Here is a 57,055-nt window from a genome sequence, read left to right as displayed (position 1 = left end):
GCCGATGCGATCACCGCGATCGTTTTCAGGTGACAGCGTCTGGTACTCGTAGCCGCGCACACTCTGGTCACCACCGGCAAAGAAGCGCAGCGACGGCGGCACCGACTTGTAGCCGTTGGTGGCACTGCCGCCGAACTGCGCACGGCCGAGGAAACGGTGGTTGTCCCACAAAGTAGTCAGGCCCTTGATGGTGGCGGTGCCGTACAGCAAGTTGGTGTCGGAGCCGAGCCCTTCCTTGGCGACCTTGGCGTCGAACATCAGGCGATAGCCATTGTGCGGGTCGATGCGGTTATCGCTGCGCAGGTAGGAATAGTTGATGCCCGGCATCACCAGGTTGCTCAAGCCCGAGTCATTGCCCAGGCGATATTCTTCTCGCTGGTACTTGAGCGAAATGACCCGCGTCCAGCCGCTGGGCAACTTGCTGTGCCATTCAGGGCCGAGGGTGAGCAATTTACTCAGGGTGTCGGTGTTGGCGATTTCTTCATTCTGGTAACCGCCGGCAAAGCGCAGCTTGTCGGTCAGCGGCGGGTCGAGCGGGATGTCATACCACAGGCCGACGTTCTGGCGTGGCGCCGACAGTTCGGCTTCCCAGCCATAGCTGTGGCCCTGTGGGTTGACCCAATGGCGGGTCCAGTTGGCTTTGCCGCGCGGGCCGACGTCGGTCGAGTAACCGAGGCCCAGGCCCATGGTGCGTGGCTTGCGGGTGTCGAGTTGCACCGCAACCGGGATCACATCGTTGGTCGAGGCGGTTGGGCTGGCGTCCACGCGCACGCCTTCGAAGAAGCCGCTCGATTGCAGGTTCTGATTGAGTTCGGCGATCAATTCGGAGTCATACGGCGTGCCGCTTTTGAACGGCACCATGCGTTGCAGCAGGTCTTCATCGAACGGCGTGTCGCCGGTAAAACCGACCTTGCCCAAGGTGTAGCGCGGGCCGCTGTCGTAGATGAGTTCGATATCGGCCACACCGGCTTGCGGGTCCACCAGCAACTTCTGGCTGCTGAAACGCCCATTGAAAAAACCATAGCGCGAAGCCTGGTTCTGGATAAGACGTTTGGCGTCTTCGTAATTGCCGTGGTTGAGCACTGCGCCGGATTTGAGGTCGTCGCTGGCGGGCACGCGAAACGCCTTGAGGCTCGCGGCCTGGCCGTCGACTCGAATGGTCACGTTGCGCAAATGCACCGGCTCGCCGGGGTCAACCGTGAGGGTCAGGCGCGGGTTCTTGCCGCCCTTCACCTCACTGGAGATCTGCGGCTGATAAAAGCCCAGCGCCTGGGCCGCCTTGCGGGCCTGCTCCTCGGCGCCACGGCTGAACCGTAGCAAGGCTTCTTCATCACGATCGCCAACCCCGCCGATATAGCCTTCGATGTTGGCTTTCAACGCGTCGTTTGATGGCTGGATGCGCACGTCCAATTCGCTTTGCGCAAATACGCCGCAGCTTGTGAACAGCAGAACCAAGCCGCTGGTAAATCTTCCTGGAAACTTCATAGGCGCGGATGCTACACGAGCTGGGGAGATTCTTTGAACCCGCAATAGTCTGAATAATTCTGTCTTAAGCCGTTGCAACATGTAACGCCTGGGGATTGGGATGAAAAAACACATGTTCCAGGACAGGTCCTACCGCCACTTCGCCGATTTCCTCATAGCCTTGGCGCTTGTAGAAATCCAGATAACGCGAGTTGCCGGTATCGAGCACCACACCGGATGAATGCGGGTCTTCGGCACACCAGTTGTGCACGGCCTGCAACAGTTGTTCGCCATAATGTTTGCCCTGGAATTGCGGGTGAATACCCAGCAGCGGCAACACATGCACCGACTCGTTCGGCAGGCACGCCAGCACCGCGTAATGGTAATCCAGGTAACGCCGAGTGCCGCGTACGCCGGTGCTCAGCCACATGCGCAACTGCCAGGCCCAACTCTCGGTAATGCCCAGGCGCCGTTGCGGTGGCGCAATCAGGGCGATGCCGATCAGCCGGTCGTTGACGAACAGGCCGATGGCAGGCAGCTTCTGGAAAAAATGCTGCTTGACCAGCTCACGCACCGTGGCACGCACGCGCTGTTCGTACCCCGAGCGCTCGGCTTCGAAGATGTAGGCAAAGGTCGGTTCATGCCGATAGGCCTGGTACAACAAGGAACGGGCCTCGCGGGAATAGCCGCTGTTGAGCAGGCGAATTTCGGCAATGGCAGTGGCAGTGTCCGGCATACAGTCAATCTCCCTGGGCGCCACTCAAACGATGGCGTTCTTATGGGTACGAACCTGTGCAGCACCAGTCGTTCCCAGACATTAGCAGCGCATACGTCCTACTGCCACGCTGGCCCCCGCCGGACTTGTCGGCTAGCATCGGCCTTTTGCCAGACTGGACTGCCGACCATGAAAATCGTCTCCTTCAATATCAACGGGCTGCGCGCCCGCCCCCATCAGCTGGCGGCGCTGATTGAAAAGCATCAACCCGACGTGATCGGCCTGCAGGAAACCAAGGTGCACGATGACCAGTTTCCGCTGGCCGAAGTGCAGGCTCTTGGCTATCACGTGTACTACCACGGGCAAAAAGGCCATTACGGCGTGGCCCTGCTGTCGCGCAAGCCGGCGTTGAGCCTGCACAAAGGGTTTGCCAGCGACGAAGAAGACGCCCAGCGTCGCTTTATCTGGGGCACATTTGCCGACGAGCATGGCCAGTCGATCACCGTGATGAACGGCTACTTCCCGCAAGGCGAAAGCCGCGACCACCCGACCAAGTTCCCGGCCAAACAACGCTTCTATGAAGATTTGCAGCAACTGCTGGAAAGCCAGTTCAGCAATGACCAGCCGCTGGTGGTGATGGGCGACATCAATATTTCGCCGGAAGATATCGACATCGGCATCGGCGCCGACAATGCCAAGCGCTGGCTCAAAACCGGCAAGTGCAGCTTCCTGCCGGAAGAGCGCGAGTGGATGGCGCGCCTGAAAAACTGGGGCCTGGTCGACAGCTTCCGCCACTTGAACCCGGACGTGGCCGACCGCTTCAGCTGGTTCGACTACCGCAGCCGTGGGTTTGAAGATGAGCCCAAGCGTGGGCTGCGCATTGACGTGATCCTGGCGTCCAACGGCCTGGTGCCACGGGTCAAGGATGCCGGTGTGGATTACGATTTGCGTGGGCTGGAAAAACCGTCGGATCATGCGCCGATCTGGCTTGAGTTGAGCTGACTTCAAGGTTTGTGTATTTCAATGTGGGAGCTGGCTTGCCTGCGATAGCGGTGTGTCAGCCAGCCATTTGACGACTGGCCCACTGCAATCGCAGGCAAGCCAGCTCCCACATGTTGATTTGCAGTGTGCCGGTCATATTTATGCAATCTGCCTGACTTAATCTGGCGGCACTCCCTTTGGCTTAAGAAGGTGCCGGCATGATGCTGCGCGTTCTGTTCCTGTTGATACTGCCGCTCTACGCTGTCGCCGCTGCCCTCCCCGTTCCCGACCAAGGCCCCGCCCTGCGCATTCAGGGTTCCAATACCATTGGTGCGGCGCTGGGGCCTGCGTTGGTCAAGGGCATGCTGGAGCACCAGGGCTTGCAGGCGGTGCACAGCGAGCCCGGCGATGGCGCCAATGAACAACGGGTGATCGGCAAGACGCGCCAGGGCAAAACCGTCACGGTCGAAGTCGCGGCCCATGGCTCCAGCACCGGTTTCAGCGCACTGAAAAAAACCAATGCAGACCTTGCGGCCTCATCACGCCCGATCAAGGACAGCGAGCTGGTGGACCTTGAACCCCTGGGCGACCTGAAAAGCCCGGACGCCGAACAGGTAATCGCCATCGACGGCCTGGCCATTATCCTCAACCCGCAAAACCCGCTGAACACCTTGAACACCGACCAGCTGGCGCAGATTTTCAACGGCGAAGTCAGCCACTGGGAGGATGTCGGCGGCGTCGGCGGCGCCATTCATCTGTACGCCCGGGATGATCAGTCCGGCACCTATGACACCTTTAAAGAACTGGTACTGAACCGGCGCGGTAAACCGCTGGCCGCGACGGCAACGCGTTTCGAGTCCAGCGAGGCGTTGTCCGATGCGGTGAGCCATGACCCGCAAGGCATTGGTTTTATCGGCCTGCCGTATGTGCGCCAGGCCAAGGCGCTGGCGATTGTCGACGGTGAATCACAGCCGATGTTGCCGCTGACCAGCCTGATCGCCACCGAGGATTACCCGCTGTCACGCCGCTTGTATTTTTACCTGCCGCCGTCGAACCGCAACCCGTGGGCCAAAGCCCTGGTGGACTTTACCCAAAGTGGCAAAGGCCAGGCGATTGTGGCCGCCAATGGCTTTATCGCCCAGCAGGTGCAGGCGATTGCCGTGGAGCCACGAGCGTCGATGCCCGAGGGCTATCAAACCATCGTCCGTGACGCCCAGCGCTTGAGTGTGAATTTTCGCTTCGAGGAAGGCAGCGCCAGCCTGGACAACAAGGCGCGCCAGGATTTGCAGCGAGTGGTGGCATATATAAAAAGCCACGGCAAGCTCGACAAGCAGGTGACGCTGGTGGGGTTTGGTGACGCCAAGAATGACCCGCAGCGGGCGGCGCTGTTGTCGAAGTTGCGGGCGATGGCGGTGCGCCGGGAGTTGGTCAAGAGCGGCGTGGTGCTGCGGGACATTCGCGGCTTTGGCGCGCAGATGCCGGTGGCGGCGAATACGGCGGATGAGGGGCGGATCAAGAATCGGCGGGTGGAGGTTTGGGTGTACTGACCCCTCGGGTCTTGTGTTGTAAATACTGGCCTCTTCGCGAGCAAGCCCGCTCCCACATTTTGACCGCGTTCCCCTTTGGAATACGGTCAAAATGTGGGAGCGGGCTTGCTCGCGAATGCAAGCGCCTCGGTGTTACTGCCCGCCGCGCATCAGCTCTTTAGGCACATATTTGCCAATCTCAAACTTGCCAATCGCCGCGCGGTGCACTTCATCCGGGCCATCGGCCAGGCGCAGGGTGCGTTGCATGGCGTACATATAGGCCAGCGGGAAGTCATTGGAAACCCCCGCGCCACCATGGATCTGGATCGCACGGTCAATCACCTTCAAGGCCACGTTCGGCGCCACGACCTTGATCTGCGCGATTTCGCTTTTCGCGACTTTGTTACCCACGGTGTCCATCATGTACGCCGCTTTCAGGGTCAGCAGGCGCGCCATGTCGATTTCCATGCGTGAGTCGGCGATCTTGTCGATATTGCCGCCCAGGCGCGCCAATGGCTTGCCGAACGCGGTGCGACTGACGGAGCGTTTGCACATCAGTTCCAGCGCGCGCTCGGCCATGCCGACGGAGCGCATGCAGTGGTGGATGCGGCCTGGGCCAAGGCGGCCCTGGGCGATTTCGAAGCCACGGCCTTCACCCAAGAGGACGTTTTCATACGGCACACGCACGTTGTCGAACAGCACTTCGGCGTGGCCGTGGGGCGCGTCGTCGTAGCCGAACACCGGCAGTGGGCGTACGATTTTTACCCCTGGCGTGTCTACCGGCACCAGGATCATCGAGTGCTGCTGGTGGCGCGGTGCATCCGGGTTGCTCAGGCCCATGAAGATCAGGATCTTGCAGCGCGGGTCGCAGGCGCCGGAGGTCCACCACTTCTTGCCATTGATCACCCATTCATCACCTTGACGCTCGGCCCGGGCGGCCATGTTGGTGGCGTCGGATGAGGCCACGTCCGGTTCGGTCATGGCGAACGCCGAGCGGATCTCACCGCGCAGCAGTGGTTCGAGCCAGCGTTGCTTCTGTTCTTCGTTGGCGTAGCGCACCAGCACTTCCATGTTGCCGGTGTCGGGTGCCGAGCAATTGAACGGCTCCGGGCCTAATAGTGAACGGCCCATGATTTCGGCCAGCGGCGCGTATTCAAGGTTGGTCAGGCCAGCGCCCAGTTCGGATTCGGGCAGGAACAGGTTCCACAGGCCTTCGGCTTTGGCCCGGGCCTTGAGCTCTTCCATGATCGCGGTGGGCTGCCAGCGGTCGCCTTCGCTGACCTGGCGTTCGAACACCGGCTCGGCCGGGTAAACGTAAGTGTCCATGAACGCGGTGACGCGTTCACGCAGTTCCTGAACCTTGGGCGAATAGGCGAAATCCATGGGCAGCTCCCTTCTCTGAGAGGTTGTTTAGGTCATGCAATCGATGCTAGAACAGCGTTGATAATTTACCTAGCCTATTCTCGGCGTGTATTAACATTCATCACCGATATATGATCGGCGCATGAGCACCTAACAATAAGAGCGCAACGACATGAATCTGAGCAAGGTCGACCTCAACCTGTTTATCGTCTTCGACGCGATCTACACCGAAGCCAACCTGACCCGCGCCGGGCAGATCGTCGGCATCACCCAGCCGGCGGTGTCCAACGCCCTGGCCCGCCTGCGGGAGACCTTCAACGACCCGCTGTTCGTGCGCACCGCCCAGGGCATGGTGCCCACGCCGATGGCGCAGAACATCATCGGCCCGGTGCGCAACGCGTTGTCGTTGCTGCGGGTGTCGGTGCAGGAAAGCCGGATTTTCAACCCTCAGCAGGCGGCCAAGACCTATCGCATCAGCATGACCGACCTCACCGAAGCGGTGATTCTGCCGCTGCTGTTCCAGCGCCTGCGCCGCCTGGCGCCCACCGTGGTGATCGAGAGTTTCTTGTCCAAGCGCCGCGAAACCACCAAGGAACTGGCCGCCGGGCGCCTGGACTTTGCCGTGGATGCACCGCTCAACACCGACCCGCAAGTGCGCCACGTCAAACTGATGGAAGACCGCTACGTGTGCGCGATGCGCAAGGGCCATCCGATGGCGGGCAAGGACAAGTTCACACTGGACGACTACCTGTCGCTGACCCACATCCATATCTCCAGCCGTCGCAATGGCCTGGGCCACGTCGACCTGGCACTGGGCAAGATGGGCATCCAGCGCAAGATCGCCCTGCGTTCCCAGCATTACCTGATGGCTTCGCAAGTGTTGCAGCAGACCGACATGGTGATGACCGTGCCCGAGCGCTTTGCCCGCCGCCATGAACTGCATTGGTTCAACCTGCCGGTCAACGATGTGCCGCCAGTGGAAACCCACCTGTACTGGCACGAAAGCACCGACCAGGACCCGGCCAACCGCTGGATGCGTGAGCAGATGATCGAGCTGTGCCAGCAAGTGACGGCGCACGAAAAGAAGCTGGATGGCAAGCAAGCCTGAGCGCTTGTGTGGCGAGGGAGCTTGCTCCCTCACCACAGGATAAGTGTGCATGCGGGCTATTTGCTTGACGTAAACGTCAACCTGCCTTTAGCTTAGCGCCAAGACCTTCTTGAGCGCCGCCATGAGCACGACCTACAGCATCTCCGACCTCGCCCGCGAGCTCGACATCACCACCCGCGCCATTCGTTTCTACGAAGAGCAAGGCCTGCTGGCCCCGGAGCGCCGGGGCCAGGAGCGCATCTACTCGGCGCGCGACAAGGTCAGCCTCAAGTTGATCCTGCGCGGCAAGCGCATCGGCTTCTCCCTGGCCGAATGCCGTGAGCTGATCGAACTCTACGACCCCAGCAGCGGCAACCACATCCAGCTCAACAGCATGCTGGCGAAAATCGCCGAGCGCCGTGAGCAGCTTGAACAACAGATGCTCGATATCGAACAGATGAAGCTGGAACTGGACACCGCCGAAGAGCGCTGCACCCAGGCGCTGGCGCAGACCATGAACCCGGTTGGCCCATAAACACAAGGTAGCTGCCCATGTCTCTCCCCTCTTTTGTGCGCCTGGTGGAAGTCGGCCCGCGCGACGGTTTGCAGAACGAAGCCCAACCGATCAGCGTGACCGACAAGGTTCAACTGGTGGACGCCCTCAGCGCAGCCGGCTTGAGCTATATCGAAGTCGGCAGTTTTGTCTCGCCCAAATGGGTACCGCAGATGGCCGGTTCCGCCGAGGTGTTTGCGCAGATCCAGCGCATGCCCGGGGTAACCTACGGCGCGCTGGCGCCAAACCTGCGTGGTTTTGAAGATGCGCTGGCGGCCGGCGTGAAGGAGGTCGCGGTGTTTGCGGCGGCGTCCGAGGCGTTTTCCCAGCGCAATATCAACTGCTCCATCAGCGACAGCCTGGAGCGCTTTGCACCGATCATGGCCGCTGCCAGGCAGCACGGCATCAGCGTGCGCGGCTATGTGTCGTGTGTGTTGGGTTGCCCTTACGAAGGTCAGATTGCGCCTGAGCAAGTGGCGGCAGTAGCACGCGAGTTGTACGCCATGGGCTGTTATGAAGTGTCCCTGGGCGACACCATCGGCACCGGTACGGCAGGCGCCACACGACGGTTGTTCGACGTGGTCGGGGCGCAGGTGCCACGGGAAAAGCTGGCCGGGCATTTCCATGACACCTATGGCCAGGCGATCGCGAATATCTACGCCAGCCTGCTTGAAGGCATCCAGGTATTCGACAGCTCTATTGCGGGCCTCGGCGGTTGCCCTTACGCCAAGGGCGCCAGCGGTAACGTCGCCACCGAAGACGTGGTGTACCTGCTCAATGGCCTGGGTATTAACACCGGCATCGATCTGGAGGCTTTGATTCGTGCGGGCCAGCAGATCAGTCACGTGCTGGGTCGAGCGACGGGTTCGCGAGTCGCCAAGGCACGTAACGCCGGTTGAGTAGCTTAGCCGTGACAATGTGTTACCGCACGGCTACACATCGAGTAACACGGGAACATATTTTGTCGTATTTGCCGCAGGCAAAATCCTAAACAAAAATCAAACCATTGATTTTAAAGGACTTTTAGAAGTTGGCACGGCTCCTGCTATCTCTATGGCATAACAAGAATAAAAAGCGCCAAACCTAATAAAAATAAGACGAAACGACTCTGACATAACAAAAACAACACGGCAGAGACGCAGCTAACAGATTTTTTTGAAGAAGATGTGCTTCGCAGGGACGGCTTGCCGCAACCCGCAACCGGTTAGAGAAAAATAAAACTACCTCAGGTAGCTGCCACTGGTTGGATCAATACGAAGAAGCAGATCAGCGTTCAAAAAAATACGTTTGCTCTTGACCCCGAATGGGGGTCGCAAAAAACAGCGGTAAAGGGTAACGGTTGCCAAAAACAACAATAGACCGCCCCTCAATAATAAAAAAAGAGCACGCAACGACAAATTAAAGGGGACCTTCGGGTCCCCTTTGTGCTTTCCGGGATTCGACAACTGACTGATTCACCTCGGTCAACCTGTGGGAGCGGGCTTGCTCGCGAATGCGCCGTATCAGTCACCGCACACGTTAGCTGACATACCGCATTCGCGAGCAAGCCCGCTCCCACACTGGTTCTGTGTCGTCAGGTAGAACGCGTTCGCAACTCCTCGATCGAAATTTCGCGCATGCGAAACTTCTGGATCTTGCCCGTCACCGTCATCGGAAACTCATCCACGAACTTGAAGTGCTTGGGCGTCTTGAAGTGCGCAATACGGCCCTTGCACCAGGTTTGCAATTCCAGCTCGTTAGCGACATGGCCGGGGTGGAATTTGACCCAGGCAACAATCTCTTCGCCGTAACGCTCATCCGGAATGCCAATGATCTGCACATCGGCCACCGCCGGGTGGGTGAAGAAAAACTCCTCCAGTTCACGCGGGTACACGTTCTCGCCGCCGCGAATGATCATGTCCTTGTTGCGCCCGGCGATGCACACGTAGCCGTGCTCATCCATGGTCGCAAGGTCACCGGTGTGCATCCAGCCGGCGTCGTCGATGGCGTCGCGGGTGCCTTCGGGGTTGTTCCAATAGCCCAGCATCACGCTGTAGCCACGGGTGCAGAGTTCGCCGATCTGGCCACGGGGCACGGTGTTGCCGGCCTCATCGATGATTTTGTTTTCAAGCTGTGGCTGGGTGCGGCCGACGGTGGTGACGCGCCGCTCCAGGTCGTCATCGGCGCCGGTCTGCAACGACACCGGGCTGGTTTCAGTCATGCCGTAGGCGATCTGCACTTCGCCCATGTGCAACTCGCTGATGACCCGGCGCATCACTTCGATGGGGCACGTGGCGCCGGCCATGATGCCGGTGCGCAAGGTGGCCAGGTCGAACTCGCCTCGGCGGGGGTGATCCAGCAGCGCGATAAACATGGTCGGCACGCCATACAGGCCCGTGGCGCGTTCTTGCGCGACAGCTGTGAGCGTCAGCAGCGGGTCGAAACCGTCATTGGGGTAAATCATGGTGGTGCCGTGGGTGATGCAGCCGAGGTTGCCCATGACCATGCCGAAGCAGTGATACAGCGGCACCGGGATTACCAGGCGGTCCTGTGCGGTAAGGCCCAGGCTTTCGCCGACCATGTAACCGTTATTGAGGATGTTGTGGTGACTGAGGGTCGCGCCCTTGGGGAAGCCGGTGGTGCCGGAGGTGTACTGGATGTTGACGGCTTGATCGAAGTGCAGGCTGGCCTGGCGACTATAAAGCTGCTCGGGCGGGATGCCGGCGCCGAGCGCCGCCAGCTGCGACCAGGGCATAAATCCCGTGGGCGGGCTGGGGTCCAGGCTGATGAGGCCGCGCACGTCGGGCTGCAGTTCCTGCAACATGGCGTGGTAATCGGAGCTTTTGAACGAACCGGCACACACCACCCATGCGCACCCGGGCTGTTTGAGTACGTAGTCCAATTCGCTGCTGCGGTAAGCCGGGTTGATATTGACCAGGATCACTCCGAGCTTGGCGCTGGCAATTTGGGTGATGCACCACTCGGCACAATTGGGCGCCCAGATACCCAGGCGATCGCCGGTTTGCATGCCCAAAGCCATGAATGCGCGGGCGTGCAAATCCACCGTCTCGGCCAACGCCCGCCAGGTGTAGCGGCGCTGTTGATGGCTCACCACCAAGGCTTCGCCATCGGGGTAGTGCGCCACGGTGTGATCGAAAGCCTGGCCGATGGTCATGGCCAGCAAGGTCTTGTCCTGGGAGCCACGGCTGTAGCTCGGGTGCGGTTGATCCATAACGACCCCTGTTGTCTTTTTTGTAGGTTGACGTAAACGTAAACTACGATTGACAGCGCCGTAACGCAAGCTTACGTTAACGTAAAGGTGAGCGCCCTCCCCCGCGCCCCGCCCACACAACAACAAAGCTCACATTAAGGTGCCTGTCCATGAGTTACCCGTCCCTGAACTTCGCCCTCGGTGAAACCATCGACATGCTGCGCGACCAGGTGCAGTCGTTCGTGGCCAAGGAGATCGCGCCGCGCGCGGCCCAGATCGACATCGACAACCTGTTCCCCGCCGACCTGTGGCGCAAGTTCGGAGACATGGGCCTCTTGGGCATCACCGTGCCGGAAGAGTACGGCGGCGCCGGCCTGGGTTACCTGGCGCACGTGGTGAGCATGGAAGAAATCAGCCGTGGTTCGGCGTCAGTGGCACTGTCCTACGGCGCGCACTCCAACCTGTGCGTGAACCAGATCAACCGCAACGGCAATCACGAGCAAAAGCTTAAATACCTGCCGAAACTGATCAGCGGCGAGCACATCGGCGCCCTGGCCATGAGCGAGCCGAATGCCGGCTCCGACGTGGTCTCGATGAAACTGCGCGCCGACAAACGCGGCGACCACTACGTGCTCAACGGCAGCAAGACCTGGATCACCAACGGCCCCGACGCCAACACCTACGTGATCTACGCCAAGACCGACCTGGAAAAAGGTCCCCACGGCATCACCGCGTTTATCGTCGAGCGCGACTCGGAAGGCTTCAGCCGCAGCAACAAGTTCGACAAGCTGGGCATGCGCGGCTCCAACACCTGCGAACTGTTTTTCGATGACGTCGAGGTGCCCGAAGAAAACATCCTCGGTGTGCTCAATGGCGGCGTCAAAGTGCTGATGAGCGGCCTGGACTACGAGCGCGTGGTGCTCTCGGGCGGCCCGACCGGGATCATGCAGGCGTGCATGGACCTGATCGTGCCCTACATCCACGACCGCAAGCAGTTCGGCCAGAGCATCGGCGAATTCCAGCTGATCCAGGGCAAGGTCGCCGACATGTACACCCAGCTCAACGCCAGTCGCGCCTACCTCTATGCGGTGGCCCAGGCCTGCGAGCGTAACGAAACCACGCGCAAGGACGCCGCCGGGGTGATCCTCTACAGTGCCGAGCGCGCCACGCAAATGGCCCTGGACGCGATCCAGATTCTCGGCGGCAATGGCTACATCAATGAATTCCCCGCCGGGCGCCTGCTGCGTGACGCCAAGCTGTACGAAATCGGTGCCGGCACCAGCGAGATTCGCCGGATGCTGATCGGTCGCGAACTCTTCAACGAAACCCGCTGAAGGAGCGCCCCATGGCCATCTTGCACACCCAGCTCAACCCGCGTTCAGCGGAGTTCGCCGACAACAGCGCGGCGATGCGCCAACAGGTCGACGCCCTGCACACCTTGCTCGCCCATGTGCAGCAAGGCGGCGGCGCCAAGGCTCAGGAGCGACACACCTCGCGCGGCAAACTGCTGCCCCGTGAGCGTATCAACCGCTTGCTCGACCCTGGCTCACCGTTCCTGGAACTCAGCCAGTTGGCGGCGCATCAGGTGTACGGCGAAGACGTCCCGGCGGCTGGCGTGATCGCCGGGATCGGCCGTGTGGAGGGCGTGGAATGCATGATCGTCGCCAACGACGCCACGGTCAAAGGCGGCTCGTACTACCCGCTCACGGTAAAAAAACACCTGCGTGCCCAGACCATCGCCGAGCAGAACCGCCTGCCCTGTATCTACCTGGTGGACTCCGGTGGCGCCAACCTGCCGCGTCAGGACGAAGTATTCCCTGATCGCGAGCATTTCGGGCGGATCTTCTTCAACCAGGCCAACATGAGCGCCCAGGGCATCCCGCAAATCGCCGTGGTGATGGGCTCCTGCACCGCCGGTGGCGCCTACGTACCCGCCATGGCCGACGAAGCGATCATGGTGCGCCAGCAAGCCACCATCTTCCTCGCCGGGCCGCCGCTGGTAAAAGCTGCGACCGGTGAAGTGGTCAGTGCCGAAGACCTGGGCGGTGCCGATGTGCATTGCAAGATCTCCGGCGTGGCCGACCACTATGCCGAAAGCGACGAACATGCGCTGGCCCTGGCCCGACGCAGCGTGGCCAACCTCAATTGGCGCAAGCTGGGTGAGTTAGTGCAACGCCCGCCAGTGGCGCCGTTGTACAGCAGCGAAGAGTTGTACGGCGTAATCCCGGCCGATGCCAAGCAGCCATTTGATGTGCGCGAAGTCATCGCACGGCTGGCGGATGGCTCGGTGTTCGATGAGTTCAAAGCGCTGTTCGGCACCACGCTGGTGTGTGGATTCGCACACTTGCACGGCTACCCGATCGCGATCCTGGCCAACAACGGCATTCTGTTCGCCGAAGCCGCGCAAAAAGGCGCGCACTTTATCGAACTGGCCTGCCAGCGCGGGATTCCGTTGCTGTTTTTGCAGAACATCACCGGTTTCATGGTCGGCCAGAAGTATGAGGCCGGTGGCATCGCCAAGCACGGCGCCAAGCTGGTCACGGCGGTGGCCTGCGCCAAGGTGCCCAAGTTCACGGTGATCATCGGCGGCAGCTTTGGCGCCGGTAACTACGGCATGTGCGGCCGTGCCTATGACCCGCGCTTTCTGTGGATGTGGCCGAATGCACGCATCGGCGTGATGGGTGCCGAACAGGCCGCCGGCGTGCTGGTGCAGGTCAAGCGCGAACAGGCCGAGCGCGCGGGCAATGCGTTCAGCGCCGAAGAAGAGGCCGCGATCAAGCAGCCGATTCTCGACCAGTACGAAACCCAGGGCCACCCCTACTACTCCAGCGCACGCTTGTGGGACGACGGTGTGATTGACCCGCAGCAGACCCGTGACGTGCTGGCGCTGGCGCTGTCCGCCGCGCTGAATGCCCCCATCGAGACGAGCCGCTTCGGCGTGTTCCGCATGTAAATGGAGCTGAACCCCATGAGCGATTTCAACACCCTCGAACTGGTCACCGACAGCCGTGGTTTCGCCACGCTGTGGCTCAGTCGTGAAGCCAAGAACAACGCGTTCAATGCGCAGATGATCCGCGAACTGATCATCGCCCTCGACCAGGTGCAGGCCGATGCGTCCCTGCGTTTTTTAGTGCTGCGCGCACGCGGCAAGCACTTCAGCGCCGGCGCGGACCTGGCCTGGATGCAGCAATCGGCCGAGCTGGATTACCACACCAACCTGGACGACGCCCGGGAACTGGCCGAGTTGATGTACAACCTGGCCAAGCTGAAAATCCCGACCCTGGCGGTGGTGCAAGGCGCGGCGTACGGCGGCGCGCTGGGCTTGATCAGTTGCTGCGACATGGCGATTGGCGCCGATGACGCGCAGTTCTGCCTGTCGGAAGTGCGCATCGGCCTGGCCCCGGCGGTGATCAGCCCATTCGTGGTGCAGGCCATCGGCGAGCGGGCGGCGCGGCGCTATGCGCTGACGGCCGAGCGTTTTGGCGGCCAGCGTGCGCGCGACATCGGCCTGCTGGCGGAAAGCTACCCGGCCACCGAATTGGATACGCAAGTGGAACTGTGGATCGCCAACCTGTTGCAAAACAGCCCGGCAGCCATGCGCGCCAGCAAGGATTTGCTGCGCGAAGTCGGCAACGGCGCCCTCACCCCGGCGCTGCGTCGGTATTGCGAAAATGCCATCGCACGGATTCGCGTGAGCGCCGAGGGCCAGGAAGGCTTGCGCGCGTTCCTGCAAAAACGCCCGCCCAGCTGGCAAGTGCAGGAGCCACGTTCATGAGCACACTGACCACTGTGTTGGTGGCCAACCGCGGCGAAATCGCCTGCCGGGTGATGCGCACCGCCAAAGCCATGGGTTTGACCACCGTGGCGGTCCACAGCGCCACCGACCGTGATGCACGCCATAGCCGCGAGGCCGATATTCGGGTCGACCTGGGTGGCAGCAAGGCCACTGACAGTTACCTGCAAATCGACAAACTGATCGCCGCCGCCCACGCCAGTGGCGCCCAGGCGATCCATCCGGGTTACGGCTTTCTGTCGGAGAACGCCGGCTTTGCCCGTGCGATTGAAGCCGCTGGCCTTGTTTTCCTCGGCCCGCCCGCCTCGGCCATCGATGCCATGGGCAGCAAATCAGCGGCCAAGGCGTTGATGGAAACCGCCGGGGTGCCGCTGGTGCCGGGCTATCACGGTGAAGCCCAGGACCTGGAAACCTTCCGCGATGCCTGCGAGCGTATCGGTTACCCGGTGCTGCTCAAGGCTACGGCAGGCGGCGGCGGCAAGGGTATGAAGGTGGTCGAGGAGGTTAGCCAGTTGGCCGATGCCCTGGCCTCGGCCCAGCGTGAGGCGCTGTCGTCCTTCGGCAACGGGCAGATGCTGGTGGAGAAATACCTGCTCAAGCCGCGCCACGTGGAGATCCAGGTGTTTGCCGACCAGCACGGCCATTGCCTGTACCTCAATGAGCGCGACTGCTCCATTCAACGTCGCCATCAAAAGGTGGTGGAAGAAGCCCCCGCACCGGGCTTGAGTGCCGAGCAGCGTAAAGCCATGGGTGAGGCGGCCGTGCGTGCGGCCCAGGCAATCGGCTATGTGGGCGCCGGCACTGTGGAGTTTTTGCTGGACGCACGTGGCGAGTTCTTCTTCATGGAGATGAACACGCGTCTGCAGGTGGAGCATCCGGTGACCGAGGCGATTACCGGCCTTGATCTGGTGGCCTGGCAGATTCGTGTGGCTCAGGGTGAGCCGCTGCCGATCACCCAGGACCAGGTGCCGTTGATCGGTCATGCGATTGAAGTGCGCTTGTATGCCGAAGACCCGGCCAATGATTTCCTGCCGGCCACCGGGCACCTGGCGCTGTACCGTGAGTGCGCGCCAGGCCCGGGGCGCCGCGTCGACAGCGGTGTAGAACAAGGCGACAACGTGTCACCCTTCTATGACCCGATGCTCGGCAAGCTGATCGCCTGGGGCGAAGACCGCGAACAGGCGCGCCTGCGGTTGTTGAGCATGCTCGACGAGTTTGCAGTCGGTGGGATCAAGACCAACCTTGGCTTTTTGCGGCGCATCATTGGCCATCCGGCGTTTGCGGCGGCTGAACTCGACACCGGGTTTATTCCGCGCTATCAGGATGAGCTGCTGCCCGCACCGGGTGCTTTGAGCGATGAGTTCTGGCAGGCGGCGGGTGCGGCGTTTATACAGAGCCAACCCGCCGGTGATGGCCCGTGGGCGGATACCCGCGGTTTTCGTGCCGGGTTGCCTGCGCAAGTATCGTTGCATTTGAGCTGCGCCGGGCAGGACCGGCTGGTGACAGTGCAGGACGGCGTCGCGCAGTTGCGTGGCGAACACTTGCTGATCGAACACCATGGCGTGCGCCGCGCTCATCTGGCGGTACGCAACGAAGGCATCCTGTATCTGCGCTGGGACGGCCAGATGCAGGCCGTCAGCTTGTATGACCCGATTGCTGCAGTCGAGGCCAACCAGGCTCATCAGGGTGGCCTCACGGCGCCGATGAACGGCAGCATCGTGCGGGTGCTGGTGGAAGTCGGTCAACACGTGGAGGCCGGCACGCAGTTGGTGGTGCTGGAGGCCATGAAGATGGAGCACAGTATCCGCGCGCCCCACGCCGGGGTGGTCAAGGCACTGTTTTGTCAGGAAGGTGAAATGGTCGCCGAAGGCAGCGCCCTGGTGGAGCTTGAAACCACGGACTAAAACTTCGCCGTGGCTTGCACCACGACCCCGAGGATTCGGCAAGCGTCGGTGAACAGCTGCTTGGGATACGTCGGATTGAGCGGTACCAGGTAACGCTGGCCGCTCTCTTCCAGCAACTGGCGAAAAGTTGCCTGGGGGCTGTCGGCCCACTGGGCGACCACCAACTTGCCAGGTTCGGGCTCGATGGCCGGGTCCACCAGGATCATCATGCCCGCACCGATGCTAAGGCCATTGGGCGCGGTCATGGCATCGCCCGTCACGGGCAGCCAGAAGGCGTCACCCTGGGCGTGGTAATCGGTCAGTTCAAAACGTGGCGCGCCATAGGTGGCGCGCTCTTCGCGGGTTTCGCAGAGGCTTTTCCAGTCGTTGACCGGGTAGCGGAAGTAGGGGTTGTAGTGTTGTTGCAGGGCCGGTACTTCGCCGGCTTTTTCGCGAATCTCCAGGGCGACTTCCAGGTAGCCCAGCCCCAGCTCGGCCAGCACCCGGTTCATGTCCGCCAGGCTTGGCACGCGGCGCTTGTTGAGCCAATGGCCGACGCCGCCCTGGGACATGCCCAAGCGTTCGGCCAGTTCATCCTGCGTGACCTTGCGGTCTTTCATGTTGGCTTTGACCAACGCGATCCAGTTATCCATGGGGCCCGACCATACGTTGCGCAGTGGTCACGACAATAAACAGTTTGTAGTAATCCATCAAATGACATAAATACAATTCGTATTACTATCGGGTGCAGGTTTTCAACGTCCAGCCAGAGTAATTGCCCTCATGATGACGCTCCCGAATCACCTGCCTTGCACGCCCGAAACCGACGAACTGCTGACGCTGCGCAGCAGCGGCGCCGCACAACGGGCACTCGACTATTACTTGAAAGACGATGTGTCGGCGCCCACGCCTGACGTCGCTTTTTTCGACATCAGGCCCGGCATCAGCCAGGAAGACGCCCTGGTGCACGCATCGGACCTGCTGCGCAGTGCAGCGGCCGCCGCCTATGAATCGGCAAGCAGCCGGCAAGGCAACCAGCGGGACCTGGCATTTTCGGTGGTGTATTTGATTGATATGGCCAAGGCGATGGTGGAGCAGACATTGCAGGTGCCCGCTGCCCAGGCGAACGCCTGACAGGCAACAAAGAAAAATATTTCTATCCCACGGATAAAAACATTTGACTTGCAAATGATAATGATTATTATTGGACCCAGCTGATCGCGAGATCAGTCGATAGACCAAGGGACCTTAGGTCGGACTCTTGGAATATCTCCTCATCAGGCTAATCACGGTTTTTGACCCGGCTCTTTGGCCGGGTCTTTTTTTTGCCAGTTTTTTTCTGGCGTGGCTTCAGGCTAATGAAGACTGTGTGTTGCTTGATGGCCCGCATGGTAGCAAAAGAGCATCGCCAAATGAAAGCCGATCGAACGCTCTAGCCCCGATCTTTGCGAAATAGCGCTTGAGAATCAATCTCATAGATCCTAAGCTGCTGCTGCGTCAGGGACGACGCCCCCTCCCCCGTGCAACAATTTTGCAGCAAGATTTTGCCTCACTCCTGTGTAAGATATCCGCCACAACAATCATACGCAGGCAGCCAGACCATGACAGTGGCCTTGACCTCTATCAAGATCAGTACCGACTTCGACAGCGGCAACATCCAGGTCCTGGATGCCAGCGACGCTTACCAGTTGTTGCTGGCGATCAAACCCGATACCCGCAGCGCACATTTCCAATGGTTTCATTTCAAGGCCGAAGGCATGCATGTGGGCCACACCCACACCTTCCGGCTAAGCAACGCCGGCCATTCGTCGTACAAAAACGCCTGGAGCGGCTACAACGCCGTGGCATCCTACGACCACGTCAACTGGTTCCGTGTGCCCACGCGCTTTGATGGCGATACATTGCATATCAGCCTGGAGACCCGCGAGAAGCAAGCCTGGTTCGCCTACTTTGAACCCTACAGCCGTAAGCGTCACGACTGGCTGATCGAACAGGCCTTGAGCCGCGCCGGCACCCAGCTGCTTGCCACCGGCAAAAGCGCCGAGGGCCGTGATATCCAGTTGCTGCGCCGTGGCAAAGGGGGCGAAGGCCAGCGCAAGGTCTGGATCATCGCCCAGCAGCATCCCGGCGAACACATGGCTGAATGGTTTATGGAAGGCGTCATCGAGCGCCTGCAACAGGACGGTGATGCTGAGCTGAAAAAACTCCTGGCCGTCGCCGACCTGTACCTGATCCCCAACATGAACCCCGATGGCGCCTTTCACGGGCATCTGCGCACCAACGCCATGGGCCAGGACCTCAACCGGGCCTGGCAGAACGCCAGCGAGGCGCTCAGCCCGGAAGTGCTGTTCGCCCAGCAACAGATGGAGAAATACGGCGTCGACCTGTTTCTCGACATCCATGGCGACGAAGAAATCCCCTACGTCTTCACTGCCGGCTGCGAAGGCAACCCCGGTTACACCCCGCGTATCGAAGCGCTGGAAAAACACTTCCGCAGGCACTTGAGCGCCCTGACCCGCGACTTCCAGACCACCCACGGCTACACCCGCGACCTGCCGGGCGAAGCCAACATGACCCTGGCCTGCAATGCCGTTGGCCAGCAGTACGACTGCCTGTCGCTGACCCTGGAGATGCCCTTCAAGGACAACGACGACGCACCCAACCCGAAAACCGGTTGGTCCGGTGAGCGCTCCAAACAACTGGGCAAGGACGTGTTGAGCAGCGTGGCCGATATCGTCACCACCCTGCGTTGACCCGCCCTGCCCCCGGCATCAGCCTTTGGTGCCGGTCATGCTTTGCAGCACACCGTCGCGCCGAATCAACCCGTGGAACAGCGCCGCCGCCAGGTGCAACAGCACCGTCAGAAACAACAGGTAGGCCAGGTAGCCATGGGCCTTGCGCAGCACTGCAAACAACGGTGCATTGGCCGCGACCAATGCCGGCAATTGCACCGAGCTGCTGAGCATCACCGGGTCACCGGCCGCTGAAATCATGGCCCAGCCCAGCAGCGGCAGCACCAGCATCAACGCATATAACACAACATGGGACGCCTTGGCGGCCAGCACTTGCCACAGTGGCAGGTCAGCAGGCAACGGCGGTTGCCGGGTGCAAAAGCGCACCACCAGTCGCACGATCACCAACGCCAGAATCGCGATACCCAGTGGCTTGTGCAGGTGAATCAGCCACTCGTGACGCTCCGACACCGACGCCGCCATGCCCGCGCCGATAAACAACATGGCGATGATCATCAGCGCCATCAGCCAATGCAGCAGGCGAGCCAGAGGCGCGAAAAACCGTGGTTGGGCATTCATGGTTTCGACTCCTGAGGGGCACTGTGCAGCGGGCTGACTTCGCCGGCGCGGCGTACGTAGGAACTGGCATAAGCCGCCGAACGTGCAGCCAGCAGCGGGTCATTGGAGGCCTGGATACCGCTGGGCAAAATCAGCGGGTCATAGTTGATATCGCGGCAATCACCGTCAGCCTGCGGTTGGCTGCTTTGCAGCACCAACGTGCCGGCGTTGAGCACTTTGTGCGCGCCGGTCCAGGCTTTGCTGGCATCGTCCAGCGGATCACCGGGGTTGGCCAGGGTGATGTTCAGCTGCCAACGCAACGGCCCGGAAGCCAGACGCTGCACCAGGTCTTTTTCGAGAAAATCAGCGCCGGATGGCGCGGTGTCACCCGCCGCATCCTGGCTCTGTGGCACCACGCCCCAACGTACCGCCTGGCGCTGGCCATCGGCGTTTACCAGGTAAAAGGCATTGATGCCGTTGTAGGTTTCAGTCGCGTAACTGGCCGATGGCTTGGCAGTCTTGACCCAGGCCAGGAACGGCGCTGTCTCCGGGTGCGCGGCAAAAAACGCCGGCATGCTGGCCGGGTTCGGTTTGCCGGTGGCCGGGTCGGGCGCACCGGCCTTGAGCATCTGGTAAAACGCCTCAGGCGTGCCCACCGGGAACACCGGCATGCTGTTCATCCCCGTGCGCCATTGCTGGCCGTTGGCCTGGCTGAACTGCAAGGCGAAACTGCGAATCGGCACACTGCTGTCCGGCGCGTAGGGGTTGCCGCTGGGCAAGGCGAACCGGCCGATCACCGGGGTCTTCGCTTCGCTGAACACTTGGGCATTCGAGTACGTGCGCGCCTCGGGGCTGCTCTCGAAGTAACCGGCCACACACACGCCCTTGGCATGGTTACGCCGAAACCCTGGGTGCACGCCGTTATTGGTTTCCAGGGCATTGACCAGGGTTTTGGGGCGCAGGCGCTGTGGGTCCAGCGTGCCATTGACGTAGGCGAATGCCCCGGCAGCAACCGCCACGACCGCACCAATACACGCCAGCCTGATGAGCAAACTGAGGGTGCTGAGGGGCGCACGTGGCGGCGATGAGTGATCTACCATGAAAAACTCCGGGGCACGGGCCCACAAGGAAAATGAACTATGAGACGAGTCCCACGTAGGTCTATTCCCTTTTCACTGTAGTTTTTTTCAGAGCAGATGCACCGCGAGCCGAGCGCTCTTTTACACCGCGTTGAACACTGCCGGGCGTTTGTTCAGAAACGCCTGCATGCCCTCCTGCTGATCAGGCGTCGCGAACAACTGGTGAAACAGCCGGCGCTCCAGGCGCACGCCATCGTGTAGCCCCAGTTCCAAGGCTTGCTCAACTGCCTCCCGCGCCGCCCGCGTGGCGGTGCGCGAGAACCCGGCGATCTGCGCAGCCACCAGCAGTGTCTGCGCCAGCAAATCCGCCGTCGGGTACACACGTGACACCAACCCCGCCTGTTCCGCCTCTTGAGCCGTCATCGGCCGACCGGTCAACACCATGTCCATGGTCTTGGCTTTGCCGATCAGCCCGGTCAAGCGCTGGGTCGCGCCCATGCCGGGGATAACCCCCAGCTTGATTTCCGGCTGGGCAAACGTCGCCGTATCGGCGGCAAAAATCATGTCGCACATCATCGCCAGCTCACAACCGCCGCCAAACGCGTAGCCGCTCACTGCAGCAATGGTTGGCGTGCGCAGGCGGGTGAAGGCTTCCCAACCGACGAAGTAGTCCTCGTTAAGCATGTCCAGGTAAGACTTGGCGCTCATCTCCTTGATATCGGCCCCGGCGGCAAAATACTCGGGCGTACCGGTGATGACAAAACAGCCAACCTGCGGGTCCTGGTCCAGCGCTTCCAGACGGCTGATCAACTCCGTCATGAGTGCCGAACTCAGCGCATTCTTGACCTGCGGGCGATTAAGCCTGACCAGCACTACCCGGCCATGACGTTCTACTACTACATTCATAAACACCTCTGCTGATTAATCTCGAGCCTCAATGGCGCGGTGTCAGGAATCCCAGATCGCGCCATACGCCGGTATGCCGCGGGCTTCCATCTCGTGCACCACGCGCTGGGTCAACGCTTGGTTGGCAATACAGATCACTGCTTGCGCACCGAAGGTTTGCACAGCGCCGTAAGCCAACTGCACCAGGTCCGGCTTGCCGCGTTCATCGGTGTCCCAGATCAATGCGCCGGGTTGCGCCCGCAGGATTTCGTCGACCAGCTCATCGCCATAGGTCTTGCGCGGGCTGCGGGTGGACCAGATCAATTGGATCGGCACCTGAGCGGCAAGCAAATGCGGCATCACCGGGCCGATACCGCTGCCGGTGGCGATGTACACCACGGACTTGAACAAGGTTTCGACATTGGCGACGCCCGCCGTGGTGATGCCCTTGACCCAGACGTGGCTGGGCAAGTCTTCGATGAAGCGCCCGGTCCAATCGCCGGCGCGGGAAATGATCAGGCGAAACCCCGCCTCGCCCGGCGCGGGGATATTGGCAAATGAATGCCACTCCAGCAGAGGGTTGCGGCTGATTGCGGTGGAGGACCCCGCGAAGGGCGTGGTGTGGCTAAAACGCGTGATGACCGCATGCCCGGAAGGCCGGATATGTTCAACGGCGACCTTGCGCAGGCGCAACCACGGCAAGATGATGCTCAGCGTCAGCAGCACCAGCATCCAGAATGACCCGCTCTGTACCAGGCGGGTCGAGGTTTCGCTGGAGGCCAGTAACGTCAGCGCCCAGAACACCAGCAGCGCACTCCAGCCGGCGAACCGATGGACCCGCTCGAAGCCATTGTGAAATCGGTTGCGAACCCACGGCTGCGCCATGATGACCATCAACAGCAACAGGCCGAGCAACACACCAGTGAGCCCCATCCAGGCTGACGACACACTGTCGGGCTGACGCAGATAATGTGCGACCTGAATCCCGACCATCGCCATGAACCAGGCGGTTGCCGCCAGGGCCGCGCCACTGTGCAACCCGCCAAAGTGGTAGACCTTGGCCGCACTGCGGCGCACGCGCAAAGGCCAGGTGACAGGCACGCGGGTGGCCAGCCAGAACAGCGCATTGACCAGGTATTGCTGGCGAATCAGGATTGCCAGCGACAGGTTGATCAACACCAGGTTCGAAAGCCTTTGAACCGTAACGGCATGGAAGTCGACAGCCAGCAGCGCAAACGCCGCATTAACCATCAACACCAGCGCTGCCAGGCGGTTGTAGTAGGAAAACACTGGCAGTGAGGTCCAGCGACGCCACAGTGCCGGCTTGGGCGGCACGACGGTACGGGTCAATGCATCAATCATGCTGGGCCACCTCGGCTGCGATGGCCTGTTGCAGCAGCACGGCCTTGTCGATCTTGCCCCTGGCGGTCAGCGGAAAATGCTCCACCGCGTAGATGGATGTCGGCACGCAGTAGTAGGCCAGGCGCTCCCGGCAACGGGCTCGGCACGACTCAATATCCGCATTGGCAGGCGAGACGAAAGCCACCAGGGTGCGGCTGTCCAACTTCAATGTGACCGCCCGCAGGCAACCATCGCCGGCCTCCAGCGCCATGGACACCGCGTCCAGTTCCACACGGAAGCCACGCACCTTCACCTGGTCATCGACGCGCCCAAAGTGCTCCAACTGACCGTCAGCGGTCCAGCGCCCCAAGTCCCGCGTGCGAAACATCATGGCGTCCCCGCCCATAAAGGGGTCCGGGCGATAGCGCGCCTGGGTCAGCGCAGCGTTGTTCAGGTAACCGCCCGTGACTCCGACGCCACCGGCCCACATTTCGCCGGTTTCACCCAGCCCACAGGCACGGCCGTGCTCGTCGAGCACATACACGGTGTTATTGGGCGTCGGTTTGCCGATGGTCAACAACGTGCCAGGTACATGCCGGTGCAACGTGTTGACGATGGTGGTCTCGGTCGGCCCGCAGCCATTGTAGAAGGTGCAATGCTCGGCCCAGCGGTCGGCCAGTACCTGGGAACAGGGCTCGCCCGCGACGGCGACCACTTGGAGGTCAGGGCATTGCGCGGGGTCAAGGTTCGCCAGTATCGAGGGGGTGGCGATCAGCACGTGGCACTGCGCAGCGGTTTGCGTAATGTCTTTATCGCGAATCAGCAGGGTCGCCCCATGGGCCAGGCAACCGAGGATTTCCCAGGCCGCCATATCAAAGCCGATGTTGAGGATTTGCCCCACGTTACGACCCGGCGCCATGCCCATCCGCCCCGGCTGCGTGAGCAAGATGTTGCATACGTTGCGGTGGCTGACACACACGCCGTTGGGCCGCCCGGTCGTCCCGGAAGTGAACAGCACGAAGCAGAGGTCATCGGTGTCGCCGGCAGCGAATACGGCGGTGTTGTCCTCGACGATAAAGGGCTCTTCGGCGAGGAAGCTGTCCAGGCACAGACTGCGCGGGGCCGCATCCGCCGGCAGGTGATCGGCCAGGTTCGACAGGGTCAGAATCACTGGGCTGGTCAACGATTCCAGGACCATACCCAATTGCAGCGTCGGCACGATTCGGGCGTCTTGAGGCACATACGCGGCGCCCACCTTCAACACCGCCAACAGCCCGACCAGCATGGGAATCGAACGCTCGACGAACAGCCCCACGGTGTCACCGCGCTTGACGCCCAGCTCAACCAGGCACACCGCCAATCGATTGGCCTGACGATTGAGTTGTTCATAACTGATGCGCTGTCCTGCCCACACTGCAGCGATTGCCTGGGGCGTCAACGCCGCTTGCATTTCGACCGCATGGTGCACACTGCCATAGGCAGGCTTGGCCCAAGGGCCACAGCCCCATTGCTCAAACACCACGCGTTGAGCAGCAGGCAAATGAGCCAAAGCGTCTCGGGAGAAGAACTGTTTGTCGGTTGGAGAAAATGTCATGCACACACCCTCATCAATGAACTGCGCGAAATTTTTCGCAGCGGTTACGAGGGTTGATTGAGCGGTGGGAACGGTATTACAGGTCCGTATACAGAGCAGATAGCCCCCACAAGAAGGCTCATTTTTCTTACAGCCCCCGATGGAATAAGCTACGTTGGCTGGCGTCTTCCTCTGCACAACCGACCAGAATTCACGCCCATGCACGCGCTCGACGAACCGTTACGTGAACTCATCCCCAGGCTGCGGCGCTTTGCCGTGTCGCTGACGCGTAACGCCAGCAGCGCCGACGACCTGGTGCAGTCCACGCTGGAACGGGCGATCATCAGTTGGGCCGACAAACGCCCGGAAGGCGACCTGCGTGCCTGGCTGTTCTCGATCCTCTACCGCCAGTTCCTCGACGCCCACCGGCGCAGCCGGCGTTATGCACGCATGCTCGAATTCTTCACCGGTCGTGACGATGCGCAACCTTCAGTGGAGCGCACGGTGATGGCCCAATCGGCCCTGCACGCCTTCGATCAACTCAACACCGAGCAACGTGCACTGCTGCTATGGGTGTCGGTTGAGGGTTTAAGTTACAAGGAGGTCGCCGAGATCCTGGCGGTGCCGTTGGGTACCGTGATGTCGCGCCTGTCCCGTGCGCGCCAGGCCTTGCGTCAACTCAGCGAAGGCGAAATTACCAGCCCTGCCCTGCGGATACTCAAATGATCAGCCTGCCCCCCAGCGAACGCGATTTGCATGCCTATGTCGATCACCAACTGCCGGAGAGCGACCGCCGCGTGCTTGAAACCTGGCTGGCCGCCCACCCTGAAATGGCCGCCCAGGTGCAAGCCTGGCAACAGGATGCACACGCCCTGCGCGCGGCCTTGAGCGGGACCTTGCAGCAACCGGCCAACCCCGACCTCGACCCGGCGCTGATTCGCCAACGCATTCGGCATCAATCGCGCCGCCACCTGGCCAGCGCCGCCGTGCTGCTGATCGCGGTCGGCCTCGGCGGCCTTGGCGGTTGGCACGCCCGCGAAGCGACCCAACCGCCGATGTTGCCGATGGCCGATGCCATGCAGGCATTCCGCCTGTTCGCCCAGGACGGCATTATGCCCGCCGACTTTAACGCCGAAGACCGCGGCACTATGCAGGGCTGGCTGGATCGCTATTTCAACCAGGCCCATCGCCTGCCCGATCTTAGCCAGGCCGGTTTCAAGCCGGTGAGCGGGCGCCTGCTCACCACTGAGCAAGGTGCGGCGGCGATGGTGTTGTATGAGGATCAGCAAGGCCATCGCATCAGCTTCTACATTCGCCCGCCGGGACCGGAAAACGGCTTTCTGCCGCGTGGCAGCCGCAGCGCCGATGGGCTGCAGGCCGATTACTGGTCCGATGGCGGGTATAACTATGCGATGGTCAGCCCGGTGGATCAGGCGGCGACGCACTTGCTCAAGTTCTAGACGATCAAGACAGGTTTTTGTGGGAGCGGGCTTGCTCGCGAATGCGGAGGGTCAGTCAATTCATCTGTCACTGATAGACCGCATTCGCGAGCAAGCCCGCTCCCACATTTTGACCGCGCGTACCTGCACTAGAAGCCTACATCCAGCACCACATTATCAATGTAGGTGCCGCCCGGCGGCGTGGTTTGGTCGGTGTAGATCTTGGCGTTGTAGTTGAACACCTGGCTGCCGGTGCCCAAGCCGTTGCCGGGGTTGATCTCGGCCGTTGAGCTGGCCCGCCGCGCGGCGCCCACGCTGCCCCAGCGCGTGGTGCCGGCACTCATGAAGATGTCGTAGGCGAGGAAGTTGCTGCCGGAAATCATCCGCCGCCGCCCGCCCACGCTCACCGGGTTCTGCCCATCGCTGAGGCCGACGGTGTAGGCGCTGCCCTTGGTGCAGGCCACGCTGGCCTGGCCGTTGACGGTGGCGAAGGCGCTGACCACCGGCGCACTGCCGAAGGCAATCGGCGGCGTGGTGATCTGACAGTCGTTGACCACCGTCATGCTGACGTTCACGGTGGTGGTGCCGTTGTTGACCTCACGGCCCAGGCAGACTCCGCCAATGCCAATGCCCGAGCAATAGTTCCAGTTCCAGAAAATACTCAGGGTCTCGCTGTACACCCCCGACGCCACGTTGCTGCCAAGGGTGGTGGCGAAGTACAGCGGCACGACTTTGGTGCCCGGCCCGAACACCAGGCCAAGGGAGGCGGCAATGCCGCCACTGCCGCCAAAATCGAAGGCGGTGCCACGTGTCATCGGGAACGCCGTGGTGTTGTTGGCATAGATCGTATAGTTGATCACATCACCGGTCGGCCCCACCAGGCCACCTTGGGGCGAACCACTGACGGTCGCGTAAAAATGGTCATTGGAGGTCAACACCGACAATACCGCCGGCGTGCAGCTGAAGCCGGCATTGGTGGTCGAACTGGGCTGGGAGGTGGTGCGCACAGTCATCGAACTCACCGTCGTGCCAAAGCTGGCCGGTACGCTGGCCACCACCGAACACACGGCCTGTACCTGCGCCGACACCCCCAGGCTTGCCAGCAACACGCCCCGCAACAGCCATTCCTTGACCCGCACACGCACACTCCTTATGTCATTGGCACACCAGCGGCCCGATCAGTGGCACCTGGGCCTGGGTGGTATCGAGTTCGAACCTTGCCTGGCAGGTCTGGCCGTTGCCCAAGGTGACTTGCAAGGTGTTATGGGCCGCCAGGTTTTCCAGGTACACCAGGCCGTCCCACCCCACCACCGCCTGCGCGCCGCTTTGCTCGTGTCGCACCTGGCTGCCCAGGGGCAAATCCTGATGCTGGGCGTCAACCAAGGTGATGCTCGCCGCGCTCACCTGGCGCACCGGGAACTCCAGTAAGTAGCCACTGCCACGGCGCACGGCCACCCGCTGCTCGACGTTGGGCACCTGCACGTTCGATGGCAGATTCAGTGGGTCGATCTCGTATTTGGCGCGGTAGTAAGCACTGGTCCACGGCACCAGCAAGTGCCCGTTACGGTCGGTTTCGCCCACCACCTGGTTCTCGTAGCGCACCGGCACACCACTGACGCCATCGGTGCTCACCACCACAAACGCATCGTTGACGCGGTTGGCGGCGAACACTTGATTGTCCATCCACACCAGCGAGCCACTGGCGTCGGCCCAACGGGTTTCGGCGTCGCTGCTGCCGTACACGCCGGCCTGCAACTGCACCGACTGCAGGCGCCAGGTCAGGTCGGCCTGGCGATAAGCCGGCCCGTCACCACTGGCATAACCCAGGTTGAAGCCCACACCGCCCTCGGCCGGCACGGCTCGGCTATAGTTGACCCGCTGCAGGCTCTCGCCGGTTTTACTGCGTTCGGTGCCCACGCTGAGGCTGCCGTACACGTCGAACGGCACCACCACCTGCGCCTGCACCGCCCAACTGCTATCACCCACTTCATGGTTGGCCGACAGGTAAAAACTGCTGTTGCGCCACAGCGGCTTGCTCCAGGTCAGGTTCACCAGGCGGGTGCGCGAATCATCCGCCGCCTGCACATCGAAATAGCCGACGCCCAGGCTGCCGAAATTATTCAGGTTCAGGCTCAAGGTCGCCTGCTGACTGCGCTTGCTGAGGCTGGCGTAAGGCGTGTCGATCAGGCTCAAGTCGGCGTATTGCTCACGGCGCTCGACCCGTTGATACGACAGGCTGTAGTGCTGGTTGCTGTATTGGTAGCCCAGGCTCAGTTGCTGACCGGTCCGGCCGTCGTACTGGCTTTGGCTGACGGCGGTATTGAGCACGCCGAAGTGACCGACCCGCAGGTTGCCGCCGACACCGCCCAGGGCCAGGTCATTGGCGGCTTCGGCATGGCTTTCGAGGGTAAACGCGTCGGATATCCCGTAGCGAAAAGTGCCGCTGGCCACGCCAGGGCCATAGCCGAAATCGCGCAAGGTGTAGTCGCGACGCAAATTACCCGCCGCCACCGAGAAGTCCGACAACCCCTTTTGCAGCAAAGTACTGGTGACATAAAACGGCACCGTGGTTGACACCTGCCGGCCCAGCGCATCGGTAGTGACCACCACCGCCTCGCCGGCGCCGTTGATAAACGGCACGTTGGTCAGGGTGTACGGCCCCGGCTGCAGGTCGGCGCTGCTGGATTTATAGCCATTGATAAACAGGTCCACCGAAGACGGCACCGCCGCCTCGCCGGCGAACTGCGGCAGCGGGTAGGTGACCAGATCCGGGCGCACTCCAAAGTCCCGCGACACCTGCACGCCGCCCAGGCGCACCGAAGTGCTCCAGGGCAAGGCGCCGCTGATCACGTCGCCCGCTTCATAGGTCAACAGGCGTTCATCGTCGGAGAATCGCCAGGTGGTGTCGTACCGCCGATAGCCGTTGTACAGGTTGCTGCCGGCGGTTTCCCGGCCAATGGTGGTGCGGTATTGGCCGGTGTTGGACAACGTGCCCCAGGTATCGAACAAGCGCACTTCGTTGAAGATACCGAGGTAGGTGCCCGCATCGTCGGTGTCGTTGAGGTAGGCGTCATAGTTGAGCAACGCGCCGAAACTGGTCAGCGCCTGGGTGCGTGGGTAGTTGTTGCGGCTGCCGATAAATTGCTCCGGCAGCCAGGCCGGCGGCACGCTCAATACCAGGCGCTGGCCCTGGCTGTCGTAATCGGTGTGCAGGCCGGGAAAGCTTTCCAGCGCAACCTCGCCAGGCATGTCGCCAGGCACGCTCCCAGGCACATCCCCAGGCAACTTCACACCAACCTCCTGCAACACCGACGCCGGCAAAAACAACTGCCCGGCACGCTGATTGACGGCGACCACACGGCCGGTGTCCATCTGGTTGACCACCAACTCCAGGAACAACTGCGCATCGGCAACAGCCTCCATGCTGCTGGGCGGGGGCGGCAACGGCGCAGCGAAGCCCGGCGGCGCCGGCACCAAGCCAGACAAACCGCCCACCACCCACATCGATCGCCATAGACATCGAGCCCGATCCTGGCTCACCAAGGCTTTGTGTCCATCAATGGACATCTCCATCCGTATTTAACACCAGGGCCTACTCCATGCCCTGCCACACTGAGTCAGCGTGTCGGTGCGAGGCTCTCCATTTGCGTTGCCCCATTGATGCGCACCTGCAACGGCTGATCGGCCGGCAAACCGTCCGGCACCGGCCAGCGCATGGTCGCGCCCGGCAGCACATAGCCCATCAGGCCTTCCACCAAAGGCCGCGGCTGGCCGCCCTGCTTGAACGTGGCATCGGTGAGGCGCGCATGCACGGCGCCCTGGTTGCGCATCTCGACGTAGTTGCGCCCGCCCACGCTGACTTTTTTCCAGCTTAAATCCGGCTTGCCGGCGGTTTTCGGGTCGCGGTCCCGGGTGCCGTCAACCTTGCTCCACAAGCCCGGGCCGTAGGCAAACAACGGCACCGAATAGCGCATCTGGAAACGGATCGCGGCGGCCGTCTTGCCATCCGCCGGCGCCGGTGGGGGCGTGGCCAAAGGGATCTCATCGATGATGATGCGGTACGCCAGCTCCTGGCCGGGCGGCACGTCTTTGGTTCGGGTCAGACGCACCAATTGCTTTTGCCCAGGCTCGATTTTCGCCACCGGCGGGCTGCCAATCACATCGCGCTGGTTCTGGTATTGTTCGTCAAAACCACTCTGGGTCCAGGCAAACACCCGGATCTGCAGGTTGGCGGTCTCGGTGCCGCGGTTCTCCAGCCACAGCGCGCTGGCCTGTTGGTCGGCCTCCAGCACCGGGTCGATCGGCCAGATCAGCACCGAACTGGCCGCCAGGGCCTGCCCCGCCGCCAACATCAACAACCCGCTCAAACCCGCTGCCCACCCGTACCGGGAAGCTGCAAACATAGATCTCACTCCTTATACCGTTCGCCTTACCACGACAGCTGCACCTGCAACGTGTCGCTGTACGTCCCCCCAGGCTGGTTACCCGGTAATTGCACTCGCCCATAAATCGGCAAGCTGATGTTGTTGGCGTTGCTGTAGGCCACGCTCACGCTTTGGCTGATGCCCAGGCTCTGACTGAACGCCGCGTCCCGAAACAATTGATAAGCCACTTGGGCAGTGCCGCTATTGAGCTGCATCCGCCGTCCGCTGTTGTTATGCAACCCACCATCGACACTCATGCTCAGCGCCACCCCCGGCGTGCATTGCAAGGTCACGCCGCCCGCCAGCGCGACAGACGCCGTACTGGTGGCCAACGCCGAATAGGTGCCGAACGCCAGGCTGCCGTAATTGCTGCCGCCGCCGACCACCAGGCACCCTGGCGTGATCGTCGCGCTGACCTGGAACGACTGGCTGGTCACCGCCAACAGCGACAGCGGCGCTCCCCAGCCGATGCACACCGCCAACGCCGCCCATGCTGAACGCCCCATAGCCCTTAGAACGTCAGGGTCACGTTAACCGTGTCGGTGTAAGTACCGGCCGGCAAGCCCGCCTTGCCATTGGCCTTGCCGTAGATATTCACGGCCTGGGCCACGCCGGTGCTCGGCGCCAGGTTAATCACCCCGCCGATGGCCAGCAGCGTCGAGTGGCCGCTGTCGGTGTACAGGTCATACGGCACGTAGTTGGCCACCCCGTCATACAGCGCGCGGCCACCGCCCACGGACTGGCCATCGTGGGCACCGGCAGACACCGTCAACGTCGGTGACGTACCCGCCGAACACAGAATCGACAACGCCCCGCCACCGCCGCCCAGCACCTGGCCGTCGGCTTCGGTGAACAGGCTGTTGGCGGTACCGAAGTTCAAGTTACCGAAGCTCATCCCGCCGGTGGCTGCGGCGCCGTTGACCTGGCAGCTGCTGGTGAGCACCAGGGTGGCGCTGACCGTACCGGCCACCGTCGCGGCCTGTGCGCCCGACACCCACGCCAACGCCATCAATGGAAAAACCGCCTTCGCTATACATGCATGCATGATGTCCATCCTCATGGTTTACCAATCCAGAGTCACCGTCAGGGTGTCTGTGTAGATGCCGGCCGGTAAGGCCCTGGTATTCGCCACCACCGAGCCGAATACCGGGATCGGTACTTGTGTGCCCTTGGTCACGACGAAATTACGTTGCTCGCCAATGCTGTAGCTGCGTCGGCCGAGCGGGTCAGCCGAGAGTTGATAGGGAATGGTCTGGCGCCCGTTACTCAGGCGCCTTGTAGTGCCGTCACCATGGGCACCGCCGTCGATGGTCACGGTGAAGCTGCTGACCACCGAGGGGTTGCAGGACACCGAAAGCGGCGCCTTGCTGCCATCGGTAACGCCCGCGCCCAAGGGGTTGTTCCATGTAGGGCCCTGGCTGCCGAAATCCAGCAGCGCGCTGCCGCCTGCGGGGCTCACCGGCGCGCTCTCGATGTCTTTGCTCACCTGGCAACTGGCGGTAATGACCAGCCGTGCGTGGATCTGCCCGGCAACGGCCGCCTGGGCGTCATCGGCCAGCAGCAACAGCCCGCCCATGGCCGCCAGGGCCCAACTGCGGCTTACCATGTGACGGTGACCTTGAGCAGGTCGGTGTAGCGACCGACCGCCGGAATATCCTTGAGCGGCTCAATGCGCCCATACAGCGGCAGGTCGACACTGCCGGAGTCCGGCACACGCCCACTCAGCGGCTCGTTGACCGGCAAGGCAATACGCCGCGCAGCGTCGGCATAAATACGGTAGGGAATCGGTTTGCTCGAAGGGGTTGCGGCACTCAGGTAGCGCACTTCGCCGGTGCCGCCATGCAGGCCGCCGTCAACGCGCAGTTGGTAAGGGGTGTCGGGGTTGCACTCCAGACGCGGCTGGCGCTGGCTGATCAGCGCCGCACTCAGCGGCCCGGCCGGGTCATCCAGACGCGGGCCGCTGCCGAAATCCAATACACCCAGTTGCTCGATGCCCGCACTGCGGGTGGTGCCCACCAGCTGGCAGCCCCGCTGCACGTCGATGCGCACCTCCACCTGGAGTTGCGCAGCGTAAATCGTGCTGCAGAGCATCGTGCCCATGACTGCCAAAACGCCTCGTCCCTTCACTGCCCCAAATCCTTGTACAGGGGTGACTGCTCTGTAAGAGGTTAGCCACAAAGGGCGAAACTGCCAGTCTGGGCCGGTTGGCAGGCGTAACATGCCATTTCGAGATAGCGGGGGGCGCCGTTCTGTATTGGTCAAATCGACGTGAGCGCCCTAAAGTGGGCAACCACCGAAATACAGAGTGACGTGCATTGGCTGTGCTTTCCCTGATTCAGCGTCTGCTGGGCAAAAAAACCGCGCTGGCGGGCGCCTCGCCTATCCCGGCGTTCTTTGAAAACAAGGCCCGAGACCAGGGCTATACCCTCAGCGCCGGCCAAACCCGGGCGATTGCCGCCCTCGCCCGCGAGACCCGGCACCTGCTCGCCGGCCAGCCCACGCGCAGCCTGTACCTGCACGGCCCGGTGGGGCGTGGCAAAAGCTGGTTGCTCGATGGGTTTTTCCAGGCGCTGCCGATTACGCAAAAGCGGCGCGTGCACTTCCACACATTTTTCACCCGCCTGCACCAAGGCATGTTCCAGCACCGTGAACAGGACGACGCCTTGGGCGTGACGCTGGACGCGCTGCTGGCCGATTGCCGAGTGCTGTGTTTCGACGAGTTTCACGTCCACGATATCGGCGACGCCATGCTCATCAGCCGCTTGTTCCAGGCCTTGTTCCAGCGTGGCGTGCTGCTGTTGGTGACCTCCAATTACGCCCCCGAGGGCCTGCTGCCCAACCCGCTGTACCACGAGCGCTTCAAGCCGGTGATCAACTTGATCGCCACGCGCATGCAGGTGCTGGAAGTCAGCTCCCCCGAGGATTTTCGCAGCTTGCCCCAGGCCCATGCCGAGCAGCGCTTCACCGGCGGCCAGTATGTATGGCCGGGTAACGCCGCCCAGCGCGAAGCCCTCGGGCTGCCCGCCACGCCTGGCCCGGCGCAAACCCTGAAGGTCGGCAACCGCCAATTGCTCTGCCGCAGCCATCAGGCGCGCAGCATCCTGTTCACCTTCAACGACCTGTGTGAACAGCTCACCGCCGTGATGGATTACCTGTTGTTGTGCGAGGACTTCGACCACTGGATCGTCGACGGCCTGCCCCCCTTGGCCGACTGCCCGATCGCCGTGCAACAGCGCTTTATCAACCTGGTGGACGTGCTCTACGACCAGGACAAACGCCTGACCCTGATCGGCCCGCACCCCTTGGCCCGCGCTCTGGAAGGCCAGGCCATCGACCTTGCCCGCACCGCCAGCCGGCTGTACCAATTACACACGGTGTGCCCGCAACCCGCGCCCGACCCGGTATCATGAGCGCTTTTTACGCCCATCTTGCCGAGTGACCGCGCCGTTCATGAATACCCTCGCCCAACTCAAGGCTGGCCAATTGGCCGGTATTACACGCCTGGACCTGTCTTGCGGGCTGACCGAATTCCCGCCGGAAATCTTCGCGCTGGCCGACAGCCTGGAAATCCTCAACCTTACCGGCAACGCCTTGAGCCGCCTGCCCGACGACCTGCATCGGCTGTCGCGCCTGCGCGTGCTGTTCTGCTCGGACAACGCCTTCACTGAGCTGCCCGCCTGCCTGGGTCAGTGCGCCAACCTGAGCATGATCGGCTTCAAGGCCAACCAGATCAGCCATGTACCCGCCGCCGCATTGCCGCCACAGTTACGCTGGCTGATCCTCACCGACAACTGCATCAGCCAGTTGCCCGGCGAGCTGGGCGAGCGGCCCCTGCTGCAAAAGCTGATGCTGGCCGGCAATCACCTGACGGACCTGCCGCCTAGCCTGGTCAACTGCAAAAACCTCGAACTGCTGCGCATCGCCTCCAACCGCTTCACTCAACTGCCGCCATGGCTGCTGACGCTGCCGAGCCTGACCTGGCTGGCCTATGCCGGTAACCCGGTGGAAATGGCCGTTGAAGTGGCGAACGACGATGCAACGCCGAATATCCCCTGGTCTGAACTGGAACTGGGCGAAGTGTTGGGCGAAGGCGCTTCGGGGATCATCCGCAAGGCGCTGTGGAAGCCGCAAGCGTTGCCGGTCGCGGTCAAACTCTACAAAGGCACAATCACCAGCGATGGCTCGCCGCTGCATGAAATGCAGGCCTGCATCGCCGCCGGGCTGCACCCGAACCTGATCAAGGTGGAGGGGCGCGTGATCGGCCACCCGGAAGACCAGGCGGCCCTGGTGATGGACCTGATCGACCCGAGTTACCGCAACCTCGCAGCCTTGCCGAGCCTGGCGTCATGCACCCGCGACATCTACGCGCCGGGTACGCACTTCAGCGCTGAAGTGGCCTTGCGCATGGCGCGCGGCATCGCCTCGGTAGCGGCGCACCTGCACCGGCACGGCATCACCCACGGCGACCTGTACGGCCACAATATCCTGTGGAATGCCGCGGGTGACTGTCTGCTCGGGGACTTTGGCGGGGCGTCGTTCCATGGGACGGCGGACACCCTGGAAACCAGGGCCTTGCGGCGCATTGAAGTGCGTGCGTTCGGGATATTGCTGGGGGAATTGCTGGAGCGGGTAGACGAAGGTTTCGACAGTAAAGCGCTGGTGGCGCTGCAACAAAGCTGCTGCCAGCCCGATGTGTTAGCGCGACCGAGCTTTGAAGAGATCGACGCGCTGCTGCAATCGCTGCAACACCACTAAACAATGTGGGAGCAAGCCCGCTCCCACATTTTTTGCCGGCATTTATTCAGCTATAAATCAGCCAGCCAACCCGACAAACATATCCTGCACGTCATCATGGTTGTCCAACCCTTCCAGGAAGGCTTCGACTTCAGCCATCTGCTCATCGGTCAAACCGCTTACCGGGTTCTTCGAGATGTAGCCCAGCTTGGCCGACAACACGGTGAACCCCTGCTCCGGCAGGGCTTTTTGCACCGCGTCGAGGTCGGTGGTTTCGGTGATGAACAAGGTGCTGCCTTCTTCTTCGCCGTCTTCAAAGTCCTGCGCACCGGCTTCGATGGCGGCCATTTCCGGGTCGGCGTCCGGGCTGTCCGGCGAGGCTTCGATCAGGCCGACGTGGTTGAAGTCCCACGCTACGGAACCGGAAGCGCCAAGCTGGCCCTTACGGAACGCCACGCGGATTTCCGCCACGGTGCGGTTGATGTTGTCGGTCACGCACTCGACGATCAGCGGCACTTGGTGCGGGGCAAAACCTTCGTAGGTCACGCGGTGGTACTGCACGGTTTCACCGAGCAGACCGGCGCCTTTCTTGATCGCGCGTTCCAGGGTTTCCTTGGGCATCGAGGCTTTTTTAGCCTGCTCGACCACCAAACGCAGGTGGGCGTTGGTCGCGGTGTCAGCGCCGTTGCGGGCGGCGATGGTGATTTCTTTCACCAACTTGCCGAAGATCTTGCCCTTGGCATTGGATGCCGCTTCTTTATGTTTGACTTTCCACTGTGCGCCCATGACTCACTCTCTTTTCGTCCATCGCGCCGAAACGTCTACTGGCCGGCGCTTTGGGGGCAGAGTTTATAGCGCAAAAACACTCTAATCCACCAAAAAACCGGCCAGGTGCCTCAGGTGCGCAAGGGTTTGATGGTGACGTCACGCTCTGGCACAAAGTCGCCGACCTGGGCCAGCACCGCGGGTCTGGCGTTCCAGTAAGGCATCAGCACCAGCGAAGAAAACAACGCCGCGCCGGCAAATACGATAAACACCGTGACCGTATCGAAGTAGCCCGGCAGCAGGCCGCCAAGGATCGCCCCCACCGAACCGCAGCCGTTCACAAAGCCTGCCGCCGTGGCGCCGGCCTTGGCGGTGCCGAAGTCGATGGCCGCCGTGCTGCTGATCATCGAGTCCGGTCCGTAAAGGGTCAGGCCCATCATAAACAGCAAGGCCATCACCAGCATCACGCTGCCGGTGTGCAGCGCGCCCATGAACAACGCCAGGGCCACGGTCAGCGCCAGCAGGCTGAGCACACAGGCCGGCATGCGCCGGGCGCCGAAGAGTTTGTCGGACGCCAGCCCGATCATGATCGGCCCCAGCAGCCCGGCCAGCTCGAACGCCGTGGGCACGATGGCCGCACCGACCTTGCCCACCGAGGGCATTTGCTCATAAACGATCACCGGCCCCCACAACAGGATCGCGTAACGCGCCGGTTTCAACAGAAAGTACGCCAGGCCCAAAGTCAGCACCGTGCGGTTACGCAGGATCGCGCGCAGCGGTTCCAGCACGCTGACCCGCTGTGCGTCGCCCGCCACGACCGGCTCCGGCTCAACCGCCGGCAAGCCGACATCCTGCGGTGTATTGCGCTGGAAGATAAAGAACAGCACGGCCACCACCGCCACCACCGCTGCACTGGAAATAAACGCCGCATGCCAAGTGCCGATCAGCGTATAGGCCCACCAGCCGGCGAAGGGCGATGCCACCAGGCCACCAAAGGCGTAGCACGAACTCCACAACCCCAGCACCCGCCCGCGTTGCTGCGACGGGAAGAAACTGCCGAGGTTCTTGCACAGCCCCGACCAGCCGGTGGACTGCGCCAGCCCCTGGATCAACATGCAACTGATAAAGATCGGCAAGGTGGCAAAGGTGCCCATCACCAACGCCGCCGCGGCGGAAATCAACAACCCGCCCAGCACCACCACCCGTGGCCCGAAGCGGTCGGCGAGCATGCCCCAGGTGAACTGCCCCACCGCATAGGCCGCCAGGTACAGGCCATCGAGGTTGGCCATCATCATTTTATCGAGGGGAAAACTGGGGTCATCGACGATGCCCAGCTTGGCCACCGAAAACGCTTTGCGAGTGAAATAGAACGCGGCGTACGCCAGCCAGGTGATGGCAAAAATCTGCACGCGCCAACGCTTGATGCTACCCGTTTGGATATTCATGGTGGTTCTGACCTCAGGTGAGTGTGCCGGCAGGATCGAGAAGCAAATGCCTGTTGTTTTTATGGTTGAGCACTGCAATGCCAAGCCCTGGAGGGCGCGGCATTGGTCAGATGGGTCCGGCTTGGCAGAACCCATGGCCACCGAGGTTGTAGGACTCAACCTTCGGCGACTGGGGCGTATCAAAGCAATGGCTGACTAATAGGTAAAATCGATTTATCGTATTTCAACTATAAGCTCAGCTTGTAAGAGGATTTGCGATGTCGGTTTCCCACGCCCAACTCAAAGCCTTCCACGCCGTGGCCGTACACGGCAGTTTCACTCAGGCCGCCGAACGCCTGTTCCTCACGCAGCCGGCGATTTCCGACCAAGTGCGCAAGCTCGAAGAACGTTTCGGCGTGCTGCTGTTTCACCGCAACAAAAGGGCCGTGCGCCTTACCGACCTGGGCGAACGCCTGCTCGGCATCACCCAGCGCCTGTTTGTGATCGAGGCCGAAGCAGAAGAGCTGCTGCAAGACTCCCGCGCCCTGCTCACCGGCACCCTCACCCTGGCCGTGGACGCGCCCGTGCATGTGTTGCCGCAGATCGCACGCTTCTGCCAGTTGTACCCAGGCATCAGCGTGAAGATCGAAACCGGCAACACCGACGAGTCGCTGTTTCGCCTGTACAACTACCAGGCCGACCTGGCCCTGCTGGGGCGCGATGTCGACGATGAACGCCTGCTGTCGTTGCCGCTGCCCGATGAGCAGCTGCTCGCCTTTGTGGCACGCAACCACCCGTGGGCCGGGCGTGAATCCATCTGCCTGGCCGACCTGGATGACACACCGCTGGTGCTGCGGGAAATCGGCTCGGTCACCCGCCAGACCCTGGAGCAGGAAATGCGCCAGGCCGGGCTGCGCATTCGCCCGGCGATCCAGGTCGAAGGCCGCGAAGCCGCGCGGGAGGCGGTGGTGGTGGGGATTGGCGTGGGCGTGGTGTCGGCAGCGGAACTCGGCGCCGACTCGCGGGTGTATGCCATGCCGATCCGCGATTGCAGCCAGCGCATGAAGGAAACGCTGGTGTGCCTCAAGGAGCAGAGTTCGCGGCGGGTGGTGGCGACGTTTCTGGATATTGTGCGGGACAGTTTGCGCTGAGTTTGCAAGCTATTGTGGCGAGCAGGCTTGCCACAAAGGGAGATTGGGTTGCCTCGGATACCTCAAGACGCCAACTCAAAAAACGCCTGAATCAAGCGCAACGAGCGGCGCCGCTCCAAGCAGCCGAGCATATGCCGGTTCAACAACCCATCACCCTGAATCGCCACCGCCTGCACGCGCGGGTCCTGGCTGACCTCCATCGACGACACCACGCCCACGCCCAACTCGGCCGCCACGGCCTCGGTCACCGCCTCGCGGCTGTCCAGTTCCAGCAGCACCTTGGGCTGCACACCCGCGACCTCACACGCCTCATCGAAAGTACGCCGCGTGATAGAGCTGGGCTCGCGCAGCACCATGATCACCTCGTTGAGCTGTTCCAGACGAATGCCCTTGGGCAAGGCCGCCCACGGGTGGCTGGCCGGGACCAGTGCGCAAATCCGCGACTCACTCAACGGCTGCAGGTGCAGGCCATTGCGCGGTTCCACCTCCGTCAGCACCGCCACATCCGCGTGCTCGGAGAGCAGTGCCGCCAGGGTTTCCTGGGCATTGCCCAGGCGCAGGTTCACGGTGATGCCGGGGTAACGGGCACGCAGGCTGGCGATCATCGGCATCACCAGGTGCGGGCCGTCTGCCGCTACTTCCAGGCGCCCGGTGAGCAACTGTCGATTGGCTTCAAGCAGCAGCTGCGCCTCGTCCACCAGGCCGAAAATCGCCCGGGTAATCGCCGCCAGGCGCGTGCCCTCCTCGGTCAACTCCACCCGCCGGGCGGTGCGACGCAACAGTGCGATCTGGTAGTGCTCTTCCAGGGCCTTGATATGCCCGGTCACCGCCGGCTGGCTGATGAACAACCGTGCGGCGGCACGGGTAAAGCTGCCCTCGCGGGCCACGGCATCGAATGCACGCAGTTGGAACAAATTCATAGCTATCGGCCTCACTGATAGCTTGCATAACAACAAACAATTTGATTGATGACAAGCCAAACTGCAATTTAGGCGCCGTAGCTTCACCCCCCAATGACCTTGCGAGGACTTGAGATGAGCACTGCCGCGCCGATCCTGCTGACCCCTGGCCCCTTGACCACTTCGAACCGCACCCGTCAGGCAATGATGGTGGATTGGGGGTCATGGGATGAGCGTTTCAACCAACTGACCGCCAGCGTCTGCACACAATTGCTGGCGATCCTGCACGCCACCGACAGCCACCACTGCGTGCCCCTGCAAGGCAGCGGCACCTTTGCCGTCGAAGCGGCCATTGGCACCCTGGTGCCGCGCAACGGCAAGGTACTGGTGCTGATCAACGGCGCCTACGGCAAGCGCCTGGCGAAGATCTGCGAAGTGCTCGGCCGCGATTTCAGTACCTTCGAAACCGCTGAAGACGAGCCCACCACCGCCGCCGACGTCGACCGCCTGCTGCACGCCGACCCAGCCATCACTCACGTCGCGCTGATCCACTGCGAAACCAGCACCGGCATTCTCAACCCGCTGCCGGACATCGCGCAGGTGGTTAAACAGCACGATAAACGCCTGATCATCGACGCCATGAGCTCCTTCGGCGCGCTGGCGATCGACGCCCGCGCAGTGCCGTTTGACGCGCTGATCGCCGCCTCGGGCAAGTGCCTGGAAGGCGTGCCGGGCATGGGTTTTGTCTTCGCCGACAAACAGGCACTGGCGGGCGCTCAAGGCAACTGCCATTCCCTGGCGATGGACCTGTTCGACCAGCACAGCTACATGGCCAAGACCGGCCAATGGCGCTTCACCCCGCCGACCCACGTGGTCGCCGCGCTGCACGAAGCCTTGCTGCAATACCAGGAAGAAGGCGGCCTGCCCGCGCGTCACCAACGCTACGCCGACAACTGCCAGACGCTGCTCGACGGCATGGCCGCACTCGGCCTGCGCAGCTTCCTGCCAGCTGCCATCCAGGCGCCGATCATTGTCACCTTCCATGCACCAAAAGACCCTCGCTACCAGTTCAAGGACTTCTACGAACGGGTCAAGGCCAAGGGTTTCATTCTCTACCCCGGCAAATTGACCCAGGTAGAAACCTTCCGCGTCGGCTGCATCGGCCACGTCGACGCGCAGGGCATGCAGGCGGCAGTCGAGGCGATCGGCCAGGTGCTGCAAGAAATGGAAGTGCTGGACATCTGATTGCCCCCATTACCTACAGGATTTGAACCATGAACTATCAAAACCCCAACACCCTCCAGGCCGTGATCCTCGACTGGGCCGGCACCGTGGTCGACTTCGGCTCTTTCGCGCCCACGCAGATCTTTGTCGAGGCGTTTGCCGAGTTCGACGTGCAAGTCTCCATCGAAGAAGCCCGTTGCCCGATGGGCATGGGCAAGTGGGACCATATCCGCACCCTGTGCGACCAACCGCAGGTGGCCGAACGTTACCGCAAGGCCTTCGGCCGCACGCCGACCGATGACGACGTGACCTCGATCTACCAGCGCTTCATGCCCTTGCAGATCGAGAAAATCGCCGAGCACTCGGCGCTGATCCCCGGCGCCCTCGACACTATCGCGCGCCTGCGTGTGCAAGGCATCAAGATCGGCTCCTGCTCCGGCTACCCCAAGCAGGTGATGGACAAGGTGGTCGCCCTGGCCGCCACCAACGGCTACATCGCCGACCACGTGGTCGCCACCGACGAAGTGCCCAACGGCCGCCCTTGGCCGGCCCAGGCGCTGGCCAACGTGATCGCGCTGGGCATTGACGATGTGGCGGCGTGCGTGAAGGTCGACGACACCGTGCCGGGCATCCTCGAAGGCCGTCGCGCCGGCATGTGGACCGTGGCACTGACCTGCTCCGGCAATGCACTGGGCCTGACCTATGAACAGTTTCGTGACCTGGACGCTGCCGCCCTGGCCAGTGAGCGCACACGCATCGAAAAGCTGTTCGAAGGCTCGCGCCCGCACTACCTGATCGACACCCTCAACGACCTGCCGGCGGTGATCACCGATATCAACCAGCGCCTGGCCCGCGGTGAAATGCCGCAAAGCCACTGATTGAAATCAAAACAACGGCATTTACGCCAGGCGAACCACTCAAAACCGGCATACAGTTAAAGGACTCCATCGCGAAAGAATGGAGGTATGCCCTGATGAGTGAGGAACACAGCGATGCCGTGGAAAAACGCCGATACCCGCTACAGCACCATGTCGATTGCGCTGCACTGGTTGATGGTGGTGCTGCTGGCGGTGGTTTACGCCTGCATAGAGTTACGCGGCCAGTTCCCTAAAGGCAGTGGTGCGCGAACCCTGATTGTCGAAATGCACTTTATGTTCGGCCTTACCGTGTTTGTGCTGGTGTGGCTGCGCCTGTTTGCCCGCAGCCTGGGGGTTGCGCCGAAGATCGTGCCCACACCGCCGCAATGGCAGACGGTGTTGGCCACACTGATGCACGTTGCGTTGTACGCGTTGATGATCGGCATGCCGATTGCGGGATGGCTGATCGTCAGTGCCGAAGGGCATTCGGTGATGTTTTATGGGATTGAGTTGCCGCCGTTGATTGCGGAAAACAAAGCGCTGGCCAAGGAGATTGAGAGTTGGCATGTGCTCTTCGGCAAGGTTGGTTATTGGCTGATCGGGCTGCATGCGCTGGCGGGGATCTTCCATCACTACATCCTGCGCGATAATACGGCTTTGCGAATGATGCCAGGTGGGAGCTTACGCTAGGTGGTAAAGCCTCGGCGGCCTTGCAGGCCGCCGGTGTGCACGAAAATCAGGCGGGTGCCGGGGGTGAAGCGTCCGGCCTCGATCTGGTGTTTCAACGCCAGGAGTGCCTTGCCGGTATAGAGCGGTTCAAGCGTTACACCACAGGCTTGTTCAGTGGTTTGGATAAAGTCGAGCAATACCGGGTCGACCTTGGCAAAACCCCCTCGGCTCGCCTCCAGCAGCTCATAACCGCCCGGCACAATCGCCTGCACATTCTGTGCAACTCCATGATCATCCGGCACGGCCATTGCGCCATACACCGGATGCGCGCCCGCCTCGGCCAGCGCCAACCCGGCCAGCGTGGTGCCCGTCCCTGCTGCCAGCCACCACCCGTGGTAATCGTCCCAGCCCAGACGGCTCAATTGCGCCCGCACGTGCTCAACCAACACCCCGCAACCCACGGCACCCGCCAACCCGCCGCCGCCTTCGGGCACGGGATACAGATCGGGGTACTGTTCGCGCCACTGCAACCAAAAACCCGGCTCATGCCGCGCGCGATAGCCGCCATAACCCAGCCAATGCAGCTGCATGCCGAAGGCTTTGAGGTCCAGCACAGTGGGCGTGTCTTGAGGATGGCCGCGCAACAGGCCGACGGTGGTGAAACCAAAGCGTTTGCCGGCGGCCGCCAGGGCGTGCAAGTGGTTGGAGTGGGCGCCACCGAGGCTGATGATGCCGCGCGCGCCGGCGGTTTGCGCGTGGGCCAGGTGCTCGGTGAGCTTGAACCACTTGTTGCCGCTGATCAGCGGGTCGATGCGGTCCAGGCGCAGCACGGCCAACTCGACGCCGTTCAGCCAGTCGAGCTGCAACGGTTCAAGGGGTGCCTGGGGAAGCCAGTCGAAGGGGCCCATCGAGCGGTATCTGCATGAAAAAAGGGGCGGTAGTCTAACACCGCCCCTGTCGTCGTTTTACAACTCGGCCGCCAGGCGCGAACCCTGGTTGATGGCGCGCTTGGCATCCAGTTCGGCTGCCACATCGGCGCCGCCGATCAGGTGCACGTTCTGGCCGGCAGCGACCAGCCCATCCTGCAGTTCGCGCAGCGGGTCTTGCCCGGCGCAGATGACGATATTGTCGACGGCCAGCACCTGCGGCTCGCCGTCGGCGCCGATGCGGATATGCAGGCCTTCGTCATCAATCTTCAGGTACTCGACACTGTTGAGCATCTGCACCTGCTTGTTCTTCAAGCCTGTGCGGTGGATCCAGCCGGTGGTCTTGCCCAGGCCGTCGCCGACCTTGGAGGTCTTGCGTTGCAGCAGGAACACTTCACGCGCCGGTGCATGGGGTTGCGGCTTGATGCCGGCCACGCCGCCACGGGCTTGCAGCTGGGTGTCGATGCCCCACTCTTTCCAGAACGCTTCGCGGTCCAGGCTGGTGGACACGCCCGCGTGCACGAGGAACTCGCAGACGTCGAAGCCGATGCCGCCGGCGCCGATCACCGCCACGCGCTTGCCCACCGGCTTGCGCTCCAGAATCACGTCCAGGTAGCTCAGCACCTTGGCGTTATCGACGCCCGGAATCGCCGGGGTGCGCGGCGCAATGCCGGTGGCCAGGATGATCTCGTCGTAACCGCCCGCCGCCAGTTGCGCCACATCCACGCGGGTGTTGAGGCACAGCTCAACATGGGTGGTCTGCAATTTGCGCTTGAAGTAACGCAGGGTTTCGAAGAACTCTTCTTTGCCCGGCACGCGCTTGGCGATATTGAACTGGCCGCCGATCTCACTGGCCGAATCGAACAAGGTCACCTGGTGGCCGCGCTCAGCCGCCACGGTAGCCGCCGCCAGCCCCGCTGGCCCGGCGCCGACCACCGCGATTTTCTTGATCTGCTTGACCGGCAGGTAGTTCAGCTCGGTCTCGTAGCAGGCACGCGGGTTGACCAGGCAGGTGGTCAGTTTGCCGCCAAAGGTGTGGTCCAGGCAGGCCTGGTTGCAGCCGATGCAGGTATTGATTTCATCCGCGCGGCCGGCAGCAGCCTTGTTGACGAATTCCGGGTCGGCCAGGAACGGCCGCGCCATCGAGACCATGTCCGCATCGCCTTCGGCCAGAATCTGCTCGGCAATTTCCGGGGTGTTGATGCGGTTGGTGGTGATCAGCGGAATCTGCACCGCGCCACGCAGCTTGGCGGTGACTTTGCTGAACGCGCCACGTGGCACCTTGGTGGCGATGGTGGGGATACGCGCTTCGTGCCAACCGATACCGGTGTTGATAATGCTCGCACCCGCGCCTTCGATAGCCTTGGCCAGTTGCACGATCTCTTCCCAGGTGCTGCCGCCTTCCACCAGGTCGAGCATCGACAGGCGGAAGATAATGATGAAATTCGGGCCGACGGCCTCGCGCACCCGGCGCACGATGTCCACGGCCAGGCGCATGCGGTTTTCGTAGCTGCCACCCCAACGGTCGGTGCGGTGGTTGGTCTGGGCGGCGAGGAACTGGTTAATGAAGTAGCCTTCGGAACCCATGATTTCCACGCCGTCGTACTCGGCCAGCTGGGCCAGCAAGGAGCAGGTGACAAAATCCTGGATCTGCTTCTCGATGCCCTCCTCGTCCAGCTCTTTGGGCTTGAACGGGTTGATCGGCGCCTTAATTGCGCTCGGGGCTACCTGCTTGGGGCTGTAGGCATAACGCCCGGCGTGGAGGATCTGCATGCAGATCTTGCCGCCGGCTTCGTGCACGGCCTGGGTCACAATCTTGTGCTTTTGCGCTTCTGCGTCGGTGGTCAGCTTGGCGGCACCGGCGTACACGCCGCCTTCATCGTTCGGGCCGATGCCACCGGTGACCATCAGGCCAACCCCGCCACGGGCGCGCTCGGCAAAATACGCGGCCATGCGTTCGAAACCGCCGGGCTTTTCTTCCAGGCCGGTGTGCATCGAGCCCATCAGGGTGCGGTTGCGCAAGGTGGTAAAACCCAGGTCCAACGGGGCCAGCAGGTGCGGGTAGGCAGCAGCGGTCATGGTACAGCTCCACAACGGATCATCACGGGACGTGGCAGGCTCGAATGGCGCGCCATCGGTTTATGTCCCACAGACTAAGAGGCGATGGACGACCGCTCAATGACCGTAACTGACAAGTTATTGATCCAAATGCACAGTGCCCCTTGGCAAGCCGGTGCATCAGCCCTACCCTAGTCGGCGAACCCTGCACACGGTCTGTTGTCTGTTGCCCCATGCGTAAACTTCTAGCGTTCACCGTCTCCATGGCCCTGGTTGCCGCCGTCGCCGCGTATCTGGTCTGGACCCAGGAGCGCCCTGTGGCGCATTACCTGTCGGACCTGCGCATCACCCTGGCCGTCAACGAAGGCGAGCCCGCCGACCGTGGCAACCTGCTGGGCATCCAACCCGAGCTGTTCCCTGCCGATTACCAGAGCCTGGAACGCCTGCACCTGAAACTCTCGGCCTACCTGCAAAAGGCCCGCGACCAAGGGTTGATCAACCCCAAAACCATCGTCGTGTTGCCGGAACATATCGGCACCTGGCTGATGCTCAGCGGCGAAAAGAACGAGCTGTACCAGGCCACCCACCTCAAGGATGCGATGAATTGGCTGTCGGCCAGCAACCCGTTGCAGTTTGCCCGCGCCTGGATCAGTGCCAAAGGCGATAACCGTATGGACGACGCCTACCTGCGCATGAAGGCACCGGCCATGGCCCGCGACTATCAAGTGCTGTTCGGCGGCCTGGCCAAAGAATTTGGCGTGACCCTGGTGGCCGGCTCCATCGCGCTGCCCAACCCCAGTGTCAGCCAGGGCCAACTGCACATCGGCCACGGTGCGCTGTACAACGCCAGCGTGGTGTTTGCCGCCGATGGCCTGCCCATCGGCGCCCCCCAGCGCCAGCTTTACCCCATCTACGATGAGCGCGGTTTTATTGCACCGGGTGACGAAAATATCGTCAGCGTGGTCGACACCCCGGCCGGGCGCCTGGGCATCCTGATCGGCAGCGACAGCTGGTACCCGGACAACTACCGCAAACTCAACGAGCAAGGTGCGCAACTGGTCGCCGTACCGGCCTTCGTCACCGGCCGCGACACCTGGGACCGGCCATGGCGCGGCTTTAAAAGCGTGTCCACGCCGCCGGAAATCAGCCTCAAGCCCGAAGAACTCAGTGAAGGCGAGGCTTGGCGCCGCCTCACCCTGATCAGCCAGCAGCCCATCAGCCAGGCCAGCGCCGGCATGAGTGTGTTCCTGCGTGGGCAGTTCTGGGACCTGGGCACCGCCGGGCACAGCTTTCTCAGCAATGACGGGCACGTCACTGCGGGCAACGACGCCCGTGGCGCGCGCCTGCTGAATATCTGGCTGTAACGCCGTGAAGCCGGTGCGCCTTGGGGATTTGTCGGTGGGCTTTGTACAGTCCCTTGCCGACGCCGTCCACAGCCATGGCCTGGACCCGCAACCGCTGCTGCTGCAATACGGCCTGGACCCGGCGCGCCTTGCCGAAGCCGGGGCGCGGTTGTCGATCCCGCGCTACATGCGCCTGGGCCACGCCGCCATCCAACTGACCGGCGACCCCGGCCTGGGCCTGCGCATGGGTCAATTGAGCCGTCTGAGCCAGGCGGGATTGGCTGGCGTCACCGCCGCACAGGCGCCCAACGTACGCGAAGCGGCGCGCGCACTGACACGGTTTGAAGCGCTGTACGGCTCCAACTATCGCGGGCAGTCGAGCTTTCACGAAGATGCCGAAGGCGCCTGGCTGCGCTTCTATTCCATCAGCCCATACAACGCCTACAACCGCTTTGTGGTGGACTCGATCATCGCCGGCTGGTTGCAGCAATTGTCGAGCCTGGCCCAACAACCGGTGCAGGCGCAGCGCATCGACATCGAATTTGAAGCCCCGGAGTACAGCGAGCAATACAGCGTGCTGGGTGATAGCCCCGTGCATTTCGGTGCCGACGCCAACCAGTTGCGCCTCAACCAGCCAACCCTGGGCCTGCGTAACCCGCAGCATTGCCCCAGCACCTGGCAGTTGCTGTTGAAATTATGTGAACAGGAGTTGGAGCAACTCACCCGCACCCGCAGCCTGCGCGAGCGCATTACAAGGTTGCTCGGGCCGATGCTCAATGGCGGCCGGGAACCCGACCTGGAAGAAGTGGCGGCACGCCTGAAGCTGCCAACCTGGACGCTGCGGCGCAAACTGGCCGACGAAGGCACGCAGTTTCGCGCAATTCTCAACGATACCCGCCGCGATCTGGCCATGACCTACATTCGCGACACGGAACTGGCGTTCGGCGAGATCGCCTACTTGCTCGGTTTTGCCTCAGCCCAAGCCTTTCAACGGGCCTTCAGGCGGTGGAACAACCAGACCCCAGGGGAATTTCGCCGCAGTCAGCGGCATTCCGCCTGAAGTCGGTGTTACAGCTCGGTGGCGTCATCGGCCGGATCCAGCGGATCCAGTTCAAACGCGTGGTACTCCAGCAGTTCTTCCTGGTATTCGTCCATGGTGGACTCCTTGTTGGTTAAAAGCGGTTGCAGATAAATGACCTGCACACCCAGCCTAAAGTGCCGTGATGACGAAAAAATGTCGGCGTCATGACGTTCCTGCACTTCAAGATAAAACGTAGCAGGGTTGGATCGATTTAGCACTTCGAGATCGAGGTGCGATTGCAATCATTGCAATTGCAATCACATGCCATTTTCCATTAGGGTAGGAACCTCTGTCGCCAGGAGCCTCGCCCCATGCCTGTCTCAACCGCCCAAGCCGCGCAGCGCTGTATCGATGCGCTGAGCAGTGCCGCGCCGCCTCCCGGCTCGCCGCTGTACACGGTCATGACCATGGCCAATACCCTGGAATTGAGCCGACAGGCCTGGGTGATTCGTGGCCAGTCACGCAGCCGCCGTGTGGGCAACTGGCCCAGTTGGTTTGCGCGCAATACCGGCGAAAAACCCCTGCTGTACCTGCACCGTGCAGCATCGTCGGCGCAGTTATGTGGGCTGTCCCAGGCCGCCACGCAGCGCGGCATTCTCTGCAACGACGTCGAGAACCAGCCCTCTGCCTGGCCCAGAGGCGCGCAACCGTCGCTGCCATTGTGGCTGGCGACCAACCCGCACTGCACGCCCTATGACCCGGCTTCCGGCGAAGAAGCCCGGGCGATTGTGCTGGCCGGAATTCACGCGCTGTATGTCGACGGCAAGCCGGGGTTTTATTACCTCGCGCTGCATGATCAACAGCGCCCAGCGCGGCTGGATAAGCAGGATCGTGAAGAAGCGCTCAAGGGCATGTACCCGCTCCAGCGTACTCACACTGGGGAGGTGCGCTTGCTGGGTGCGGGCCGAGCGCTCGAGGACGTGACCCACGCGGCGCAATTGCTTGAACAGGATTGGGCAGTGACGGCGCAGGTATGGAGCTGCCCAAGCTACACGCGGCTGGCCCGTGAGGCAGCGGCGGCCGAGCGCTGGAATCGCCTGCACCCGATGGCCGCCCGGCAAAGCTGCCATTTGCAGGAGTGCCTGGCCGGGAGCAGCGCGCCGGTGATTGCCGTGACCGGTTATCCGCAGGTGATTGTCGATCAGTTGGCGGCGCATGTGCCGGCGCGGTTTGTCGGGTTGGGTGCAGGGTCGGTGCAGGCGTCTGCGCCCAGTCGGTATTGGATTGTGGTGTGTGCGCTGCGGGCGTTGGCCGATGAAGGCCGTATTGGTGTTGAGCAGGTCGAAACGGCGATGCGTCGGTATCCACTGTGATGGCTGGCAATACGATCAAAATGTGGGAGCGGGCTTGCTCGCGAATGCGATCTGTCAGACACATAGAGGCTGGCTGACCCACCGCATTCGCGAGCAAGCCCGCTCCCACATTGGACCCTCATCGCCTATTAGATCTTGCGTCGGCTGCGGATTTGCACGCCCGCCTCCACCGCCAGCCCCGCCGTGCGCTCCAAGGTATCGGCAAACAGCTGGCGCTGCTCAGGCTCGATTTGCGACAGGAACAGCTCATCCACCGTGCTTTCGTAGATTTTCCACATCTGTTTACGCAACACCCGGCCGGCCTCGGTGATCGAGGCAAACGCTGCGCGGCCGTCGCCGTCGGAACGTGAACGCACCACCAGGCCGTCCTTTTCCAGGCGGTCTACCAGGCGTGTCAGGTTGTAGCGCTCAATCGCCAGCACATCGGCCAATTCGTGCATGCGCCGCGTGCCGTTGGGGCCGCTTTCCAGGCCCCATAACGCGTCATACCAGGCGTAGGGCGGCAGGTCTGCCGCGGCCAGGCGGCGTTCGATTTCTCGGATGACCGTCCTGTGGGCCCTGACAAAACGGAACCATACATCTGGCTCTTTCGACGACATGCAACACCATCCGGGGAATTTCAAGAAGGTTGCAATAGTAGCTCATCCCGCGCTAGATTCAGTCATGTAGTTGCAATTGCAATTACATTCGCGCAACTCCCACAAGGAGCCCGCTGCTTGAAATCCGCCTACCCTGGAGCCGCACATGACCCCCAATAACGCAGTAAGACTGGACGACGATCCACAGGAAACCCGCGAGTGGCTGGAGTCCATCGAATCGGTGCTGTCCACCGAAGGCCGCCCACGTGCCCACTACCTGATAGATCAGTTGTTGGATTTCGACGTTGCGCGCCATGGTGACTTCTACGGGCGGGTGACCACGCCTTACGTCAACACCATCGCGGTTGACCGCCAACTGCCCTACCCCGGCAACCTGGCCATCGAGCGGCGCACCAATGCGTTTATTCGCTGGAATGCCATGGCGATGGTGCTGCGTGCGGGTAAACACTCGGGTGTCGGTGGGCATATTGCGACCTACGCGTCGGCCGCCGTCCTGTACGACGTAGGTTTCGACCACTTCTTCCGTGGCCGAACCGATACCTTCGACGGCGATCTGGTGTACATCCAGGGCCACTCCTCCCCGGGCATTTACGGCCGCGCCTACCTCGAAGGCCGCATCAGCGAAGCGCAGCTGGACAACTTTCGCCGCGAGGCCGGTGGCGAGGGCTTGTCCTCCTACCCGCACCCACGGCTGATGCCGGACTTCTGGCAGTTCCCGACAGTATCGATGGGCCTGGGCCCGATTACCGCCGCCTACCAGGCGCGCTTTATGCGCTACCTGGAGTTCCGTGACCTCAAGCCACACCAAGGCCGCAAGGTGTGGGCATTCCTGGGCGACGGCGAAATGGACCAGCCGGAATCCCTGGCGGCCATCTCCCTGGCCGGCCGCGAGAAGCTCGACAACCTGATCTTTGTGGTCAACTGCAACCTGCAGCGCCTGGACGGCCCGGTGCGCGGCAATGCCAAGGTGATCCAGGAGTTCGAAAGCCTGTACCGCGCCGCCGGCTGGAATGTGATCAAGGTGATCTGGGGCGGCGGCTGGGATGCGCTGCTGGAAAAGGACCAGAGCGGCCTGTTGCGCCAACGCATGATGGAGTGCGTGGACGGCGACTACCAGAACTACAAATCCCAGAACGGCGCCTATGTGCGTGAACATTTCTTCGGCAAATACCCGCAATTACTGGCGCTGGTTGCCGACATGTCCGACGACGATATCTGGAAACTCTCACGCGGTGGCCACGACCCGGACAAGGTCTACAACGCCTACGCCGCTGCCGTGCGCCACAAGGGCCAACCGACGGTGATCCTGGCCAAAACCGTCAAGGGTTTCGGCATGGGCGAAGCAGGCGAAGGCCAGAACATCAATCACCAGTTGAAGAAGATGGGCGCTGATGCCGTAAAAGCCTTTCGCGACCGCTTCGGCCTGGAAGTGGCCGATGACCAGCTCGACGAAATCCCTTACCTCAAGCCTGCCGCCGACAGCGAAGAAGCCCGCTACTTCGCTGCCCGTCGCCAGGCGTTGGGCGGCTATGTGCCAGCACGACACACTGCGGTCGAAGCCTTGCAGATTCCCGAACTGAGCGCGTTTGCCACCCAGCTCAAAGACACCGGCGAGCGCGCCATCTCCACCACCATGGCGTTTGTGCGCATCCTCGGCACGCTGTTGAAAGACCCGCACCTGGGCAAGCTGATCGTACCCATCGTGCCGGACGAGTCGCGCACCTTCGGCATGGAGAGCCTGTTCCGCCAGATCGGCATTCACTCCGCCGTCGGCCAGCTCTATACCCCGCAAGACGCCGGGCAATTGAGCTACTACAAAGAGAGCAAAGACGGACAGATCATGCAGGAAGGCCTGAATGAATCCGGGGCCATTTCTTCGTGGATTGCGGCGAGCACGTCTTACAGCAATCACGGCTTGATGACCGTGCCGTTCTACATTTTCTATTCGATGTTCGGGTTCCAGCGCGTCGGCGACCTGGCCTGGGCCGCCGGCGATGCCCGCGCTCGCGGCTTTCTGCTGGGCGCCACGGCCGGCCGCACCACGCTGATGGGCGAAGGCTTGCAGCATGACGACGGCCACAGCCATATCCTGGCGTCGGTGATCCCCTGCTGCGTCGCCTATGACCCGACCTTTGCCTACGAGCTGGCGGTGATCATTCGCGAAGGCATGCGGCGCATGTACGTCGAACAGGAGGACATTTACTACTACATCACCCTGCTCAACGAAAACTACCCGCACCCGGCCATGCCCGAAGGCGTGGAGGACGGGATTCTCAAAGGCTTGTATCCACTGAGCACGCACCCCCAGGCACAGGTGCAATTGATGGGCAGCGGCTCGATCCTGCGCGAGGTGATTGGCGCAGCGCAACTGCTCGACAAGGACTTTGGCGTAGCCAGTAATGTCTGGAGCGCCACCAGCCTGACCGAATTGCGCCGCGACGGGCACGCGGTAGAGCGCTGGAACCTGCTGCACCCGCAGGACGAACCGCGCGCGAGCTACGTGGAAACCAGCTTGGCCGGACACAGCGGGCCGGTGGTGGTGGCGACGGACTATATGAAGTTATTCGCCGACCAGATCCGCCCGTTTGTACACGGCCGCCGTTTTGTGGCGCTGGGCACCGATGGCTTTGGGCAATCGGACACCCGCGAAACCCTGCGCGAATTCTTTGAGGTGGACCGCCACTTCATCGTGTTGGCGGCGCTGAAGGCGCTGGCCGATGACGGCGTGATCGGGCGTGACAAGGTGAGCGAGGCCATCAGCCGCTACGGGATCAACGTCGACAAGACGAACCCCGTAGCGGTCTGAGTTACTGCCCAGGCGTCGGCAGTGGTGGAATCGCCTCTGTCGGCGCCGGCAGGTTCGGGTTGGTCGGCGCAGGCGCTGGTTCCGCAGCCGGTGCAGGTGTTGGCGCAGTGGTCGGCGCAGTGGTCGGCGCTGGCTCGGCCTGTGGCGAAATCGGTGCCGCCTCTGGCGGCGGTGCCAGCGGTTCCGACACGGCGGGCGCTACCGATGCGTCCTTGGGCGCGTCGACCTTATCGGTCGGCGCAGCCTTATCGGTCGGCGCTACCTTATCGGCAGGCGCAGGCTTATCAGCAGGCGCAGCCGCTTTCGGCTCCGGCACGCCCAGCTCAGCCTTGGGCTTCTCTGAAATATGTTCGGCCGCCTTCACGTCCTGGGGCAGGAACACATCCACCAGCGAGAAGTAGCGATCGTAAAACTTTGGTGCCGTCACCGTCTCGCTGGCCACCTTGACCATCGAATCATCGGTTGAGCCGATCGGCATCGACACCGAGCCCAACACACCCACGCCGAGGCTGGCGGAGTTGTTGACCTTCTTCAGCGCGTAGCGGTCCTGCAAGGCGTTGGCGAACATGGTTGAGTGCTTGGCGCCTTTGCCATCATCGGCACACACCACGTTGAAGCTGATTTGCAGATGGGTTTCGCCGGTCTGCTGGAAGCTCTTGTTACCCACCACCAGCTTGGGGTCGCTGCTGGTGATGATGTAACCCTGGCTCAACAGCGCACGTCGCGCCGCTTCACAGGCCGCCACGTCGCTGACCGGGTAATCACGGGAGAACGTGCCGGAGTCGTCGAAATTTTCATGTTCATAAATAGCGGTCTTGGGTGACGAGCAGCCCGCAGCGCCCGCCAGCACCAGCGCCAACCCGAGGCTACGCAAGTGAAATGATGTCGACATCGAAAATCCTGAGGAAAACAGTCAGGGCGCTATTGTGCAACAGAACGCAGGGTTGGCGCGCACATTCCTGTCGGTAAAACGTCACAGCGTTATTACACCGCCTGCGCAGGGAAAAGCCCGGCAGACATATGGTCGATAAACACCCGCAGCTTGGCCGAGGCGAAGCGACTCGAGGGCCACAGCATCCAGAAACTGCCACGGTGGACCAGATGTTCATCCAGCACCCGTTGCAGACGCCCCTGGCGCACCGCCTCCTTGACCATAAAGTCCGGCAGGCAGGCGATGCCCAGCCCTTCGTGCACCACATAGCTGAGGGACTCGATGGTGGTGCTGACCAGCGGCGCACGCAGCACCGGCTCCGCCACGCCCGGCACCGGGCGCAGTGGCCAGGGCTCCAGCTTGCCGGTGGCGCAGAACTTGTGGCGCAGGCAGGCATGGCCGCTCAAATCCTGCGGCTGTTGCGGCGTGCCATGCTGGGCCAGGTAACCCGGCGTGGCCACCAGGACCAGTTGATAATGCCCCAGACGACGTGCCATCAGCCGTGAATCTTCCGGCTTGCCGGTGCGAATCACCGCATCAAAACCTTCCTCGATCACGTCGACCATGCGATCGGAGAAGTCCACATCCAGTTCAATGTCCGGGTAGGCGCGCATAAAGTCGCTGAGCACCGGCATCAACAAGCCACGCACTTGCGGCAAGCTGATGCGCAATGTACCTCGGGGCGTGGCGCCGGCCTCGGTCAATTCCTGCTCGGCCGCTTCCACCTCGGCCAGAATCCGTCGCGAGCGCTCCAGGAACAGCGCGCCTTCGCCGGTCAGGGTGACGCTGCGTGTGCTGCGATGAAACAGCCGCACGCCCAGGCGTTCTTCCATGCGCGCGATGCTTTTGCCCACGGCCGAAGACGACACCCCCTGCACGCGGCCAGCAGCGGTAAAGCTGCGGGTTTCCGCAACCTGCACGAACACCGCAAGGCTACTCAGACTGTCCATCGCCCATCCTTATCGATTACGGACTTTGATGTCCGATAAGTTCGGAACCTTAGCCTGTTTTTCCGCAACCCACAGCCCCCTACTCTGCCTCCTGACCTTTTGCATGGAGACGGAACATGAGCGACTGCCCCCCGATTACCAACCCGGCCGTCACGACCGTAAAGGACGCACTGCCCCTCGGCGGCTTGCTGGCCTTGGCGTGTGCCGGGTTTATCACGATTCTGACCGAGGCCATGCCGGCCGGGCTGTTGCCGCAAATGAGCGAAGGGCTGCAGGTTTCGCAGGCGTTGGTCGGCCAACTGGTGACCCTGTATGCCCTCGGTTCATTGCTCGCGGCCATTCCCCTGACCTTATTGACCCAAGGCTGGCGGCGGCGTCCGTTGCTGCTGATTGCCATCGGCGGCTTTGCCCTGGTCAACAGCGTCACGGCACTCTCCACCCATTACGGGCTGACCCTGGTTGCGCGGTTTTTTGCCGGCGTATTCGCCGGGTTGCTTTGGGCGTTGCTGGCCGGGTATGCCAGCCGGATGGTGGCCCCGCGTCTGCAAGGCCGGGCGATTGCTGTGGCCATGCTCGGCGCACCGCTGGCGTTGTCGCTGGGTGTACCCGCCGGCACTTTCCTCGGCACTGCGGTGGGCTGGCGCCTGAGCTTTGCGATCATGACCGGGCTGACGCTGTTGCTGCTGGTGTGGGCACGCTGGCAACTGCCGGATTTCGCCGGGCAAACGGCGCAACAGCGCTTGGGTTTGCGCCAAGTGTTTAACCTGCCGGGCATTCGTCCGGTGCTGTGGGTGACGTTTACCTACGTACTGGCGCACAACATTCTGTACACCTACATCGCCCCACTGCTGGTGCCTGCCGGGTTAGAAGCCGACATCGACCGGATCTTGCTGGTGTTTGGTCTCGCGGCCTTGCTGAGCATCTGGCTGACGGGCGTGCTGATTGATCAACACTTGCGGCGCCTGCTGATCATCAGTTGCGTGATGTTCGCGCTAGCGGCCCTGGCACTGGGCGTGTGGATGACCTCCGCCGGTGCGGTGTATGCCAGCGTGGCGCTGTGGGGCCTGGCCTTTGGTGGCTTGCCGGCACTGCTGCAGACGGCGCTGGCCAAGTCTGCCGGTGACTCGGCCGATGCCGCGCAATCGATGCTGGTGACGGTGTGGAACCTGGGAATCGCCGGCGGCGGGCTGGCGGGCGGCCTGTTACTGCAAACATCGGGGGTTGAGGTGTTCCCCTGGGCGGTGGGCGGATTGGTACTGTTGGCATTGGCGGCGACACGGCGCATCGCGAGGACAAGCGCTGGATATAGGGTTAACCTTGAAACACCCTGAAACTTATTTGGAATTCACCTGGGTGATCAAACCGTTCATTTCACTGCGCCGCCGCTTTACCTCACTGCGCTGGCGCACCCGGATCACCCTGTGGGCCGGCGCCACCATCGCCGGGCTGATGGTGGTGATGTTTGCGCGCCTGGCTGACGTGGCGCTCACTCAATTCGCCGAGCAATCCAGCGCCCATCCGTGGCTGCCCTTTCTCTATACACCGCTGGTGGGCATGCTGGTGGTGTGGCTGACCACGCGCTTTTTTGCCGGTGCCCAAGGCAGCGGCATTCCCCAGGTCATCGCTGCCACCCGCCTGGCCAACAAGGGGCAGGACGTCAGCAGGCTGGTGTCCTTGCGTATCGCCTTCGCCAAGATAGGCCTCGGTACATTGGCGTTGACCGGCGGTTTTTCCGCCGGGCGCGAAGGGCCGTCCGTGCAGGTGGCGGCGTCGATCATGCACTTCTTCCATCGCTACCTGCCCAATGCCCGCATCATCCGCAGCGAAGACTTGATCCTGGCCGGCGGCGCTGCCGGTATCGCCGCTGCGTTCAATACGCCGTTGGCCGGCATCGCCTTCGCAGTCGAAGAGTTGGGGCGCAAGCTCGAAACGCGCACCAGCGGTGTCTTGCTCAGCACGATTATTTTATCGGGGATGGTCGCCATCGCCCTGCAGGGCAATTACAACTATTTCGGCCATCTGGACGTTGAGGAGATCAAACTCGACATCATTATTCCGGTGCTGGCGGCAGGCATCGGCTGCGGCCTGCTCGGCGGGCTGTTCAGCCGCATGCTGCTGTGGCCCCAGCGCCACCACAGGTTTGTAGTCTGGGAATGGCGGCGTGCCCACCCGGTGTGGTTCGCCGGGGCGTGTGGGCTGGTAGTGGCAATCCTGGGCTGGCTCAGCGGCGGAATGTCCTTCGGCAGCGGCTACGGGATTACTTCGCAGATCATTGCTGCCGATGTCGGCTTGCCGTGGCATGCGCCGGTCACGCGTTTCCTGGCCACGGTGGTCACCTATTTTTCCGGGATTCCCGGCGGCATCTTTGCCCCGTCGCTGGCCGTCGGCGCGGCCGTGGGCGCCAACGCAGCCGAGTTCTTCGCGCTGGCAGCGCAACCGACCATTGCGCTGTGCATGGTGGGCTTTCTGGCGGCCGTGACCCAATCGCCGATCACCTCGGCAATCATCGTGATGGAGATGATCGACAGCCACGGGATGGTGATCAGCCTGATGGCGGTGGCGCTGATTGCCAAGGCCGTCAGCTCGCGAATGGGGCCGGAGTTGTACCAGCAATTGGCGCGCGGTTTTCTGCACCCGCCGACAAAAAGCCCGTAACCCTGACAACATTGTTTACAACTTATTCATCAACTTCCTATCATCGCTCTGGGTGCGTGACTGCATAGGGCACAACGCAGGTTAA

At 62.1% G+C, this 57,055-nt stretch carries 51 protein-coding genes (1 of these 51 cut by a window edge); 25 read left to right on the top strand and 26 right to left on the bottom strand.

The features are described 5' to 3' along the window. Together BLV67_RS15290 and BLV67_RS15285 are read right to left on the bottom strand one after the other, a co-directional pair. On the bottom strand, positions 1–1,485 hold the 5' portion of the coding sequence (locus BLV67_RS15290) for an autotransporter assembly complex protein TamA (protein ID WP_065931064.1). The gene continues 243 nt to the left of window position 1, outside the view; only the first 1,485 of its 1,728 coding nucleotides appear in the window; it begins with the start codon at positions 1,483–1,485; the stop codon falls past the left edge of the window. A gap of 64 nt (positions 1,486–1,549) precedes the next feature. Continuing rightward, positions 1,550–2,200, bottom strand: a complete 651-nt coding sequence (locus BLV67_RS15285) for a GNAT family N-acetyltransferase (RefSeq protein WP_069788270.1) — start codon at positions 2,198–2,200, stop codon at positions 1,550–1,552. Between the two features lie 168 nt (positions 2,201–2,368). Between BLV67_RS15285 and xthA the strand changes: the two genes are divergently transcribed. Together xthA and BLV67_RS15275 are read left to right on the top strand one after the other, a co-directional pair. Continuing rightward, entirely contained in the window at positions 2,369–3,181 is an 813-nt protein-coding gene (gene xthA / locus BLV67_RS15280; protein WP_069788271.1) for an exodeoxyribonuclease III, read from the top strand. 197 nt (positions 3,182–3,378) lie between these two features. Then, a complete protein-coding gene (locus BLV67_RS15275; protein ID WP_069788272.1) occupies positions 3,379–4,707 on the top strand; it encodes a substrate-binding domain-containing protein in 1,329 nt (442 codons plus the stop codon). A gap of 132 nt (positions 4,708–4,839) precedes the next feature. Here BLV67_RS15275 and BLV67_RS15270 read toward each other — a convergent pair whose 3' ends face one another. Then, complete coding sequence (locus BLV67_RS15270; protein ID WP_065931068.1) at positions 4,840–6,069, bottom strand: acyl-CoA dehydrogenase; 1,230 nt, start codon at positions 6,067–6,069, stop codon at positions 4,840–4,842. Between the two features lie 151 nt (positions 6,070–6,220). Here BLV67_RS15270 and BLV67_RS15265 point away from each other — a divergent pair, with 151 nt between their 5' ends. The 3 genes from BLV67_RS15265 (at position 6,221) to BLV67_RS15255 (ending at position 8,587) form a co-directional block, all read left to right on the top strand. Beyond that, positions 6,221–7,156: a LysR family transcriptional regulator gene (locus BLV67_RS15265; RefSeq protein WP_017136514.1), complete on the top strand. Its 936-nt coding sequence runs from the start codon at positions 6,221–6,223 to the stop codon at positions 7,154–7,156. Positions 7,157–7,277: 121 nt separating this feature from the next. Continuing rightward, the gene (locus BLV67_RS15260; RefSeq protein WP_058420934.1) at positions 7,278–7,670 is read left to right on the top strand and encodes a MerR family transcriptional regulator; all 393 of its coding nucleotides are present in this window, start codon (positions 7,278–7,280) and stop codon (positions 7,668–7,670) included. A 17-nt stretch (positions 7,671–7,687) separates the two neighbouring features. Further along, positions 7,688–8,587 (top strand): hydroxymethylglutaryl-CoA lyase, encoded by a 900-nt coding sequence (locus BLV67_RS15255; RefSeq protein WP_065931069.1) that lies wholly within the window; start codon positions 7,688–7,690, stop codon positions 8,585–8,587. A gap of 674 nt (positions 8,588–9,261) precedes the next feature. Here BLV67_RS15255 and BLV67_RS15250 read toward each other — a convergent pair. Beyond that, positions 9,262–10,899: an AMP-binding protein gene (locus BLV67_RS15250; RefSeq protein ID WP_069788273.1), complete on the bottom strand. Its 1,638-nt coding sequence runs from the start codon at positions 10,897–10,899 to the stop codon at positions 9,262–9,264. A 149-nt stretch (positions 10,900–11,048) separates the two neighbouring features. On the opposite strand from BLV67_RS15250, the gene BLV67_RS15245 reads away from it, so the two are divergent. The 4 genes from BLV67_RS15245 to BLV67_RS15230 are packed head-to-tail and all read left to right on the top strand — an operon-like array spanning position 11,049 to position 16,575. Further along, a complete protein-coding gene (locus BLV67_RS15245; RefSeq protein ID WP_069788274.1) occupies positions 11,049–12,212 on the top strand; it encodes an isovaleryl-CoA dehydrogenase in 1,164 nt (387 codons plus the stop codon). Between the two features lie 11 nt (positions 12,213–12,223). Then, positions 12,224–13,831 (top strand): carboxyl transferase domain-containing protein, encoded by a 1,608-nt coding sequence (locus BLV67_RS15240; RefSeq protein WP_069788275.1) that lies wholly within the window; start codon positions 12,224–12,226, stop codon positions 13,829–13,831. 15 nt (positions 13,832–13,846) lie between these two features. Next, a complete protein-coding gene (locus BLV67_RS15235; RefSeq protein WP_056858479.1) occupies positions 13,847–14,653 on the top strand; it encodes a gamma-carboxygeranoyl-CoA hydratase in 807 nt (268 codons plus the stop codon). Beyond that, a complete protein-coding gene (locus BLV67_RS15230) occupies positions 14,650–16,575 on the top strand; it encodes an acetyl/propionyl/methylcrotonyl-CoA carboxylase subunit alpha (protein ID WP_069788276.1) in 1,926 nt (641 codons plus the stop codon). The genes BLV67_RS15235 and BLV67_RS15230 overlap by 4 nt, the downstream gene beginning before the upstream one ends. Here BLV67_RS15230 and BLV67_RS15225 read toward each other — a convergent pair. Further along, positions 16,572–17,207: a LexA family protein gene (locus tag BLV67_RS15225; RefSeq protein ID WP_065931075.1), complete on the bottom strand. Its 636-nt coding sequence runs from the start codon at positions 17,205–17,207 to the stop codon at positions 16,572–16,574. The two genes, BLV67_RS15230 and BLV67_RS15225, sit on opposite strands and share 4 nt — an antisense overlap. A 130-nt stretch (positions 17,208–17,337) precedes the next feature. On the opposite strand from BLV67_RS15225, the gene BLV67_RS15220 reads away from it, so the two are divergent. Beyond that, positions 17,338–17,688, top strand: coding sequence for a DUF6124 family protein (locus BLV67_RS15220; RefSeq protein ID WP_069788277.1), 351 nt, complete (start codon positions 17,338–17,340; stop codon positions 17,686–17,688). A 467-nt stretch (positions 17,689–18,155) separates the two neighbouring features. After that, positions 18,156–19,307 (top strand): M14 family metallopeptidase, encoded by a 1,152-nt coding sequence (locus tag BLV67_RS15215; protein ID WP_056858475.1) that lies wholly within the window; start codon positions 18,156–18,158, stop codon positions 19,305–19,307. A gap of 18 nt (positions 19,308–19,325) precedes the next feature. Here BLV67_RS15215 and BLV67_RS15210 read toward each other — a convergent pair whose 3' ends face one another. The 5 genes from BLV67_RS15210 to BLV67_RS15190 form a co-directional block, all read right to left on the bottom strand. Then, the gene (locus BLV67_RS15210; protein WP_065931077.1) at positions 19,326–19,865 is read right to left on the bottom strand and encodes a cytochrome b; all 540 of its coding nucleotides are present in this window, start codon (positions 19,863–19,865) and stop codon (positions 19,326–19,328) included. Further along, on the bottom strand, positions 19,862–20,944 hold the full coding sequence (locus tag BLV67_RS15205; RefSeq protein WP_065931078.1) for a catalase family peroxidase: 1,083 nt from the start codon (positions 20,942–20,944) through the stop codon (positions 19,862–19,864). Before BLV67_RS15205 ends, BLV67_RS15210 begins: the two co-directional genes overlap by 4 nt. Before the next feature lie 120 nt (positions 20,945–21,064). Continuing rightward, positions 21,065–21,829, bottom strand: coding sequence for an enoyl-CoA hydratase-related protein (locus BLV67_RS15200; protein ID WP_065931079.1), 765 nt, complete (start codon positions 21,827–21,829; stop codon positions 21,065–21,067). Positions 21,830–21,871: 42 nt separating this feature from the next. Then, the gene (locus BLV67_RS15195; RefSeq protein ID WP_069788278.1) at positions 21,872–23,170 is read right to left on the bottom strand and encodes a hypothetical protein; all 1,299 of its coding nucleotides are present in this window, start codon (positions 23,168–23,170) and stop codon (positions 21,872–21,874) included. Then, positions 23,163–24,743 (bottom strand): AMP-binding protein, encoded by a 1,581-nt coding sequence (locus BLV67_RS15190; RefSeq protein WP_069788279.1) that lies wholly within the window; start codon positions 24,741–24,743, stop codon positions 23,163–23,165. The genes BLV67_RS15195 and BLV67_RS15190 overlap by 8 nt, the downstream gene beginning before the upstream one ends. Positions 24,744–24,941: 198 nt before the next feature. On the opposite strand from BLV67_RS15190, the gene BLV67_RS15185 reads away from it, so the two are divergent. Beyond that, the gene (locus BLV67_RS15185) at positions 24,942–25,448 is read left to right on the top strand and encodes an RNA polymerase sigma factor (RefSeq protein WP_069788280.1); all 507 of its coding nucleotides are present in this window, start codon (positions 24,942–24,944) and stop codon (positions 25,446–25,448) included. After that, positions 25,445–26,182: an anti-sigma factor family protein gene (locus BLV67_RS15180; protein WP_065931083.1), complete on the top strand. Its 738-nt coding sequence runs from the start codon at positions 25,445–25,447 to the stop codon at positions 26,180–26,182. The genes BLV67_RS15185 and BLV67_RS15180 overlap by 4 nt, the downstream gene beginning before the upstream one ends. 128 nt (positions 26,183–26,310) lie before the next feature. Here BLV67_RS15180 and BLV67_RS15175 read toward each other — a convergent pair whose 3' ends face one another. From BLV67_RS15175 to BLV67_RS15145, 7 genes are all read right to left on the bottom strand, one after another. Next, complete coding sequence (locus BLV67_RS15175) at positions 26,311–27,306, bottom strand: Csu type fimbrial protein (protein WP_065931084.1); 996 nt, start codon at positions 27,304–27,306, stop codon at positions 26,311–26,313. A gap of 10 nt (positions 27,307–27,316) precedes the next feature. Beyond that, positions 27,317–29,665 carry a fimbria/pilus outer membrane usher protein gene (locus tag BLV67_RS15170; protein WP_074854477.1) on the bottom strand — a complete coding sequence of 783 codons (2,349 nt, stop codon included), beginning with the start codon at positions 29,663–29,665 and terminating at the stop codon, positions 27,317–27,319. Between the two features lie 113 nt (positions 29,666–29,778). Then, a complete protein-coding gene (locus tag BLV67_RS15165; RefSeq protein ID WP_069788282.1) occupies positions 29,779–30,564 on the bottom strand; it encodes a fimbrial biogenesis chaperone in 786 nt (261 codons plus the stop codon). Positions 30,565–30,590: 26 nt separating this feature from the next. Further along, positions 30,591–31,091: a Csu type fimbrial protein gene (locus BLV67_RS15160; RefSeq protein WP_069788283.1), complete on the bottom strand. Its 501-nt coding sequence runs from the start codon at positions 31,089–31,091 to the stop codon at positions 30,591–30,593. A gap of 5 nt (positions 31,092–31,096) precedes the next feature. Next, positions 31,097–31,630, bottom strand: coding sequence for a Csu type fimbrial protein (locus tag BLV67_RS15155; protein ID WP_065931184.1), 534 nt, complete (start codon positions 31,628–31,630; stop codon positions 31,097–31,099). A gap of 18 nt (positions 31,631–31,648) precedes the next feature. Continuing rightward, complete coding sequence (locus tag BLV67_RS15150) at positions 31,649–32,191, bottom strand: Csu type fimbrial protein (RefSeq protein WP_065931088.1); 543 nt, start codon at positions 32,189–32,191, stop codon at positions 31,649–31,651. Continuing rightward, positions 32,185–32,685 carry a Csu type fimbrial protein gene (locus BLV67_RS15145; RefSeq protein WP_063611661.1) on the bottom strand — a complete coding sequence of 167 codons (501 nt, stop codon included), beginning with the start codon at positions 32,683–32,685 and terminating at the stop codon, positions 32,185–32,187. Before BLV67_RS15145 ends, BLV67_RS15150 begins: the two co-directional genes overlap by 7 nt. A 215-nt stretch (positions 32,686–32,900) precedes the next feature. Here BLV67_RS15145 and zapE point away from each other — a divergent pair, with 215 nt between their 5' ends. Both zapE and BLV67_RS15135 read left to right on the top strand, forming a co-directional pair. Next, positions 32,901–33,995, top strand: a complete 1,095-nt coding sequence (gene zapE / locus BLV67_RS15140) for a cell division protein ZapE (protein ID WP_069788284.1) — start codon at positions 32,901–32,903, stop codon at positions 33,993–33,995. A 40-nt stretch (positions 33,996–34,035) separates the two neighbouring features. Next, a complete protein-coding gene (locus tag BLV67_RS15135) occupies positions 34,036–35,340 on the top strand; it encodes a leucine-rich repeat-containing protein kinase family protein (protein WP_069788292.1) in 1,305 nt (434 codons plus the stop codon). 57 nt (positions 35,341–35,397) lie between these two features. Here the strand turns inward: BLV67_RS15135 and BLV67_RS15130 are convergent, their stop codons facing one another. Together BLV67_RS15130 and BLV67_RS15125 are read right to left on the bottom strand one after the other, a co-directional pair. Next, positions 35,398–36,105: a YebC/PmpR family DNA-binding transcriptional regulator gene (locus BLV67_RS15130; RefSeq protein WP_056858461.1), complete on the bottom strand. Its 708-nt coding sequence runs from the start codon at positions 36,103–36,105 to the stop codon at positions 35,398–35,400. Between the two features lie 110 nt (positions 36,106–36,215). Continuing rightward, the gene (locus BLV67_RS15125) at positions 36,216–37,529 is read right to left on the bottom strand and encodes an MFS transporter (RefSeq protein ID WP_065931090.1); all 1,314 of its coding nucleotides are present in this window, start codon (positions 37,527–37,529) and stop codon (positions 36,216–36,218) included. A gap of 257 nt (positions 37,530–37,786) precedes the next feature. On the opposite strand from BLV67_RS15125, the gene BLV67_RS15115 reads away from it, so the two are divergent. Then, on the top strand, positions 37,787–38,659 hold the full coding sequence (locus BLV67_RS15115; RefSeq protein ID WP_056858458.1) for a LysR substrate-binding domain-containing protein: 873 nt from the start codon (positions 37,787–37,789) through the stop codon (positions 38,657–38,659). A gap of 62 nt (positions 38,660–38,721) precedes the next feature. On the opposite strand, the gene BLV67_RS15110 is transcribed toward BLV67_RS15115, so the two are convergent. Next, a complete protein-coding gene (locus BLV67_RS15110; protein WP_065931092.1) occupies positions 38,722–39,579 on the bottom strand; it encodes a LysR substrate-binding domain-containing protein in 858 nt (285 codons plus the stop codon). Between the two features lie 114 nt (positions 39,580–39,693). Between BLV67_RS15110 and BLV67_RS15105 the strand changes: the two genes are divergently transcribed. The 3 genes from BLV67_RS15105 to BLV67_RS15095 all read left to right on the top strand — a co-directional run bounded on the left by BLV67_RS15105 (position 39,694) and on the right by BLV67_RS15095 (position 42,329). After that, entirely contained in the window at positions 39,694–40,803 is a 1,110-nt protein-coding gene (locus BLV67_RS15105; protein ID WP_069788286.1) for a 2-aminoethylphosphonate--pyruvate transaminase, read from the top strand. Between the two features lie 29 nt (positions 40,804–40,832). Then, the gene (phnX, locus tag BLV67_RS15100) at positions 40,833–41,660 is read left to right on the top strand and encodes a phosphonoacetaldehyde hydrolase (protein WP_069788287.1); all 828 of its coding nucleotides are present in this window, start codon (positions 40,833–40,835) and stop codon (positions 41,658–41,660) included. A gap of 114 nt (positions 41,661–41,774) precedes the next feature. Further along, positions 41,775–42,329 (top strand): cytochrome b, encoded by a 555-nt coding sequence (locus BLV67_RS15095; RefSeq protein ID WP_065931095.1) that lies wholly within the window; start codon positions 41,775–41,777, stop codon positions 42,327–42,329. Here BLV67_RS15095 and BLV67_RS15090 read toward each other — a convergent pair. Continuing rightward, positions 42,326–43,216, bottom strand: coding sequence for a 1-aminocyclopropane-1-carboxylate deaminase/D-cysteine desulfhydrase (locus BLV67_RS15090; protein ID WP_069788288.1), 891 nt, complete (start codon positions 43,214–43,216; stop codon positions 42,326–42,328). The two genes, BLV67_RS15095 and BLV67_RS15090, sit on opposite strands and share 4 nt — an antisense overlap. 57 nt (positions 43,217–43,273) lie before the next feature. Next, positions 43,274–45,313, bottom strand: coding sequence for an NADPH-dependent 2,4-dienoyl-CoA reductase (locus BLV67_RS15085; RefSeq protein ID WP_069788289.1), 2,040 nt, complete (start codon positions 45,311–45,313; stop codon positions 43,274–43,276). 212 nt (positions 45,314–45,525) lie between these two features. On the opposite strand from BLV67_RS15085, the gene BLV67_RS15080 reads away from it, so the two are divergent. Both BLV67_RS15080 and BLV67_RS15075 read left to right on the top strand, forming a co-directional pair. Then, a complete protein-coding gene (locus BLV67_RS15080; RefSeq protein ID WP_069788290.1) occupies positions 45,526–46,656 on the top strand; it encodes a carbon-nitrogen hydrolase family protein in 1,131 nt (376 codons plus the stop codon). A 4-nt stretch (positions 46,657–46,660) separates the two neighbouring features. Further along, positions 46,661–47,695 (top strand): AraC family transcriptional regulator, encoded by a 1,035-nt coding sequence (locus BLV67_RS15075; protein WP_065931099.1) that lies wholly within the window; start codon positions 46,661–46,663, stop codon positions 47,693–47,695. A gap of 8 nt (positions 47,696–47,703) precedes the next feature. Here BLV67_RS15075 and BLV67_RS32520 read toward each other — a convergent pair whose 3' ends face one another. Beyond that, on the bottom strand, positions 47,704–47,934 hold the full coding sequence (locus tag BLV67_RS32520; RefSeq protein ID WP_143039892.1) for a hypothetical protein: 231 nt from the start codon (positions 47,932–47,934) through the stop codon (positions 47,704–47,706). A 93-nt stretch (positions 47,935–48,027) separates the two neighbouring features. Between BLV67_RS32520 and BLV67_RS15070 the strand changes: the two genes are divergently transcribed. Further along, positions 48,028–49,029 carry a transketolase-like TK C-terminal-containing protein gene (locus BLV67_RS15070; protein WP_069788291.1) on the top strand — a complete coding sequence of 334 codons (1,002 nt, stop codon included), beginning with the start codon at positions 48,028–48,030 and terminating at the stop codon, positions 49,027–49,029. Positions 49,030–49,157: 128 nt separating this feature from the next. Here BLV67_RS15070 and BLV67_RS15065 read toward each other — a convergent pair whose 3' ends face one another. After that, complete coding sequence (locus tag BLV67_RS15065) at positions 49,158–49,628, bottom strand: MarR family winged helix-turn-helix transcriptional regulator (protein WP_069788293.1); 471 nt, start codon at positions 49,626–49,628, stop codon at positions 49,158–49,160. A gap of 145 nt (positions 49,629–49,773) precedes the next feature. Here BLV67_RS15065 and aceE point away from each other — a divergent pair, with 145 nt between their 5' ends. Further along, a complete protein-coding gene (gene aceE / locus BLV67_RS15060; protein WP_069788294.1) occupies positions 49,774–52,434 on the top strand; it encodes a pyruvate dehydrogenase (acetyl-transferring), homodimeric type in 2,661 nt (886 codons plus the stop codon). Between the two features lies 1 nt (position 52,435). Here the strand turns inward: aceE and BLV67_RS15055 are convergent, their stop codons facing one another. Both BLV67_RS15055 and BLV67_RS15050 read right to left on the bottom strand, forming a co-directional pair. Then, complete coding sequence (locus BLV67_RS15055) at positions 52,436–53,326, bottom strand: DUF2242 domain-containing protein (RefSeq protein ID WP_069788295.1); 891 nt, start codon at positions 53,324–53,326, stop codon at positions 52,436–52,438. Between the two features lie 92 nt (positions 53,327–53,418). After that, positions 53,419–54,315 (bottom strand): LysR family transcriptional regulator, encoded by an 897-nt coding sequence (locus BLV67_RS15050; protein ID WP_069788296.1) that lies wholly within the window; start codon positions 54,313–54,315, stop codon positions 53,419–53,421. A 116-nt stretch (positions 54,316–54,431) separates the two neighbouring features. On the opposite strand from BLV67_RS15050, the gene BLV67_RS15045 reads away from it, so the two are divergent. Continuing rightward, positions 54,432–55,646, top strand: coding sequence for an MFS transporter (locus BLV67_RS15045; protein ID WP_069788297.1), 1,215 nt, complete (start codon positions 54,432–54,434; stop codon positions 55,644–55,646). A gap of 22 nt (positions 55,647–55,668) precedes the next feature. Then, positions 55,669–56,970, top strand: a complete 1,302-nt coding sequence (locus BLV67_RS15040) for a chloride channel protein (RefSeq protein WP_069788345.1) — start codon at positions 55,669–55,671, stop codon at positions 56,968–56,970. Positions 56,971–57,055: the final 85 nt, after the last annotated feature.

Source organism: Pseudomonas salomonii (genome assembly GCF_900107155.1).
Classification (GTDB): Bacteria; Pseudomonadota; Gammaproteobacteria; order Pseudomonadales; family Pseudomonadaceae; genus Aquipseudomonas; species Aquipseudomonas salomonii.
Note: the sequence above shows the minus strand (reverse complement) of the source record. Positions and strands in the feature narration are given on the sequence as shown.

Coding starts and splice junctions, on each gene's coding strand:
- BLV67_RS15285 (WP_069788270.1), bottom strand. CDS start 2,200: ATGCCGGACACTGCCACTGCCATTGCCGAAATTCGCCTGCTCAACAGC.
- xthA (WP_069788271.1), top strand. CDS start 2,369: ATGAAAATCGTCTCCTTCAATATCAACGGGCTGCGCGCCCGCCCCCAT.
- BLV67_RS15275 (WP_069788272.1), top strand. CDS start 3,379: ATGATGCTGCGCGTTCTGTTCCTGTTGATACTGCCGCTCTACGCTGTC.
- BLV67_RS15270 (WP_065931068.1), bottom strand. CDS start 6,069: ATGGATTTCGCCTATTCGCCCAAGGTTCAGGAACTGCGTGAACGCGTC.
- BLV67_RS15265 (WP_017136514.1), top strand. CDS start 6,221: ATGAATCTGAGCAAGGTCGACCTCAACCTGTTTATCGTCTTCGACGCG.
- BLV67_RS15260 (WP_058420934.1), top strand. CDS start 7,278: ATGAGCACGACCTACAGCATCTCCGACCTCGCCCGCGAGCTCGACATC.
- BLV67_RS15255 (WP_065931069.1), top strand. CDS start 7,688: ATGTCTCTCCCCTCTTTTGTGCGCCTGGTGGAAGTCGGCCCGCGCGAC.
- BLV67_RS15250 (WP_069788273.1), bottom strand. CDS start 10,899: ATGGATCAACCGCACCCGAGCTACAGCCGTGGCTCCCAGGACAAGACC.
- BLV67_RS15245 (WP_069788274.1), top strand. CDS start 11,049: ATGAGTTACCCGTCCCTGAACTTCGCCCTCGGTGAAACCATCGACATG.
- BLV67_RS15240 (WP_069788275.1), top strand. CDS start 12,224: ATGGCCATCTTGCACACCCAGCTCAACCCGCGTTCAGCGGAGTTCGCC.
- BLV67_RS15235 (WP_056858479.1), top strand. CDS start 13,847: ATGAGCGATTTCAACACCCTCGAACTGGTCACCGACAGCCGTGGTTTC.
- BLV67_RS15230 (WP_069788276.1), top strand. CDS start 14,650: ATGAGCACACTGACCACTGTGTTGGTGGCCAACCGCGGCGAAATCGCC.
- BLV67_RS15225 (WP_065931075.1), bottom strand. CDS start 17,207: ATGGATAACTGGATCGCGTTGGTCAAAGCCAACATGAAAGACCGCAAG.
- BLV67_RS15220 (WP_069788277.1), top strand. CDS start 17,338: ATGATGACGCTCCCGAATCACCTGCCTTGCACGCCCGAAACCGACGAA.
- BLV67_RS15215 (WP_056858475.1), top strand. CDS start 18,156: ATGACAGTGGCCTTGACCTCTATCAAGATCAGTACCGACTTCGACAGC.
- BLV67_RS15210 (WP_065931077.1), bottom strand. CDS start 19,865: ATGAATGCCCAACCACGGTTTTTCGCGCCTCTGGCTCGCCTGCTGCAT.
- BLV67_RS15205 (WP_065931078.1), bottom strand. CDS start 20,944: ATGGTAGATCACTCATCGCCGCCACGTGCGCCCCTCAGCACCCTCAGT.
- BLV67_RS15200 (WP_065931079.1), bottom strand. CDS start 21,829: ATGAATGTAGTAGTAGAACGTCATGGCCGGGTAGTGCTGGTCAGGCTT.
- BLV67_RS15195 (WP_069788278.1), bottom strand. CDS start 23,170: ATGATTGATGCATTGACCCGTACCGTCGTGCCGCCCAAGCCGGCACTG.
- BLV67_RS15190 (WP_069788279.1), bottom strand. CDS start 24,743: ATGACATTTTCTCCAACCGACAAACAGTTCTTCTCCCGAGACGCTTTG.
- BLV67_RS15185 (WP_069788280.1), top strand. CDS start 24,942: ATGCACGCGCTCGACGAACCGTTACGTGAACTCATCCCCAGGCTGCGG.
- BLV67_RS15180 (WP_065931083.1), top strand. CDS start 25,445: ATGATCAGCCTGCCCCCCAGCGAACGCGATTTGCATGCCTATGTCGAT.
- BLV67_RS15170 (WP_074854477.1), bottom strand. CDS start 29,665: ATGTGGGTGGTGGGCGGTTTGTCTGGCTTGGTGCCGGCGCCGCCGGGC.
- BLV67_RS15165 (WP_069788282.1), bottom strand. CDS start 30,564: ATGTTTGCAGCTTCCCGGTACGGGTGGGCAGCGGGTTTGAGCGGGTTG.
- BLV67_RS15160 (WP_069788283.1), bottom strand. CDS start 31,091: ATGGGGCGTTCAGCATGGGCGGCGTTGGCGGTGTGCATCGGCTGGGGA.
- BLV67_RS15155 (WP_065931184.1), bottom strand. CDS start 31,630: ATGCATGCATGTATAGCGAAGGCGGTTTTTCCATTGATGGCGTTGGCG.
- BLV67_RS15150 (WP_065931088.1), bottom strand. CDS start 32,191: ATGGTAAGCCGCAGTTGGGCCCTGGCGGCCATGGGCGGGCTGTTGCTG.
- BLV67_RS15145 (WP_063611661.1), bottom strand. CDS start 32,685: ATGGGCACGATGCTCTGCAGCACGATTTACGCTGCGCAACTCCAGGTG.
- BLV67_RS15135 (WP_069788292.1), top strand. CDS start 34,036: ATGAATACCCTCGCCCAACTCAAGGCTGGCCAATTGGCCGGTATTACA.
- BLV67_RS15130 (WP_056858461.1), bottom strand. CDS start 36,105: ATGGGCGCACAGTGGAAAGTCAAACATAAAGAAGCGGCATCCAATGCC.
- BLV67_RS15125 (WP_065931090.1), bottom strand. CDS start 37,529: ATGAATATCCAAACGGGTAGCATCAAGCGTTGGCGCGTGCAGATTTTT.
- BLV67_RS15115 (WP_056858458.1), top strand. CDS start 37,787: ATGTCGGTTTCCCACGCCCAACTCAAAGCCTTCCACGCCGTGGCCGTA.
- BLV67_RS15110 (WP_065931092.1), bottom strand. CDS start 39,579: ATGAATTTGTTCCAACTGCGTGCATTCGATGCCGTGGCCCGCGAGGGC.
- BLV67_RS15105 (WP_069788286.1), top strand. CDS start 39,694: ATGAGCACTGCCGCGCCGATCCTGCTGACCCCTGGCCCCTTGACCACT.
- phnX (WP_069788287.1), top strand. CDS start 40,833: ATGAACTATCAAAACCCCAACACCCTCCAGGCCGTGATCCTCGACTGG.
- BLV67_RS15095 (WP_065931095.1), top strand. CDS start 41,775: ATGCCGTGGAAAAACGCCGATACCCGCTACAGCACCATGTCGATTGCG.
- BLV67_RS15090 (WP_069788288.1), bottom strand. CDS start 43,216: ATGGGCCCCTTCGACTGGCTTCCCCAGGCACCCCTTGAACCGTTGCAG.
- BLV67_RS15085 (WP_069788289.1), bottom strand. CDS start 45,313: ATGACCGCTGCTGCCTACCCGCACCTGCTGGCCCCGTTGGACCTGGGT.
- BLV67_RS15080 (WP_069788290.1), top strand. CDS start 45,526: ATGCGTAAACTTCTAGCGTTCACCGTCTCCATGGCCCTGGTTGCCGCC.
- BLV67_RS15070 (WP_069788291.1), top strand. CDS start 48,028: ATGCCTGTCTCAACCGCCCAAGCCGCGCAGCGCTGTATCGATGCGCTG.
- BLV67_RS15065 (WP_069788293.1), bottom strand. CDS start 49,628: ATGTCGTCGAAAGAGCCAGATGTATGGTTCCGTTTTGTCAGGGCCCAC.
- aceE (WP_069788294.1), top strand. CDS start 49,774: ATGACCCCCAATAACGCAGTAAGACTGGACGACGATCCACAGGAAACC.
- BLV67_RS15055 (WP_069788295.1), bottom strand. CDS start 53,326: ATGTCGACATCATTTCACTTGCGTAGCCTCGGGTTGGCGCTGGTGCTG.
- BLV67_RS15050 (WP_069788296.1), bottom strand. CDS start 54,315: ATGGACAGTCTGAGTAGCCTTGCGGTGTTCGTGCAGGTTGCGGAAACC.
- BLV67_RS15045 (WP_069788297.1), top strand. CDS start 54,432: ATGAGCGACTGCCCCCCGATTACCAACCCGGCCGTCACGACCGTAAAG.